44 protein-coding genes (1 of these 44 only partly in view) are annotated in these 57671 nt (G+C 35.5%); 39 read left to right on the top strand and 5 right to left on the bottom strand.

The window, feature by feature from the left end; genetic code table 11:
• Positions 1 to 4: 4 nt before the first annotated feature.
• From ACECE_RS0213575 to ACECE_RS0213545, 7 genes are all read left to right on the top strand, one after another.
• Complete coding sequence (locus tag ACECE_RS0213575; protein ID WP_010248091.1) at positions 5 to 637, top strand: hypothetical protein; 633 nt, start codon at positions 5 to 7, stop codon at positions 635 to 637.
• A gap of 325 nt (positions 638 to 962) precedes the next feature.
• Complete coding sequence (locus ACECE_RS0213570; RefSeq protein ID WP_010248088.1) at positions 963 to 2075, top strand: AAA family ATPase; 1113 nt, start codon at positions 963 to 965, stop codon at positions 2073 to 2075.
• Between the two features lie 74 nt (positions 2076 to 2149).
• Positions 2150 to 3388: a CpaF family protein gene (locus ACECE_RS0213565; protein WP_010248084.1), complete on the top strand. Its 1239-nt coding sequence runs from the start codon at positions 2150 to 2152 to the stop codon at positions 3386 to 3388.
• 16 nt (positions 3389 to 3404) lie between these two features.
• Positions 3405 to 4199, top strand: coding sequence for a type II secretion system F family protein (locus tag ACECE_RS0213560; RefSeq protein WP_010248081.1), 795 nt, complete (start codon positions 3405 to 3407; stop codon positions 4197 to 4199).
• Between the two features lie 12 nt (positions 4200 to 4211).
• Positions 4212 to 5090, top strand: coding sequence for a type II secretion system F family protein (locus ACECE_RS0213555; protein ID WP_010248078.1), 879 nt, complete (start codon positions 4212 to 4214; stop codon positions 5088 to 5090).
• Between the two features lie 84 nt (positions 5091 to 5174).
• Entirely contained in the window at positions 5175 to 5369 is a 195-nt protein-coding gene (locus tag ACECE_RS0213550) for a Flp1 family type IVb pilin (protein ID WP_010248075.1), read from the top strand.
• A 146-nt stretch (positions 5370 to 5515) separates the two neighbouring features.
• A complete protein-coding gene (locus ACECE_RS0213545) occupies positions 5516 to 6226 on the top strand; it encodes a zinc dependent phospholipase C family protein (protein WP_010248072.1) in 711 nt (236 codons plus the stop codon).
• 49 nt (positions 6227 to 6275) lie between these two features.
• Here ACECE_RS0213545 and ACECE_RS0213540 read toward each other — a convergent pair whose 3' ends face one another.
• Positions 6276 to 6917 (bottom strand): YhcN/YlaJ family sporulation lipoprotein, encoded by a 642-nt coding sequence (locus ACECE_RS0213540; protein ID WP_010248069.1) that lies wholly within the window; start codon positions 6915 to 6917, stop codon positions 6276 to 6278.
• 382 nt (positions 6918 to 7299) lie between these two features.
• Here ACECE_RS0213540 and ACECE_RS0213535 point away from each other — a divergent pair, with 382 nt between their 5' ends.
• The 5 genes from ACECE_RS0213535 to ACECE_RS0213515 all read left to right on the top strand — a co-directional run bounded on the left by ACECE_RS0213535 (position 7300) and on the right by ACECE_RS0213515 (position 15906).
• Positions 7300 to 9639 carry a glycoside hydrolase family 9 protein gene (locus ACECE_RS0213535; RefSeq protein WP_010248067.1) on the top strand — a complete coding sequence of 780 codons (2340 nt, stop codon included), beginning with the start codon at positions 7300 to 7302 and terminating at the stop codon, positions 9637 to 9639.
• Positions 9640 to 9665: 26 nt separating this feature from the next.
• Positions 9666 to 12041: a tetratricopeptide repeat protein gene (locus tag ACECE_RS0213530; protein ID WP_010248065.1), complete on the top strand. Its 2376-nt coding sequence runs from the start codon at positions 9666 to 9668 to the stop codon at positions 12039 to 12041.
• 391 nt (positions 12042 to 12432) lie between these two features.
• The gene (locus ACECE_RS27530; RefSeq protein WP_010248064.1) at positions 12433 to 13485 is read left to right on the top strand and encodes a dockerin type I repeat-containing protein; all 1053 of its coding nucleotides are present in this window, start codon (positions 12433 to 12435) and stop codon (positions 13483 to 13485) included.
• A 176-nt stretch (positions 13486 to 13661) separates the two neighbouring features.
• Positions 13662 to 14396 (top strand): RNA polymerase sigma-I factor, encoded by a 735-nt coding sequence (sigI, locus tag ACECE_RS0213520; protein WP_040428536.1) that lies wholly within the window; start codon positions 13662 to 13664, stop codon positions 14394 to 14396.
• A 1-nt stretch (position 14397) separates the two neighbouring features.
• Positions 14398 to 15906 (top strand): anti-sigma-I factor RsgI family protein, encoded by a 1509-nt coding sequence (locus ACECE_RS0213515; RefSeq protein ID WP_010248061.1) that lies wholly within the window; start codon positions 14398 to 14400, stop codon positions 15904 to 15906.
• Between the two features lie 87 nt (positions 15907 to 15993).
• Here the strand turns inward: ACECE_RS0213515 and ACECE_RS0213510 are convergent, their stop codons facing one another.
• From ACECE_RS0213510 to ACECE_RS0213495, 4 genes are all read right to left on the bottom strand, one after another.
• Positions 15994 to 16791, bottom strand: a complete 798-nt coding sequence (locus ACECE_RS0213510; RefSeq protein WP_010248059.1) for an ABC transporter permease — start codon at positions 16789 to 16791, stop codon at positions 15994 to 15996.
• A 3-nt stretch (positions 16792 to 16794) separates the two neighbouring features.
• The gene (locus tag ACECE_RS0213505; RefSeq protein ID WP_010248057.1) at positions 16795 to 17589 is read right to left on the bottom strand and encodes an ABC transporter permease; all 795 of its coding nucleotides are present in this window, start codon (positions 17587 to 17589) and stop codon (positions 16795 to 16797) included.
• Positions 17586 to 18596 (bottom strand): ABC transporter ATP-binding protein, encoded by a 1011-nt coding sequence (locus ACECE_RS0213500; RefSeq protein WP_010248056.1) that lies wholly within the window; start codon positions 18594 to 18596, stop codon positions 17586 to 17588. Before ACECE_RS0213500 ends, ACECE_RS0213505 begins: the two co-directional genes overlap by 4 nt.
• A gap of 223 nt (positions 18597 to 18819) precedes the next feature.
• Positions 18820 to 20181: a DUF1015 domain-containing protein gene (locus ACECE_RS0213495; RefSeq protein ID WP_010248054.1), complete on the bottom strand. Its 1362-nt coding sequence runs from the start codon at positions 20179 to 20181 to the stop codon at positions 18820 to 18822.
• A gap of 220 nt (positions 20182 to 20401) precedes the next feature.
• Here ACECE_RS0213495 and ACECE_RS0213490 point away from each other — a divergent pair, with 220 nt between their 5' ends.
• From ACECE_RS0213490 to ACECE_RS0213360, 27 genes are all read left to right on the top strand, one after another.
• Complete coding sequence (locus ACECE_RS0213490) at positions 20402 to 20935, top strand: PRC-barrel domain-containing protein (RefSeq protein ID WP_010248051.1); 534 nt, start codon at positions 20402 to 20404, stop codon at positions 20933 to 20935.
• Positions 20936 to 20985: 50 nt separating this feature from the next.
• Entirely contained in the window at positions 20986 to 21168 is a 183-nt protein-coding gene (locus ACECE_RS0213485) for a hypothetical protein (protein WP_010248048.1), read from the top strand.
• A 138-nt stretch (positions 21169 to 21306) separates the two neighbouring features.
• The gene (locus tag ACECE_RS0213480; protein WP_010248043.1) at positions 21307 to 22356 is read left to right on the top strand and encodes an AI-2E family transporter; all 1050 of its coding nucleotides are present in this window, start codon (positions 21307 to 21309) and stop codon (positions 22354 to 22356) included.
• Between the two features lie 145 nt (positions 22357 to 22501).
• Entirely contained in the window at positions 22502 to 25141 is a 2640-nt protein-coding gene (gene alaS, locus ACECE_RS0213475) for an alanine--tRNA ligase (protein ID WP_010248040.1), read from the top strand.
• Positions 25142 to 25155: 14 nt separating this feature from the next.
• Positions 25156 to 25500, top strand: a complete 345-nt coding sequence (locus ACECE_RS0213470) for a histidine triad nucleotide-binding protein (RefSeq protein WP_010248036.1) — start codon at positions 25156 to 25158, stop codon at positions 25498 to 25500.
• A gap of 282 nt (positions 25501 to 25782) precedes the next feature.
• Positions 25783 to 27987, top strand: coding sequence for an S-layer homology domain-containing protein (locus tag ACECE_RS0213465; RefSeq protein WP_010248033.1), 2205 nt, complete (start codon positions 25783 to 25785; stop codon positions 27985 to 27987).
• A 162-nt stretch (positions 27988 to 28149) separates the two neighbouring features.
• Positions 28150 to 28968 (top strand): CpsB/CapC family capsule biosynthesis tyrosine phosphatase, encoded by an 819-nt coding sequence (locus tag ACECE_RS0213460; protein ID WP_117385824.1) that lies wholly within the window; start codon positions 28150 to 28152, stop codon positions 28966 to 28968.
• 73 nt (positions 28969 to 29041) lie between these two features.
• Positions 29042 to 29665: a hypothetical protein gene (locus tag ACECE_RS0213455; RefSeq protein ID WP_010248027.1), complete on the top strand. Its 624-nt coding sequence runs from the start codon at positions 29042 to 29044 to the stop codon at positions 29663 to 29665.
• A 26-nt stretch (positions 29666 to 29691) separates the two neighbouring features.
• Positions 29692 to 31086 carry a polysaccharide biosynthesis tyrosine autokinase gene (locus tag ACECE_RS0213450; protein WP_010248023.1) on the top strand — a complete coding sequence of 465 codons (1395 nt, stop codon included), beginning with the start codon at positions 29692 to 29694 and terminating at the stop codon, positions 31084 to 31086.
• 69 nt (positions 31087 to 31155) lie between these two features.
• Complete coding sequence (gene rfbC, locus ACECE_RS0213445) at positions 31156 to 31704, top strand: dTDP-4-dehydrorhamnose 3,5-epimerase (RefSeq protein ID WP_010248020.1); 549 nt, start codon at positions 31156 to 31158, stop codon at positions 31702 to 31704.
• 16 nt (positions 31705 to 31720) lie between these two features.
• Positions 31721 to 32578 carry a dTDP-4-dehydrorhamnose reductase gene (gene rfbD, locus ACECE_RS0213440; protein WP_010248017.1) on the top strand — a complete coding sequence of 286 codons (858 nt, stop codon included), beginning with the start codon at positions 31721 to 31723 and terminating at the stop codon, positions 32576 to 32578.
• Position 32579: 1 nt separating this feature from the next.
• Positions 32580 to 33674 (top strand): dTDP-glucose 4,6-dehydratase, encoded by a 1095-nt coding sequence (gene rfbB / locus ACECE_RS0213435; protein WP_010248013.1) that lies wholly within the window; start codon positions 32580 to 32582, stop codon positions 33672 to 33674.
• A 24-nt stretch (positions 33675 to 33698) separates the two neighbouring features.
• Entirely contained in the window at positions 33699 to 34568 is an 870-nt protein-coding gene (gene rfbA, locus ACECE_RS0213430; protein ID WP_010248012.1) for a glucose-1-phosphate thymidylyltransferase RfbA, read from the top strand.
• 129 nt (positions 34569 to 34697) lie between these two features.
• On the top strand, positions 34698 to 34826 hold the full coding sequence (locus tag ACECE_RS31790) for a hypothetical protein (RefSeq protein WP_456049020.1): 129 nt from the start codon (positions 34698 to 34700) through the stop codon (positions 34824 to 34826).
• A gap of 17 nt (positions 34827 to 34843) precedes the next feature.
• Positions 34844 to 35887, top strand: a complete 1044-nt coding sequence (locus ACECE_RS0213420) for an NAD-dependent epimerase/dehydratase family protein (RefSeq protein ID WP_010248009.1) — start codon at positions 34844 to 34846, stop codon at positions 35885 to 35887.
• 44 nt (positions 35888 to 35931) lie between these two features.
• Positions 35932 to 37164: a nucleotide sugar dehydrogenase gene (locus tag ACECE_RS0213415; RefSeq protein WP_205410192.1), complete on the top strand. Its 1233-nt coding sequence runs from the start codon at positions 35932 to 35934 to the stop codon at positions 37162 to 37164.
• Positions 37165 to 37384: 220 nt separating this feature from the next.
• Positions 37385 to 38152 (top strand): glycosyltransferase family 2 protein, encoded by a 768-nt coding sequence (locus tag ACECE_RS0213410; RefSeq protein ID WP_010248004.1) that lies wholly within the window; start codon positions 37385 to 37387, stop codon positions 38150 to 38152.
• Positions 38153 to 38177: 25 nt separating this feature from the next.
• A complete protein-coding gene (locus ACECE_RS0213405; protein WP_010248001.1) occupies positions 38178 to 39389 on the top strand; it encodes a glycosyltransferase in 1212 nt (403 codons plus the stop codon).
• 141 nt (positions 39390 to 39530) lie between these two features.
• On the top strand, positions 39531 to 40625 hold the full coding sequence (locus tag ACECE_RS0213400) for a glycosyltransferase family 1 protein (RefSeq protein WP_010247999.1): 1095 nt from the start codon (positions 39531 to 39533) through the stop codon (positions 40623 to 40625).
• 27 nt (positions 40626 to 40652) lie between these two features.
• Positions 40653 to 42128 (top strand): O-antigen polysaccharide polymerase Wzy, encoded by a 1476-nt coding sequence (gene wzy / locus ACECE_RS0213395; RefSeq protein WP_010247996.1) that lies wholly within the window; start codon positions 40653 to 40655, stop codon positions 42126 to 42128.
• A gap of 19 nt (positions 42129 to 42147) precedes the next feature.
• The gene (locus ACECE_RS0213390) at positions 42148 to 43251 is read left to right on the top strand and encodes a polysaccharide pyruvyl transferase family protein (RefSeq protein ID WP_010247993.1); all 1104 of its coding nucleotides are present in this window, start codon (positions 42148 to 42150) and stop codon (positions 43249 to 43251) included.
• A gap of 445 nt (positions 43252 to 43696) precedes the next feature.
• Positions 43697 to 43825, top strand: a complete 129-nt coding sequence (locus tag ACECE_RS32080) for a hypothetical protein (protein WP_268871015.1) — start codon at positions 43697 to 43699, stop codon at positions 43823 to 43825.
• A gap of 21 nt (positions 43826 to 43846) precedes the next feature.
• A complete protein-coding gene (locus tag ACECE_RS0213380) occupies positions 43847 to 45262 on the top strand; it encodes a lipopolysaccharide biosynthesis protein (RefSeq protein WP_010247991.1) in 1416 nt (471 codons plus the stop codon).
• A 194-nt stretch (positions 45263 to 45456) separates the two neighbouring features.
• On the top strand, positions 45457 to 46005 hold the full coding sequence (locus tag ACECE_RS0213375; protein ID WP_010247988.1) for an acyltransferase: 549 nt from the start codon (positions 45457 to 45459) through the stop codon (positions 46003 to 46005).
• A gap of 34 nt (positions 46006 to 46039) precedes the next feature.
• A complete protein-coding gene (locus tag ACECE_RS0213370; RefSeq protein ID WP_010247985.1) occupies positions 46040 to 47257 on the top strand; it encodes a Coenzyme F420 hydrogenase/dehydrogenase, beta subunit C-terminal domain in 1218 nt (405 codons plus the stop codon).
• A 292-nt stretch (positions 47258 to 47549) separates the two neighbouring features.
• A complete protein-coding gene (locus tag ACECE_RS0213365) occupies positions 47550 to 48944 on the top strand; it encodes a sugar transferase (protein ID WP_010247981.1) in 1395 nt (464 codons plus the stop codon).
• Between the two features lie 258 nt (positions 48945 to 49202).
• Positions 49203 to 57671 carry the 5' portion of an Ig-like domain-containing protein gene (locus ACECE_RS0213360; RefSeq protein WP_010247979.1) on the top strand. The gene runs 4266 nt beyond the window's last position, so the window shows 8469 of its 12735 coding nt (coding positions 1-8469); its start codon is at positions 49203 to 49205; its stop codon lies off the right edge, out of view.

Raw genomic sequence — 57671 nt, 5'->3', positions numbered from 1 at the left:
GAATGTGATCAGTAATAACGACAGGGAATTGTTCAAGATTATGGAAGATTCTCTGAAAAGATATTTGAAGGCGGCGGGTTTGATTTCACAAGAAGCATTTGATATGTTATCCAAGAGTAATGGACTTTTGTGGAGCGAAATAAGTGATCAGGTAGATATTTTGAAAGACATGACTAAATGTAACACAACAGAAGAAACTGTTTCTGAAAAAAAAGAAACTGATTCTGGAAAAAGAGAGGCTATTCCTGAAAAAAGAGAAACTGTTCTTGAAGAAAGAAAAACAAGTTTTGAAGTTAAAGAGCAGGCTATTCAAAAAAAAGAGCCGGAATCACCAAATAAGGAAGACGGGCCGATCAAGTTGTACAATAAAGTAGTTGCTCATTTAAAAACTCAGAATTGTAATGAACTGCAATGGGTAAAAACTTATTCAATAAAGCAACCCTATGATGATTTGGTTGACTTTGAAATAAAATACTTTGAGCATAAAGATCCGTCACACGAAGGAAAAAACTATATTCTGTTTGGGGATACAAGAAAACATTACTCTATCAGAAAATCAGGAGATGATATTGTAGGTGATACTTCAGAATGCTTTGATATTATACTAAACCTTTCCGAGGTTTTTAATATCGATTAAAACACGCAATTAATATTGATTTGTTTAGCTAAAATAAAACAAGTATATTACTATCTGGCTATATACTTGTTTCATTTTAGGAATTAGCCTGAAATTAAAGATTGCAGTACAATTGTTTAATAAAATTTGACAAAAATTCGTAGTAAAAGTATAATATAATATATAAACGCTTTAAAAGTCGTAATCATATTTTATTCTCTAGGTTGTTCTTAATTTTGTTTTAATATTTTAAATAAACATCAAATATTATATTGTTTTATATAGTTATATTGTTATATATTAATATAAGATGCTTTTATATTTTTATGTTTACGGGGGAAATGTTATGACAAGGTTGAAACTGATTATTGCTGACACCGATGAAACTTATGTTGAGAGTATAGCCGGATATTTTATGCTGAATTACTCTCAAAGATTCCAGGTAAGCTCTTTTACTGATAAAGCATGTCTTGTAGAATATCTATCAGATGAGAGTAATAAAATTGACGTTTTATTAATAGACTCTGAATTATATTCTCGTGAAATTCTGAAAGGAAACGTTGCAACGGTTATTCTACTTACAGTAGATAGGGTTAGCAGTGAAAGCAATGAATATTATACTATTAGTAAATATCAACAAGGCGATAAAATTGTAAGTGATATATTCAATATATATGCCCAAAAAGACGATGGAGATATTATCAATATTACAGGAGAGAAAAAAACAAAAGTAGTTGCTGTTTATTCTCCTATAGGTGGGTCGGGAAAAACGACCATTTCAACCAGTTGTGCAATACAATGTGCTCAGAAAGGGCTCAAAGTTTTTTATCTTAATCTTGAAGATTTCCAATCTACAGCTTTATTTTGTGATTGCAGGGGAGGACAGAATCTTTCAAATATTTTGTATTACTTGAAGGATAAGAGTAAAAACCTCCAGCTTAGGATTGAATCAGCTAAATGTATAGATGGTGAATACAACATTCATTATTTCTGTCCGCCTGAGAGTTTACTTGACCTGCAGGATTCAAAGCCTGAGGAATTAAAGACGCTCCTTGGCGAACTTAAAAGTATGGGCCAGTATGATATTGTGTATGTAGACATGTCTAGCAGCTTTGATGATAGAAATATTTCAATACTTGACTCTAGTGACGAGATACTATTGGTTCTTCCTCAAGATGCTGTATCTGATATAAAGATTGATTTGTTCTCAAATGAGATGGACATTTTAAAGCAGAGAAAAGGAATTGATTTTTCTGATAAAATAAACTTGGTTTTGAACAAGTATAATAGCTATATGGCATTGGAAGTTGAGACGGTGAGTGTTTGTGGCAATTCAATTGACTACTATATTCCGGTTGTACCAGGCATGATGGCTATAAAAGGCAACAACCGTCTTATGGACCTGCAGGGTCATTTTACTGAAAGCATAGAAGAGCTTATTGAAAGATACAAGGAATAATTGAAATTTTACTTCGGATTTTTGCGTAGCCTTTTTGAAATAGTTGTGTTAAAAAGTGCAAGGAGGATATGTTAATGGGTATAATCGATAAGACAAGCCTTATATCCGAAGTAAAGAAAACTGTCAGTGAAAGTGTGGACCTTGGAAAAGATATTTCCGATGAGGAGATTAAGGAATTAATCACCTCTATCGTTTTTGAAAAATCCAAACAATTTTATCTGACAGTTTCTGAAAAGAGAGAAATTAGTGAAGCGGTTTTTAACTCCATGAGGCGCCTCGATGTCCTACAGCCCATTATTGATGATGAATCGGTAACAGAAATTATGATCAATGGTGCGGATAATATATTTATTGAGAAGGATGGGAGGACACAAAAGCTTGATGTAAGGTTTGAAAGCAGCGAAAAGCTAGAAGATGTTATCCAATCAATAGTTTCTAAGGTGAATAGAAGCGTTAACGAATCCTCACCTATAGTAGATGCAAGATTAAAGAACGGTTCTCGTGTAAATGTAGTTTTAGGACCAGTTGCACTTAACGGCCCTATCATGACAATTAGAAAATTTTCAGATAAACCAATGACGATTGACAGACTTATTAGTTTTGGCTCGCTCACGAATGAAACTGCACAAGTTTTAGAACGAATGGTGCGAGCCAAATATAATATATTTATCTGTGGTGGTACTGGCTCTGGAAAAACAACCTTCTTGAACGCCCTATCCAATTTTATTCCTAAAGATGAAAGGATTATTACAATAGAAGACTCAGCAGAACTTCAAATTGTTGGCATTGATAATATAGTCAGAATGGAGACTAGAAATGCTAACACTGAAGGCAAAGGCGAGATTACAATCAGGGACCTTATCAAGGCATCCTTACGTATGCGTCCTGAAAGGATAATTGTAGGTGAAGTTAGAGGTGCTGAGGCGCTTGATATGCTTCAAGCTATGAATACTGGGCATGACGGTTCACTATCAACGGGGCATGCAAACTCAAGCAGGGATATGCTTTCAAGGCTTGAGACTATGGTGCTAAGTGGTGCGATCATGCCGTTAGAAGCTATTAGACAGCAAATTGCGTCTGCCATTGATATAATAATTCACTTGGGAAGAATCAGAGATAAATCAAGAAGAGTATTGGAGATATCTGAGGTTGTAGCGTACAGAGATGGAAATATCCAATTGAATACTTTATTTGAATTTATTGAAGAAGGTGAGACCAAAGACGGGAGAGTTATAGGTACTTTAAAAAGAACTGATAATGAAATGGTTAATACACTGAAGTTCAAAATGGCAGGAATATTAGATAAAGTATGAAGGAAGGAATTGCCGGATGATTGGAAAAAAGGAAATCCAAGAGGTTGCTATGGAAAAAAGCAATAACCTGCCTGACTATGACACATATGTTATGAGCCTGAAAGAACGTGTTGGATATACATTATTAGCAGCAGTTGCAGTTTATTTAATAGCATATATATTTTATCAAAACTGTATAATTTCGCTGGTAGTATCATTTGTTGCTTTGTTGTACCCAAAGATAAGAAATAAGGAGATAATTGAAAAAAGAAAGAATGAACTGAACTTGCAGTTTAGAGATATGCTTTATTCCCTGTCTTCATCCCTTTCGGCCGGCAAATCTATTGAATCCTCATTTAAAGAAGTCCTAAAAGATCTTTCCATAATCTACCCGGATAGCAATTCGTTTATCATAAAAGAGGTTGAATATATTGTGCGAAAAATTGAGATGAATGAAACAATAGAGTCAGCATTGGAAGATTTCGCAGCAAGGTCCCACCTGGAAGATATAGAGAATTTTGTTGATGTACTTCAAACAAGCAAAAGAACCGGAGGAAATATTGTTGATATTATAAAAAACTCATCAAATATTATAAGCGATAAAATAGAGGTAAAGGAAGAAATAGATACACTTTTGGCATCAAGGAAATTTGAACAGAAGATATTGGCTCTAATGCCTGTAATGCTTATATTGTTCCTGTCTTTAAGCACAGGAGATTATATGTATCCAGTTTTTCACGACTTAAGAGGCAGATTGGTAATGACTTTATCATTGGCATTAATTATTATTGCATATTTTATCTCCAAAAAAATAATGAATATAAAGGTTTAAGGAGTAGAAACTATGCAGATCAATTCTATTATGCTTGCAATTTTCCTGGTAGTGACAGGCTTCATTCTCATTCTTGTTATACTCTCATCAAAAAAATATAAAGAATATACCGAGCCGCTTGACAGTAATGAATACAAGTTAAAGGGCTTGATTCCTGCGGGCTTGTTTATAATTGATGCGGTCAAGTATGGTTATAGTACAAAGTATGATAGAAAACTGATGTCAAAGATTATCGAAATATATGGTGCAAAATATTCGCACTTTTATCTGCAGATTCATTGGGCAAATAAGATTGCATTTGTGCTGCTGGCAGCATTCCTTCTTAGTTTATTTGGGCTAAGCAGCAAGCCGGATGTAGGTTATGGGTTCTTTTCTTTGATTGTACTAATTGCTATAGCCTTTCTTACGGACAATGAATTAAATGAAAAGGTAAAAAAACGTCGTACGTCTATGCAACTTGATTTTCCTGACTTTTTGAACAAGCTTACGCTTTTGATCAATGCCGGAATGACTGTACAGAGAGCATGGGAGAAAATAGTGACTGACAACAAGAAAAACAGTGTTTTATATGAGGAATTAAGTATTGCAGTTGCTGATATACGCGCTGGGAAATCGGAGATGTCTGCTTATGAGGATTTCGCAAAAAGATGCAGGATACCGGAAATAACTAAATTTGTCTCTGTGGTTTTGCAAAATATTAAAAAGGGAAATACGGAACTGGTATCAATTTTGAGGCTTCAGGCTTCAGAGTGTTGGGAAATGCGTAAGCGGGCAGCAACTAGGTTGGGTGAAGAGGCCTCAACAAAAATGTTGTTTCCGATGATGATAATGTTTGTTGCGATATTAATTATTGTAACAGTTCCTGCTATATTTGCCATGCAGGGGATTTAGAGATCCTAATTAGAATTAGGTTATGAAGAACAGTTAGGGGTTGTTATATATATATAAAAGGTAAAGTGAGAGGAGGTGAATGGTATGTTGAGTTTATTTAAAAATTTTCTAAAAGAAGAAGATGGGATGAGCACTGTAGAGATAGTAATAATTATTGCCGTTCTTGTGGGTCTTGCGATATTGTTTAGAGGCTATATAGTATCTTTTGTTAAAGATATTCTGGAAAAGGTTTTTCAATCAGATCAAATTGAAAGTCCATATCCTAGTTCTACACCTTAGTAAAAACCAATTGAGTTAGTTTATGGTTAAAACCGGTTTCGTGAGTTTACATGAAACTGGTTTTTTTTGGACGAAATACAGATAAATAAAAAATCTAAAATTGATAAACATAACTTAAGGAAAAAATTAATTTAGGAGCGGAAAATATGGCGGGCAGACTTGAAAAAACATACGGAAAAGCATTCAAGTACGTCTTACTGGTAATTAATCCTTTTAAAAAGAAGGTTATTAAGACTGAATGTGAAATACATAAATTTATCAACTTTCAGGCATTGAAAATACTGGAGAAGGATAAATACCTGGATGCTCATTGCTTTTTCAGCGATTATATTGTTGACTTAAATGACGGGGTTGTATGGGCTGATCAGGACCTTAAAAGCTCAAATCATTTTTATAGTCCAACAAGTGATAAGGGCCTATTTGGAAATAGCAATGCAATGAGTCTGTCTGTTGAGTATTATCAAAAGGCAAAGGAGTATTGGTTTCTTCAAAATACCAATAAATCAATGTTTTATTTGGGTGCTGCGGTTCACCTGGTTCAGGATATGACAGTACCACATCATGCCAATATAAGACTTTTAGATAAACATAGACAATATGAAAACTACATAAAGCGTACTTATTTAAGTACACCTAATTTTGCTGTAGATCATGGAGGCTACTATATGGCGGGCATTGAAGAGTTTATAAAATGTAACGCCAGAAATGCTATAAAAATTTACAGCAGATTGAAAGACATAAAGGAAAATAAAAAAAGGTATTATACAATAGCTAAATTTACTCTACCACTTGCTCAGAAAACGACAGCTGGCTGCTTGCTCAATTTTTATAGAGATGTTTCAAAATCAATAAAGTAAAGGACGGCAAAAATGCCGTCCCCAACTCAGATATTATATTCTTATTTGCTTATGATGCTGATGGTGTAATCTGTTTAATTAAGTTGTTGAAATCCTGAGTTATCTGGTTTATTGATTTAGTAGTAAGGTTGTTATACATTTGATTTACATTTGTCATCATGTCTGGGGATTCTGATACAACAACCTTTGTTATAGTAGGGTCAAAGCTTTTAACTCTCTGTGTAACAGCTTTCTTTAAAGCATCAGTATTGGCTGCTGCATTACTTGGGCTGCATGCGACAAGTGCAGTATCTCCAACTACTATAACGTTTGCATCTTTAACCTGAGGTACATTTTTTACCTGGCTTTTGATACTCATGGCTCTTTCTGTCATATTATATGAGGTATTTACAGGAGCACCGGGTACGGGTGAAACAACAGCAACCCCAGGTATAGGTGCAACAACAGCACCCCCAGGTATAGGTGAAATAACAGCATTAGGTAAAGGCGAAACAACATTAGTTCTGCCTGTGTTGTTAACAAGATTGTTTCCAATTCTTGTACCATATTGAGTTACATTCTGTTTTTGTATAATTCCTGTTTTCCCGGGACTCATATAGTAATTTGGTCTCGTATTACAGGCAGCAAGTGGTAATGTAAAGATTGTTAGACCCATTGCAATTGCTGCAGTTTGTAAGAACTTTTTGTTCATTATAAAACCACCTCCAACATTATTCTTCTCAATAGGACGCATTTTATAAGAGTTAAAATAAGATATGAAAGTGAAGTATTATTAGTGTTGGGATAATTTTGCAAATATTTTTTTGAAATGGGACATATTGTATTACATTTTTATTTGTCTTATACTATATATTATAAAAAATAATAACGTATATAATAGTAAAACAAGCTCATATTCTTCAATCTACGCACTTTTACAGCGAATATTTTATCCTGCACTATTGAAAAATTCTATACTAAAAATCAACTTACTTACGAATTACTATTATATGAGCTTTACTGTTTTTTATATTACTTAATATATTTGATATAAACAAAATTTTAAATAAATAATATCAAGGGGAGCGAATTTTATGTCGTACAAAGTATTTTTTAAGAGGAGCTTGAGTGCGCTTCTTAGCAGTGTTTTTTTGATAAGTACAGTTTTTAGTAGTCCGGTTATAGTTAATGCCGAACCTGAGTACAATTTTGCCAAAGCACTTCAACTTTCCCTTTATTTCTATGATGCAAATAAATGTGGACCGGGCGTAACAGATGGACGTCTTGAATGGCGCGGTGATTGCCATGTGGATGATAAGGAAATACCTTTGATTCCTATGACCGAAAGCTTTAGAGGAACTAATCTGTCTCAAAGCTTCATTGACGAAAACAAGGCTATACTTGATCCGGATGGGAACGGCACTGTTGATTTGCGCGGGGGTATGCATGATGCAGGGGATCATGTTAAGTTTGGTCTTCCGCAGACTTATGCAGCATCTACACTTGGATGGGGGTTCAATGAGTTTAAAGATGCATATGTAGAAGTTGGAGAGGAAGCACATGTCAGAGATATTCTAAGATGGTTTAATGATTATTTTCTTAGATCTACATTCAGGGACGAAGATGGCAATGTTGTTGCTTTCTGCTATCAGGTGGGAGAAGGAGATGTAGACCATGACTACTGGAATCCACCTGAACTTCAAAATTTGAGAATGCTTAAGGACTTTGAAAGACCTGCATATTTTGCTACAGCTGAAAAGCCTGCAAGTGACCAATGTGCTGGTGCAGCAGCTTCACTTGCAGTTAATTATCTGAATTTTAAAGATGAGGACCCGGAATATGCTAAGGAGTGTCTTGATACAGCTATAGCTCTCTATGATTTTGCCAGAAAATATAGAGGACTTGGATATTCAGGCGGATTTTATACACCTTCCTATGACTACGATGAAATGTCATGGGTTGCAGTCTGGCTCAATATAGCAACTGGAAAACAAGAATACATAGATCATATTATAGCTACCGATGCAAGTGGTACATATACTGGATATATGCAAAGAATCATTGTTGACACCGGTAACGGTTGGCAAAATATTTGGACTCACTGCTGGGATACGGTATGGGGTGGAGTGTTTGCAAAACTTGCACCGATAACAAATACAGAAAGAGACTGGTATATTTTTAGGTGGAATCTGGAATACTGGTCTGGAATTGCACACGAAGAAACCAAGGACACCAATTTCCTTGCAACGACTCCGGCAGGATTCAGCATGCTAAATTCATATGGATCGGCAAGATACAATACTGCTGCCCAGCTTTGTGCGCTTGTATACAGAAAGTATACAGGACGTACTGATTTTTCTGATTGGGCAAAGGGCCAAATGGAATATATAATGGGAAACAATCCAATGAAAAGAGCATATATAGTAGGCTATGCGCCCGACGGTGCTTCACACCCGCACCACCGTGCATCGCATGGGTCTAAAACACTTAGTATGGATAATCCTGTAGATCAGGTACATACATTATGGGGTGCTCTTGTTGGTGGACCTGATGCGGATGATTTTCATAAGGATGTAACATCTGATTATATTTATAATGAAGTAGCTGTAGACTATAATGCAGCTTTTGTAGGGGCTTGTGCTGGTTTTTATACCTACTATGGTGAAGGGCAGAAGCCAGTACCAAATTTCCCGCCAAAAGAAACCAGGCCACAGGAATTTTTTGTGGAAGCTAAAGTCGAACAGGAAAATACCGAAAGAACACAGGTTACCCTTCGAATTCATAACGAGTCCGCGTATCCGCCTCATTATGAGACCCATATGAAGGCGCGCTATTACTTTAGTATAAGCGAGCTGCTAAGCGCAGGACAGTCCATTGATGACCTTCAAATGGAAATATACTATGATGAAAACGGAAAGAGTTTCGATGGAAATGCAAAATATTCAGGGCCTATTAAGTATGACGAAAGTGGTACATATTATGTTGAATTCGATTGGGAAGGAAAACAAATATATGCTGCCCGCGAATTACAATTTGCGCTTGTTGCAGCACAGGATAAAAATTTCAAGAGCCATTGGGATCCCACAAATGATTACAGCAGAAAAGGACTGGAAAAAGAATATACTACAACTACAAAAGTTCCGTTGTATGTTGATAACGTAAAAATGTTTGGAGAAGAACCGGTTCCCTTTGTTGTACCAACGCCAACGACTACAGCACCGGTTCTATATGGTGATTTAAATGGGGATACCAATATTAATTCAATAGATCTTGGCTTGCTGAGAAAATATCTTCTTGGATTTATTACTGAGTTTAATGTTCCGGAAAAGGCAGGGGATTTAAACGAAGATGGTTCGGTAAATTCTATTGACCTTGCATATCTTAGGATGCGTTTGCTAGGTATGATACCAGATTTCCCTGTTAATAAAAAGTAAAGACAACAAAGGAGAAAGTTCTTTAAATGAGTAAATTCTGTATAGATCAGAATATAAATAAACCTGTAGAATGTGATTTTGCATGCTTAATTGAAAGAGAAGATGCCCTTTCAAAGGTTCAAAACTTTGTTGATATGCTGACTGTGGAAAAGCGTGGTATACTTAGGGTTGTAGGTAATCGTGGTTCAGGTAGAACGCGTTTTTTGAATGAAATAGCCCAAAGATATGTTGAATCTGCTTTTGATTTGGGGTTTATTAATTCGGAAGAAAAAGTAAATACAGTGGATACGGAAAGTGAATTTTGGGTTATAGATACTGAAAAGGTTGATATCCTCAATTTTGAGAAGGATATTGTTAACAGGCTCTTGGAAAGTAAAAAAATGGGTTTTATTCTATTGATTGATAATGCATTGAGTATAGATAATACAGCCTTAAGTTTTCTGCGGAAGGTACTAGAAAGTGAAATGCCAGTTAATATTGGAGTGGTTTATTCAATTGAACCGGAGAATGTATTTGGCCTGGATTATATTGATGTTGAGTTGTACGATACTGTCTACATAAGTGAGTTATCGCCTAAAGGAGTGCAGCAGTGGATTAAAAGTATATTGGGTTGGGGATATGCTCCGAAATCTTTTCTTAAATGGTTATACAGTGAAACCAGAGGTTTGCCGAAGCTTTTACAGGAAAATGTAAGCTGCCTTTTGCAGAATGGTTTTTTAATCTACAATTCCGATTGCAACTGGACTGTTGTAGGTAACTTTTGTGAAATAGAAGCTGAAAATAAGAACGATGGGTTAAAAGAGAAAGTAAAGTATGAGCTGCCCGTTCCAAAGGTTGGAAACTTTCAGAGAGAATTAAGGTTGACAACCGGTATGGGACATTTCTGGGATACGTGGGAATATTGGAACGAAGGCCTAACCAGATTGAAAGAAATACTTGATAGGCAGGAAGCACTCCCTAAACTGGAAAATGTGAGGCTATTTTTATGGCTGGGACGATTGACTAATTTAAAGGGTGATCATGAGCAGGCTATTGCTATTTTAAATGATGGTTTAGAACTTTTTGAAAAATCCGGTGTCAGGGAGGGGGAAGCTGAAACACTGTACATGAAGGCTTTAGCAATAAGTATACAGGGAAGTTTGGCTAAAGTGTCAGTGTTGCTTCAAAAGAGTCTTTCGATTTATCGGGTTATCGATAATAAGCCCGGCATAGCCTATGTTCTTCAATATTTGGCTTTGGTTTATTACTACCAGGGGGAATATGAAAAAGCAGAACTATGCTCTGTTGAAAGCCTTGAGATATGCAGAGAGTTAAAGGATAAAAGCGGAATTTCAAGATCTCTGGTAAGGGCGGGAATGGTCGCCAGAGGAAAGGGAAACTTTGGACAGGCAATGAAAATGTTCAATGAACATCTTAAAATCTGCGAGGAACTCGACGATAAGGAAGGTATTTCAAATGCTCTGATAAATATTGCAGAGATGTCCAGGTCACAACAGAACTATAGCTTTGCAAGGGATTACTATGAGAGATGCCTTAAATTGGTACGTGAGATGGGATATAAGTCACTTATTGCACGTACTCTTAAAGACCTTGGGGAGATCGCCAGGTATGAAGGGGATTTTGATAAGGCAGGCCAGTTATTCCAAGAGAGTCTGGAAGTATTGGAAGAGTCTAAGGATAATGGTGAAATGATGTGGTTATATCGCAACATGGCAGAACTTGAGATGCAAAAACAGTGCTATTCATCGGCAAAGGAACTTTATTTTAAGGGCTTAAGAGTATTCCGCGGTAGCAGACAAATTACCCTGATTTATGCCTTGTTGGTATTTGAAGGCCTTGCAGAGATAGCATTTGCGCAGGAAGAGTTAATAATGGCAGCAAGACTTATAGGCGCTGCTGACAGATTATTTGAGGTTACAGGCAAACTTATTTCAAAAAATGATTTTGCCCAGTTCCATACCCGCCATTGGAAGATACAGGGCAAAATGAACAAGGAAGCCTTTGATGCGGCATGGAGTGAAGGCAATATTATGAGTTTTGAGCTGGCAATGGACTATGCGATGGAAGAAAAAGACGAGAAACTGGACAGTGATATGGCTGAAAAAATGATTAACTATATAAAGGGAAACTATAACAACGATATATCTCTCAATGATATATCAGAGTATTTTAATATGTCTCCATGCTATTTGAGCACAATGTTTAAACATTACACCGGAGAAAACTTTAAAGACTATTTGAATTTCTACAGGGTTAAAAAGGCCAAAGAGTATCTGAAAAATGGCAAGACGAAGATAGGTGTTGTCGCAAAAATGGTTGGATGTAACAGCATTAATACTTTTATACGAATATTTAAAAAATATGAGGGGATATCTCCCGGGCAATATGTAGAGAAGAATTAATTTTACAATTTTTTTCAAAAGAAATAGTGATGAATCGAAAATTTTGATTATGTAAAAGGATTTAGGGTTTCGATATAATGAAGCTTGAGTTATAAAACTATTACTACCCTTAAGATAAGTTTTTAGCTCATACTTCTTTTTCTCTTATTGAGACCTCTTTCTTCTAAGGAAGTTATGTGAAGAAAGGGGTTATTTATTTGAGAAATTAGTAGAAAAATTTTCAATAAATATATATAATAAAGATAAGATACACTTCTTCTCAGCGCTTATGTAAAAAACGCTTATTTTCTATGTACCAACCATCTTGATATTTTATATTAGCATAATGGTGTTTTTAATTCTTTAAGTTTATACTTTATTATTTAAAATATAAAGATGGAGGTATATGTAAATGGCAAAAAAACGGTCTTTGGCAATTATTATTGCAATGTTAGTGTGCTCGTTGCTTTCAACTACACCTTGTATGGCAGCTGTTACGGGGGATATTAATGGTGACGGGTATTTTAACTCAATTGACTTTGGTCTAATGAGAGTGTATTTGCTTTCAGGTTCAATACCTAACTACAGTGCGGCAGACGTTAATGGCGACAGTAATGCAAATTCTATTGATTTTGGGTATATGAGACAGTATCTTCTTGGAATTATTACTGTTTTCCCAAATGGAGGAACTCAAACTCCAACACCTACAAAAACACCTACAAGTACACCTACACAAACACCTACCAAAATACCTACACAAACACCTACCAAAATACCTACACAAACACCTCAACCGACTCAAAGCAACGGGTCATTTAATGACAGGTACTTTTCGGAAGGGACTTCCAAACAGGTAATGATACAAAAGGCTTCCGAATTGAGCGCGAGTCAGGTGAAAGCTTTGATTAAGCAGCACGTTGACGAGCACTACGATTTGTTGGCACAGCAATTTGGTTTTACTTCAAAAGATGATGTGTATGCGTTTTGTTTTGGATGGGCTACAAGAGAATCAACACTCAATGCAGAGCTGGAAACAGCGATAGCGGGTTGGGGAGAAAACTCGGCACATGCTTATGGACCTTTCCAAACAGCTGAAACTGCATTTAAGAACAACTATAAAGACTTTATGACAGAGTATGATGTTCCTGAAATGACTCAATTCGATTTGAATGAAAGTAATTTCTATGATGTAGGGATATCGATACATATGGGCATTAGGAAATTGGTTCATTTTTCAAAGGATGCAAAGGCAAAGGGATATAGCGGAAAGGATGTCTTGAGACGCAGTGTTCTCGCATTTAATACAGGTTGGGTTGAAGGTGCAAGCGAATCTTGGATTAATGAGTATTCTGATGAGATTGCGTCACTTGCAGGTTGGTACTTAAACGGACATTTAAGTGACGACCAGTGGACCTGGACAGGAGATTCCAGGGTTGACAGGTCAAATCCATGGAGCTGGTATTAAAAATAAATATTTATAAACAAGAACAAAGTGGATTTTCCACTTTGTTCTTGTTTTTTTATTCCATATTTTTAGATATAAGTTTATAATATAAAAAGATGTGCACTAAAATAATGAGCAGTTATCGAATTAATATCCTCGAAGGGAGCTTGATTTGTTTGAATGTCCGGAATATATTTATGCCTGCTAAGAAAAACATTAAAGATCGGACTGATGATACATTTATACTAACCTTACAAAATATAAAAGGTGGCAACAGAGTTTTAAGAAACGAATTTATTTCAAGTTATATACCGTTTATATTGAAAGTAACCTCAAAAACAATGGGGAAGTTTATTGATGTACAGAACAGTGATGAATATAGTATTGCAATGTCAGCATTTAATGAGTCGATTGACAGTTACAATTTTAGCAAAAACTATAATTTCTTTTTGTTTTCTGAGCAGGTTATAAAACGTCGACTTATTGACTTTTCAAGAAAGAACAGTAGGCAAAGGGAATTCCCCTTTTCATACTTTGAAGAAAACTATGATTTTAATGAAGAGCCATATTTAAATTCCTCAAATTTTAGTATGGAGGATATAGAGTCCAGAGAATCAATTACAGACTTCGTTAATAAACTAAGAGAGTTTGATATAACGCTTATGGATTTGACACAAAATATTCCCAAGCATAAGGATTCACGAAGGCTATGCATTAGGATAGCGAAAATTTTGGTGGAGGATGAGCGCTTATTCGAAAAACTAAAGAAAAATAAGAATATACCTAGAAATGAGCTTAGAAAGCAGATTGGGGTGCATAACAAGACTATTGGGAATAATAGAAAATACATTATAGCATTATGTTTGATTATGAGGGGAGATCTTCAGCTTTCACAGAAATATTTGCAGTATACCGATGAAGGGGGTAGGTAGCATGATTCGATTGGGGATAGTCTACGAGGTTCACAGTAACAAAGCAGTAGTACTGACGCCTGATAGTGAGTTTTTGGTAATAAAAAGAACTAGAGATATGTACGTTGGACAACAAGTTAAGTTTAATATACAAGATGTCCGGAAAACAACGAAGCCGATTTATAAATATGCTTCAATTGCGTCAAGTATTGCAGCGGTCTTTATTATGGTGTTTATGTTTTCCAGAGTTTCATTGTATGATAATTCATATGGATATATCAATGTTGATGTCAATCCAAGTATAGGATTTTCAGTTAACAAGGAATTTGAGGTTTTGAAAATAAAAGCTATAAATGATGATGCAGGGGACATTGTCAAGGAGCTTGATGCAGAAGGAAAGAATGTATATACTGTGATAACAGAATTTGTTGATAAGTCTGAGGCTCGTGGATTTATTAATCCTGAGGGAAATAACGTTATTCTTGTATCTGCTTCTGTAAATAACAAAAATAAAGAGTATTCAAAAAACAGTCATACTGAGAAGAAACTTGAGACATTTTTGCGTGACTTGAATAGAAAAATGAATGGTGAAAATGAAAAATATATAACTAGCAAGGTTATACAGGTTACACCGGAAGAGAGAAGAGAAGCTGAGAAAAACGACCTCTCCATGGGTAAATATTATTTGCTGGAAAAGGCAAAAGAGTGTGGAGTGGATTTATCTCTTGAGGAGATTAAAACGGAAAAGCTCAACACAAAAAAGATTTCAGAATTGTTTGCCGCCATTGATACAACAAATGGTGTTATTATAACCTCAGATGCTGCCATGAGTTTGCAGCAGAAAGATGTTGTTAATACTGCCAAGCCTGGAAATGAGCCGACAAAAGCAGCTGGGACAATAAACACACCTGCTGCACAAGCAACAAAACCATTGGCAAAGCCAACAACTAGTCCGAAACCTGTTGTATCTAAACCGACAGCTACTGGTAAAAATGTGGTCAAACCAACTGCTACGGCAATAAGCGGCAATTATGCAACGGGCAGTTTAAAGCTGCAGTTATATAGTGTACAAAAACAAGTTGATTCCCAAATTATAAGTTCGAAAATAAGAATTATTAATTCTGGAAAAGCGGATATTGACCTTGCAAAAGTAAAGGTAAGATATTATTTCACTAAAGAGGATTCTGCATCCAAGAAAGGAAAGTCTTCAAAACTGATCTCTTTGGTGTACGATTATGGTAAAGGAAGTATGAGTAATTTAAACTTTTATAGGCAAGAAAACCAAAAGGATGTAGTAATTAGTTTCCATGAGCTTTCAGGATCAGAAATGTATATGGAAATCAAATTTAACTCAGGTACTTTGAAAAAAGGTGAATATGCCTATATTTTGAGTGCTGTTAACAAAGAAGATTGGGGTAAATTTGATCAAAGTAATGACTACTCGTTTTTAGCTAAAGGATATAACTTTCAGGACTCTAAAAATATAACTGCATACATCTCAGATTCGCTGGTATGGGGTGCGGAACCTTAAGCAAATTTATAAAAGAGGTGCTTAAGAACTAACTGAGTAAGTTGGTCCTTAAGCACCTCTTTATGATATTAATGAAATTACGGTTGTTTATGAGCCTGTACCGGAATATCTGTTTATACCTTTATTCCATACCATGTATGCGATAATGAAAAGTATTATACCTATAAAAGGTGAGATAAAAATAAGGCTATTGTGTTCGAGTGGTCTTAAGAATATTTGCGAAGGATAATATGCAATAAAGCCTATAGGTATTATAAACGTAAACATAAATTTAAAGAATTTATTGAATATGGAAACGGGATATTTTGCAAAGCTGTGGAGTCTTAAGGTAAAACCTAACAATCCTGAGGCATCTGTTGCCCAAAAAGCTGTGGAACCGGCAATAACCAGAATGGACACCATTATTAGGGAAGCACCTAATAAAGTCAAAATCAGCAGTAAAATTTTAAGGACAGTCCAATTGAGGCCAAGGTGTGCAGAAGAATAGGCAAGTATAACTATACCCATTATCAGTTGGCTAAGTCCCTTAATATCGAATTCATCGGCCATATAATAGAACATTGAGTTTAATGGTTTAAAGTAGTATTTTATGAAATTGCCCTCCCTTAAATGGAATCCCAGGTTCCAAATGTGAATAAAAAACAGGTGACCTATTATATATGCAAGTTGGGAGTAACCATATATGAATATAAGCTCATAATAGTTCCAACCTTCGAGGAGTGGAATTGTTTTGAATAAAATCCAGAGAGTGAATATACCGGTAATATTCTCAAATATAACTCCAATAGAGCTTATAATGAAGTCGGCTCTAAATTGCATCCTTGCTTTAATAAACTGGGAAACAATCATAAAATATATTTTTGTATAAAAGCTAAGTGTTTTCATGTGCTAACCTCCATTAACCGTTACGACTTTTATCGCTTTTCTGAAAAATAACCTGCTCAAAGCAATTAATGCCACTATCCAAAACAATTGATTTGCAAAAAAGTATAGGTAGTCGGAAAATCCCAGGTCTCTTGAAAGCAAGATAGTCATAGGTGTATTATATATGGCCTGGAAGGGAAGAAATTCGACTACTCTTCTTACTGCTGCAGGGTAAAAGTTCAAAGGTATGGCAGCGCCAGACAGCAGTAATACTATGACATTTTTCGTATTTGCCAGCCCCCAGATTGACTCGGTATAAAAGGAGAAAAGCCCGATTATGTAATCGATGGCGAAAGTAATTAAAAACGAAAATATCACAGCCAGTACAAAAAATACTAAATTGATTCCAACTGGTATGTGTGAACCGGCAATGATAGAGATAATTACAATTGAGGGAACGGTTATTATTAAAAGGTTGTTGAAAGCAAATCCGATAACTCCCGCCAGGGTAAACAGCTGGTAGTCCATAGGCTTTGTAAGGTCTTTAATTATATTTCCGCTTAAGATATTTCTGCCAATATCATATTCTACAAACGTCTGAAAAAGACAGCCTATGGAGGCCGCTAATGCAAGGTAAAGGAATGTTTGCTCAAAGGTCATACCATTTAACGTACCATTGGAATTCTTGTAAATAGATGTCCACAAAAAGTACGTCAAAATTATGTATAGTATATTTCCTGCAATAGTAAAGTATAAATGCATCCTATAGACAAGTCCGCCAATAAAGCTGTTTTTACATATGCTAAGATACTTTTTCATTTTAACTCACCTTCATATATCTTTTTAATGATGCTTTCGGTCTTGATTTCTTCAATCTTGACATCCTTGACAGGATAGTTGCTCATAACAAAGTTGAGTACATTCATCAAGGTAACTTCGTCCTGATTAATTGTGACGCTCAACCAGCCATCATCCTGTTTTTCAACATGAATTGGACTTTTGCATGGAAAAGCTGCTCTTATCTTTTCTTCAAGGTCTTGAGGAGGAATCCCCATATCGATCTTGAGTGTCCTGTATGCCCCAAACATTTTGTTGATTTCTGAAAGCTCGTCATCGTATATTATGGAGCCTTTGTCGATAATGATTATACGTTTGCATAGGGCTTCAATGTCGCTTATGTCATGTGTTGTAAGCAGTATTGTGGTATTCTTTTGCTCATTTAATCCCTTTATTACAGTCCTGATTTTGCTCTTGATGGATACATCCAATCCAATTGTAGGTTCGTCAAGAAAGATAATTTTCGGATTGTGAAGGAAAGATGCAGCTATATCACAGAGCATTCTCTGTCCTAAAGACATAAATCTTACAGGAGTAGTGTAAAGGCTCTTCAAATTCACCAGTTCGTCAAATGTAGCCATATTTTCGTCGTATACCTTCTTGTCTATCCTGTATATTTCCTTGAGTATCTTGAAGGATTCAATAACGGGAAGCTCCCACCAAAGCTGGGTCCTTTGGCCGAATACAACTCCAATGTTTTGAACATATTTTTTTCTTTCTTTATATGGTATGTATCCGTTGATATTAATTTCACCGCCGGATGGCTCCAATACTCCTGTCATCATCTTTATGGTAGTTGATTTTCCTGCACCATTTGGTCCAACGAAGCCAATTGTCTCACCTTCAGCTATTTGCATTGATATTCCGTCTACAGCTTTTACTATTTTATAGTCCTGTGAGAAAAGATCCTTTGCGGCTCCAAGCAGACCTTCATGACGGTTTAGAACCTTAAAATGCTTGGTTAAGTTATTAATTTGAATTATATTCATAAGTAGACCCCCTGACCTGACAGTAGTTCGTGATTATAACGCATGACAGGAATTATTAGAAAATTTTTATAATTCTATCAGGCAATAATGTATGTGTCAATAAGCTTTTCGTCATTATTAACTATATAATTAAGTATATTTTTAAAAATACTAAAAAAACAGGGAGACTTTAGTTATAATAAAAATATAACTAAAGCTCCCTTGTAATTGACTTTGGGAAAATCTATTTTACAATTTTTCTGCATTCCAGATAAAATCTTTTTTCATCCGCTTCTCCCATGGAAAAAGTCTTTCTTGGGAGTACACCGTCAAGAATTACTGTTTTAAAAAGGTCATGCTTGCTCATCTTAGGAAGGAAGAAGCCAATGTTGCCTTTTTGGGTGCCAAGCTTTAAAACAACGTCTTCTCCGTGTATATAATCAAACTTAATATCTTTATTGGTCTTTAGGTACTCATCGAGGAAGCATTGAAGAGTGCCGACCTCCAAGTTGTGGGATGGGTTGGCAACTTCAATTACACCGAAGCCTTCGCTGGTGCAAAAGCCCACTGCGTGAGCGGATTTGTTTGATCTCATTGCTTGAAGCTCATTAAAGATTGATTCCATTGAATCCAATTTCTTGTAGGTACAATTTTCATTTCCAAGAAAGTTTACCATACTGTTTAAGAGATCGTCAGCATTAACATTGAACACAACCCTGTGTATCGGCTCGAAAGTAAGACCTTCGTCATGAACGTTAACAACTTCTACAAGAGCATATCTTGCAGGGTGGTTCTCAAGCTCCTGAGTGCAAAGGCCGCACTTTATAATTTCCCAGTGCCCTTTGGCAGAAGCAAGAGAATGGTTGCCATCTCCAACTGCAAAGAGCAGTACACCTTTGTCACTTCCAACAGAATACTTTTGGCTGAAATGTTCAGGATCAGCGAGTTTGTCAAGGGCTGAAAGTATATTGCCGACAGTTACTTCATCTTCAACTTTATAACCTTTGACGTGACCGCCTTTCATCATAAGATCAAAATCATAGACTTTTTCCAGAGAATCAGTCTTTTGTGCCAAAGGTTCAATTATAGATTTTTCAGGATCATCAATTAGTAGCATTACATGAGGAAGCTCTAAAGAAGCATTTTCTCTAATCTTGATTCTAGGAGGGAGTCTTTCGATTACGGTTCCTTCCGTTGCACGAATCAAGGTTTGTGAACCAGCTGCATAATCATACTTTTCAAGGTCAACGGCCATTATAAGACCTTTTCTTGAAGCTGTATGGGAAGTTTTTCTGTCCACATAAATGAAACATGGTCCATGGGCTTCCAGTATGTTTTCTTTAATGTATTTTTCCATGGAACTGTTAATTTGCTGAATTCTTTCCTCACTGTTCCCATTTTCCAGATAGACTTCAGGGAAAGTAAGTTTCAGGGTAGAAGGGTTGTCCCCTGCATTTTTTTCTACTTCAGTCCAGTATTCGGGTTCAGAGGTATACTGGTCACAAGCAACAACAGCCCATTTGGACATGTCAGTACCTTTTTGGGGAAGTAAAATAGTTGGTAAATTTACTCCGAGTTTTTCAAAAGATGGTTTTTCGTTATTCATAATTACACCAGCCTCACATATTACATAGGATATTTAAAATTTATTAAAAATAATAATATTTTACATTTTAATTATCTTTAAGTGCAAAAAACATAGCAACGAATCAATTTTATATGAATTTGAAATTTAAGTCAAACCGAAAGTTGTGTATTTTTTAATAGTAACAGTGAAATAATAATTCTAGACATAAACACATTAGTTTTTAAACGGAGAGATGTTTATGGAAAGATACAGTGAGGTTCTAGGATTGCCGGTAATTTGCATTGAGGATGGAAAAAAGGTTGGGGTTGTGAAAAATATAATTTTTTGCCCCAAGAAGAAAAGACTTTTGGCATTTTTGCTGGAGTGCAGAAGCTATGAGCTTAACAAAAAGGTTGTACTGGCAGAGGACATAATTAATCTTGGAACAGATGCAGTAATTATAAATGATATGAGCTCTTTGAAGAATTTAAGAAAAACTAAAAATGCTGATGATTTTATCGACAAGGGAGAAGTGATCGGCTTAAGGGTTTACTCAAAAGCAGGAAAAGATGTGGGTATAGTCAAAGATGTAGTATTTGACTATAAAAGCTGCACTATTGAAGGTGTTGAGATTTCGGACGGCTTGATCCAGGACCTTGTTAAGGGAAGAAATGTGCTTCCGCTGCTTGGAAAGGTTGAGTTTGGAGCGGATATCATTCTTGTAGACAATGAAGCTGTTGAAGAAATGACGGAAACGGGCAGAGGGCTTAAAAACATTATTGACGACATATAGCAGGATAATTGTATATACGAAACCATAAGCTGTAGGAAAGAGGTGAGATTATGAGAAATAACGGTTTTGCAAAAGGTATGATAATTGGAAGTATGTTGGGTGCTTCGGTTGGAATGGCTATGAATTCCGATGTTATGGGAAATAGATCAAGGAAAAGGATGAAAAGAAGAGGTTTAGACCTTATGAGAAAATCCGGGTCTATTATTGGCGATGTTATGAGCTTATTAAGATAATATACTTTTATTCTTTCGATACGCGAAAGGATGGAGTAAATACTTTCAAATCCTCATAAAGACTGGAGAAATCCAGTCTTTACTACATAACTCAGGGCAACAACTATATATAGATAAGACCGGAAGGGGTATGGCGGAATGCCTGGAAAAAGAAAAACGATACTTTATTCACTATTGTTTCTAATGTTGGCGGTTAGTGTTGCTTTTATCTACTATTACCGCGGCAAAATAGGCAAAGTTTTTATACCTTTTATTATGGCTATTGTTATTTCGTATTTGTTGCATCCATTGGTAATAAAGCTCGAAAATAAAAAAATCAAAAGATCTATAGGTATAATACTAATCTATTTGATTTTTGGAATCTCACTGGCTGTGTTGACGATTTTTGTAGTTCCACAACTTATAAACAACACAAGGGAGCTTATCAATATTCTTCCGGGTATTACCATGGAATATAGAAATAACTTTAATGGAATGGTTAATATTATTTCTGCAAGCAAGTGGCCGGATGATATTAAAAGCGCCATATTCAGGGAGATAAACAACGGTGCTCAAGTTGCAGAGAATACTATAATTGTTATGCTTAAGAATACACTTTCAGGGTTGATGAAAACGGTAAGTACAGCATTCGATCTTATCCTCTCCATGATTATTGCATATTACATTTTAAAGGATGCAGAGTATTTTAAAAATGTTTCGTTATCATTAGTTCCAAGAAAATGGAGGAACGGAATAATTGGAGCGTGCAGAGAAATTAACGGTGTTCTATCGAATTTTATACAGGGGCAAATACTGACAGCTTTGATTGTGGGTATTTTAGAGTCGATAGGGCTGATGATTGTGAGAGTAAAGTACCCTCTTATTCTGGGGATGATAGGTGGAATTGCAAACATAATTCCGTACTTTGGACCCTTTATCGGAGCTATTCCTGCGGTAGCAGTTGCGCTTATCGAATCACCAATGAAAGCAGTGTTGACTATTATTGTATTTGTAATAATTCAGCAGCTGGATAACGGATTTATATCACCTAAGATTATAGAGGGAAGGGTTGGACTCCATCCTGTCACAACAATACTTGCAGTGCTTATAGGAGGAGAATTTTTCGGAATAATCGGTATGCTGGTTTCAGTACCGATAGCTGCAATGATAAAAGTTATAGGGAAAAGAACTATTGAGTCGATAGTGTAGTTGCATCCAAAGTCCTTGACACTAAAAAAATACTCTTATATAATTTTACTGATAAATAAAGAAATTAAGAGAAACTCTCACCCACTATTTGTAAATCAGGTAGAGAGTTTTTAAATTTATAAAGTTTCAGGAGAGGAAGAATAAGATGCAGAAATTAGGGTTGAATGAATTAAGAGAAAGATATCTTAAGTTTTTTGAAGGTAAGGGACACTTGAGACTTCCAAGTTTTCCACTCGTACCTCAGAATGATCCAAGCCTTTTATTGATAAATTCAGGAATGGCACCTTTAAAGCCATATTTTACAGGCAAAGAAGAACCACCAAGAAGAAGAGTGGCAACTTGCCAGAAATGTATCAGAACTCCTGATATTGAGAACGTAGGTAAGACTGCCAGACATGGTACATTTTTTGAAATGCTTGGGAACTTTTCTTTCGGCGATTATTTCAAGAAAGAGGCAATACCATGGGCGTGGGAATTTATCACAGAAGATCTTAAAATGCCTGTAGACAAGCTTTGGGTTACAATATACGAGGATGATGATGAAGCTTTCGAAATATGGAATAAAGACGTAGGACTTCCGCCTGAGAGAATAGTGAGGATGGGAAAGAAGGATAATTTCTGGGAACACGGTACAGGTCCATGCGGCCCATGCTCTGAAATATATTATGACAGAGGTGTGGAAAGAGGCTGTGGCAAACCTGACTGTAAGGTTGGCTGTGAGTGTGACAGGTTTATTGAATTCTGGAATAATGTTTTCACACAGTTTAATAAAGATGAAGAAGGTAATTATACAAAACTTCCAAATCCGAATATAGATACAGGGATGGGGCTTGAAAGGTTGGCATGTATTTCCCAGGATGTGGAGAACCTCTTTGAAGTTGATACAGTAAGGAATGTACTTGAATATGTGTGTAAAACAGCAGATGTAAAGTACCATGAATCGGATAAAACGGATATTTCGATTAGGGTAATAACAGACCACATCAGAAGTACTACAATGATGGTTTCCGATGGTGTCATTCCATCCAATGAGGGAAGAGGATATGTATTAAGAAGACTTCTCAGAAGGGCTGCAAGACATGGGAAACTTTTGGGAATCAACAAGCCTTTCCTATACGATATTTCCATGATAGTTATAAATGAATCAAGAGAAGCATATCCTGAATTAGAGGAGAAAAGAGAATATATACAGAAGGTAATTAGAATCGAAGAAGAGAAATTTGATTTAACCATTGATCAGGGATTAATTATATTGAATAAATACATAGAAGAGACAAAGGCGAAAAATGCTGAAACAATAACCGGGACAATGGCTTATGAACTACACAGTACTTATGGATTCCCTATTGATCTTACCCGGGAAATATCAGAAGAAAATGGTCTTGCTATTGATGAAGAAGGTTTTAAGGCAAAGATGCTTGAACATAGGATTATTGGCAGGGAAGATTACCTCAGCAAGCAAAGCTCAGCATGGTCTGACGATATCTACTCAAGCCTTGACAAAAATTTGAAGTCACAATTCGTAGGATATTCGGAAAACGTTGCAGAAGCTAAAGTTTTATATATAATAAAGAATGATGAGGTTGTTCAAACAGCAAAAGAAGGGGAGTCGGTCACTGTTATACTTGATAAAACTCCATTCTATGCTGCAAGCGGTGGACAAGTAGGTGATGAAGGTTACATAGAAGGAAATGATGTCAGGATAAGAATAGAAGACTGTAAAAAGACTGACGATGGGAAGTATCTTCATACCGGAGTTGTGGAAAAGGGAACTCTTGAGACTGGTGCTGATGTAAAGGCATCTATAGATATAAGAAGAAGAACTTCCATTGCAAGAAACCATACAACAACACATCTTCTTCAAAAGGCATTGAGAAATGTATTGGGTACACATGTACACCAGGCTGGTTCATTAGTAGAACCTGACAGATTGAGATTTGACTTTGCACATTTTTCAGCTATGACTTCTGAAGAGATTGCAAAAGTTGAGAGTGAAGTTAACGAAAAGATACTTGAAAGCTTAATAGTGGATGTAAAGGAAATGCCGATTGACGAAGCTAAAAAATTGGGTGCTACTGCTCTCTTTGGTGAAAAGTACGGAAATATAGTAAGAGTTGTAAAGATAGCTGATTACAGTATGGAGTTTTGTGGTGGAACTCACCTTAAATCTACATCCCAGGCTGGGTTTGTAAAGATTTTAAGTGAAAGTGGAGTAGCAGCAGGAGTAAGAAGAATCGAAGCATTGACTGGTGAAGCTGCATTAGCTTATTTACATGAAAGAGAAAAACTTATAAATGAGGTTTCAAGTGCTCTAAAGAGCTCGCCTCAGGACAGCGTGAAAAGAATAGAAGCTATGGCGATTGAATTAAAGAGTGCCCAAAAGGAAATTGAACAACTTAGAAGCAAATTGGTAAGCGGTTCTCTGGATGAAGTATTTTCAAATGCTGTTGAGGTTAAAGGCGTAAAAGTAGTAAAGGCAAGGTTTGACCAACTGGATATGGAAGCATTGAGAAATACAGGCGACACAATTAGAAATAAAATGGGCTCTGGAGTAGTAGTTTTGGGAAGCGGATATGAAGGCAAGGTAAGTTTCGTAGTAATGGCAACGAAAGATGTTGTTGCAAAGGGAATACATTCAGGAAATATTATTAAGGAAGTGGCAAAGATCGCCGGAGGTGGCGGCGGCGGGAGACCTGATATGGCTCAGGCTGGAGGAAAGGATCTCTCAAAGATTGATGAAGCAATAGACTATTCAATAAAGGTTATTGAAGCTCAAATAAAATAGGAAGGTGAAACTACATGGAAAATTGTATTTTTTGCAAAATAATAAACAGGGAAATACCTTCAACAATTGTTTATGAAGATGATAAGGTACTGGCGTTTAAGGACATTAATCCTGTAGCGCCGGTGCACGTTTTGATAATTCCCAAGGTTCACATTAAGAATGTTATGGATCTTAATGAGCAAAATCTTGACATTCTAAAGGATATTCATCTGGCGGCAAAAAAGATTGCAGGCGAGATGGGAGTTGCTGACAAAGGCTTCAGGCTCATAACAAATTGCGGCGAAGAAGCGGGACAGACAGTGTTTCATCTACACTACCATTTAATAGGCGGCAAAGAACTAGGTCCAAAAATAATATAAACAAATGTCAAATTCTATTGAAATACTTTATGAGTTGTGCTACTATGTTATTAATTAATGTAATAGAAAAATGTATACATAATAGAAAAATAAAGAAATGATTTATATATAATTTTTAGCAAACGATATTTTCTTTTTGACTTCATTTGATCTACTTAATATTACATGCACAAAGTAACTTGAAGGAATTTTAGTTTACTGTGAAAGTAATGTGCTGTTGGCTTTTTAAGGGAGAAAGCAGCATGTTATTATATTATGTATTTTACCTAGGGGGGAATTTTAGTGAGTAAAAATGTAACAAAACTCTCGCGTAAGATTATGTGCTTGGTTTTGAGTACAGTACTGGTTTTTGGAATGATGTTTAGTGTGACATATGGTATGGGAACTGACATCGATCCAATGCAGAAAGTGATTCTTGAGGCGATTGATCTTGATGACAGTGCCAGAACTGATTTGGTTAATGTACTTAAAAGTGCAAACAGCAGCAACTATAAAGATTATGTTGATGAAGTTAGTGATATACTTCCGTTAAGCGATGAAGACATAACTGCAGCACTTAAATCTTTCGTAAATTATTCAAGTACATATAAGAGTAGTCTTTTATTAATAATTGAGAACTATGAATTGAGTGCTATCGACGCAGAGGAGTACACTTTATTTGGTTTTCAGCGTATAAGAAAGATAATTAACTTTGAAGTTACCGGTGATTACTATGATGACAGAGGTATTGAGTTGTTTGTCAGCATATTCGATAACTTGAAAACACTTACAGGAAAAGAAGCTTTTTATGATGATTCCAAAGATGTTTATAAATTAGATATAAAAGTAGAAACTACAACTGATTTAAAGAGTGAACTTAACAAACTTATAGGTATGATTCAATCTTTAAAACTTAGAGGTATAACTACTTTCGACGGTTTCGTTACTTATGTTGAGCAAGAAATAAATGCTCATTATAATATGGAAATATATAACTTCAAAAGGTTCTTAGTGAATCAGGATCTAGGATATAAAGGTGCTTTGAAAAAACCTACTATAGATGAACCAACTGTTAGTGCTATTCAAAAAATATACATTGAACTGATTTCACTTAGTAAGGCAGAAAGAGACATTTTTGCTAATGAAATACTTATGGCAATAAAGAATGGAGATATGGCAACTGCTAGAGAAAAGGCTCAGAAAATTTTTGGTTCAATGCCTAGCGAGGACATAAATGCAGCCTTGGCAGCTATTGCTTCTTATTCTGATGATAAAAGGGAATATATTAAATCTGCACTTTCTTTAATTCCTATTGATAACGAAGGGTATGATACAAGCGGTTTTAGTGACATTCATGAACGAATCAATTTTGCATTTACTGGTAACTATGACGATGAAAAGGGCTTCCTGTTTTTTGCCAAAATTCTTGGGACAATAAAAGGAATGTCAGGCGATGATTATTTTATATTTGATGATTCTTCGAATAAGTATAAAATAAATGTTGATTTATCTAAGAATGCAGTCTACACATTGTTTAAATCAAAGTTAGATATAGTTGTTAGATCTATGGATACACTAACTAAAAGAGGGATTTATTCATTTGATGATTATATAGCTGAATTTGAGGCGATCGTTAATGCGCATTCCAATGAACAGATATATAATTTTAAGAAGTTATTGGGTGATAAAAATCTAGGCTATGGTGGAAACTTACCTGATCCTAATGAAATAACTCAGACATTTACACCAACTGTAACACCAACATCAACTACAACCGCTAAAGTAACACCTACACAAACTTCTAAACCGACATCTACAGGAACTTCAATATCTACACCAACGCCAACACCTGCTGGAACATCAGCATCAAATCAAACATATAAACCTGCTGTAACACCAGTTGTAACTGAACCTAAGGTAACTGATGGACCTGCGGCAAATCCTTTCACTGATCTAACTGATACACATTGGGCAAAGGTTAGTATACTGGAACTTGCAGCAAAGAAAATAATAACAGGATATACTGATGGTACAGTTAAACCTGATAGACAGATTACAAGAGCAGAAATGGCTGTAGTTATTGCTAAAGCTATTGGACTTGAACCGGCAGCAACTCCGGGTCTTAAGTTTAAAGACAATAAAGATATTCCTTCATGGGCTGCTGGATATATCCAGGCTGCTGTTGAGAAGAATATAATCGTAGGTTATGAAGACAATACGTTTAGACCTTCAAATAAATTGACAAGAGAAGAAATGGTTGTAATGGTATTGAAGGCTTATTTGTACCAAGCTGTTGAATCTCCTGTACTAAACTTTACAGATAAGAAAGATATCGGAAGCTGGTCTGCAGGATATATTGCCAAGTCTGTAGAGTTGGGATATGTAGTAGGTTATCCCGATAACAGCTTTAAACCTAAAAAGGATGTAACTAGAGCAGAAGCTGCTAATGTTATTTCACAATGTATCAAGGGCTTGGAAAAGTCAGGAGAAAAGAAAGCTGGAGAATAACTTATAAAAGTGTATATTAAGTAATTAACAGCATTTCAAGTTATAAATATAGAAGCATTTAGTTTAATTAGGCAACTGGTTATATAACTAGTTGCCTAAAGTTATTTATTTAAGCTTTGCATTTTATACTGTCAGGAAGTATAATTATATTATTACTATATTATGTGCCTAAAGTTGAGGGAATGTATTTTGATAGTAGATATTCATTGTCATATACTCTATGGATTGGATGATGGACCACAGAGCTTAGAGCAGTCAATGGCTTTATGTAGAAAGCTTAATCAGAATGGTATAAAAAAGATTATTGCAACTCCACATTTTATCAGTGGTGATAGTTATTTTCCTGCTACAGAAGAGATAAAAGAAAGGGTAACACTCCTTCAAAAAGAAGTTGATAAAGAAGATCTTGATATTGAGATATTTTCTGGTATGGAAGTCTTTTCGTCTCATGATACTATCGAAAGAATAAGAAGAAAAGAAATTCTTTCATTAAATGATTCAAGATACATACTTATTGAGTTTCCATTTGAGATTATTCCAATGTATATATCGGATCTTTTGTTTGCTATGCAATTGGAAGGTTTCACTCCGATAGTAGCTCACCCTGAACGCTATTGCTCAAGTTATAGAAAAGGTAAACTCTTAAAGAAGCTGGTCGACAAAGGCATACTACTACAAATCAATTCAGGAAGCATAATGGGTTCTCATGGTAAAAGTGCGAAAAAAGCTGCTACAGAACTATTAAAGTCTGGAATGGTTCACCTTGTCGCTTCTGATTCTCATGGAGAAGATAGAATGTTGTCAAATGTTCGGGAAATAGAGAAAAAGATTTCCCAGATTTGTGGAGCAGAAAATACTGAAAGAATAATGCATTATAATCCTCAAAGGGTGCTTGATAATGAGGGTATATTGTCTATGTGTGCCGTAAAAAAACGTCTAGGAGTGACAGGATTATTGAGAAAATTACGTCTAAATATGTAAGATGCTACATTAAATGAATTGACAACATTATGCAAATAAATTAATATAGTTCTTGGGTTAAAGGAGTAATTAAATGAAAAAAGGGGTTGTTTTAATCCTTGCTGTACTGCTGACTGTATGTGCAGGTTTTTTAGTGCCTATCTTATTGAATAGAGATAGCACAACAAGAGATAATCCTGAGGGAGGACTATCAGAGACAAAAACACCGGTCAAATTAAGTACTCAAAGAGTTGATAATGAAGTTATAAATGAGGCTACTAGTGATGTTAGGCTTGAGACACCTTCGGTTTCAGCAAGTACCAAGTACACATCAGATGTATCTCTAGTGATTCCAACTCCATCTGCTACGCCGAAAACTACAGAAGTAGATAATGGTGTGGAATCGGCAGAGTCAGTTGTTACTGATGGAAAGGGTATTGAACCTACTCCTGCAAAAACAGAGAAAGCAACTTCAGGGAGTTGGGTTGATAGAAAGATAGAGGAACATAGAGATGAGATTGATCCTAATGACCTTGCAGATTTTAGAAGAATCTATTCATCAGTAAATATAGGTTATATTCAAGGACTAATGGATGATGGTCTTGATGATGAAGAGACGACACAACTCAAAGCGTACTTGAAAAATACGCTTGGTGGAGACTATGAACGCGCTAAAGAACTATTTTATGAGTATTCATATTTGTTATCTGAAGTTTAATTAATTAGAAAAGGGGATTTAGTAGGATGGAGAAAAATGATTTTGTTGAAATTGATATAAGGGAGATTATATTTGTAATCTTAAAGAAATGGTATTTAATAGCGATTTGCTTTATTATAGCTGTAGGATCTTCCTTTGCAATAACTCAATACTACATAAAGCCTGTCTATAAAGCCCAGACAACGCTTTTTTTAGGTAAGGAATCTGGTAAACTTGCAAGTTTAAGTTTTGCTGATATTCAGGTAAATAATCAGCTTGTAACTGACTATAGGGAATTACTGAAATCCGATCTTGTTGCTGAAAGCATAAAACAAAAGCTTGGTGTTAATGCAAATAAGTTCAAGGGCAGTGTAAATGTTGAAACTGTAAAGGATTCAAGAATATTCAGCATAAGTTATGAAGATACAGATCCAGAGCTGGCAGCTAATGTTGTAAATGAACTGGCACTTGTAATCAAACAAATGGCTTCAGATATCATTGAAGTAAAGAATGTAAAGGTTATTGATACTGCAAAGATACCTGAATCACCTGTTAGCCCTAGTAAGAAAAAGAATGTTGGATTAGCCGGAGTACTGGGAATAGCGTTGGGCGCCGCATTGATTTATATTTTGGAAATGATGGACTATACATTTAAAAAGCCTGAAGAAGTTGAGAAACAACTAGGTTTGAATCTTATAGGTGTTGTACCGAAGTTTGAAGGAGGAAAAAGGGGCAAGCAGAAGAAGAAAGACCAGAAACAGCTTGAACAGGATTATCTTAAAAATCTTGTTACTAAGAATGATCCTAAAGCACCAGCTTCTGAAGCTTTTAGAGAGATTCGTACCAATCTTCACTATATAAGTGTAGACAAAGAATTAAAGACTATTGTAGTTACGAGTCCATCGCTTGGTGACGGTAAAACAGTAACAGCTGTTAATATGGCTGTGGCGCTTGCTAAATCAGGAAAGAAAGTTTTAGTGATAGATACTGACTTGAGAAAACCAAAGGTTCACCTCTATTTTGGAATTAAAAACAATGAAGGTATAACCAATATGCTTACAGAGGATAAAGAAAGCAAAAAAGTAAAGCCAGCTACAGTAGATGGAATTCCAAATCTAAATATTATTTCTAGTGGACCAATTCCTCCAAATCCTGCTGAGATTTTAAGTTCAAACAGGATGAATCAATTGCTGGAGCAATTGAAAAGTGAATATGACCTTATAATAATTGATACTCCACCTGTGGGACAAGTTACAGACGCTGCTATTCTTGCAGGTATAGCAGATGGAACGGTACTTGTATGTGCCAGCAGTCAAACAAGAATAGATATGGCAAAGAGAGCTAAGAAGGCTCTTGACAGTGTTAATTCTAACATTGTTGGTGCTGTTCTAACAAAAATAGATACAGGAAGAGCTAGCTATTACAATTACGAGTATAAATAGACGAAAGTTATTACTAGATGTATAGGTAATTGAATTATAATAATGTGATAGGGGATGGATTTGAATAATATGAATAACTTTTCAATAAAGCAAACAGGTATTAGAGACTTGGTAATTATCGAATCAAAGGTTTTTGGAGACAGTAGGGGATTTTTCATGGAGTCCTATAACAAGGCATCTTTTGAGGAACTGGGTCTCAATATGGAATTTGTTCAGGACAATCATTCAAAATCAAAAAAAGGTGTACTTAGAGGAATTCATTTCCAAACTAAATATGCTCAAGGCAAATTGGTAAGGGTTATAAAAGGAAGGGTCTATGATGTTGCGGTAGACCTAAGAAAAGGTAGTGAGACTTTTGGAAAATGGTATGCTATTGAATTGACGGAAGAAAATAAAACGATGTTTTACATTCCAGAAGGATTTGGACATGCCTTTTTGACAATGGAAGACGATACGGAGTTTTCGTATAAGACTACAAATATATATCATCCTGAATATGATGCAGGAATAATATACAAGGACAAAGATATTGCAATTGATTGGCCGAATATTGGCTGTGAATTTATATTATCTGAAAAAGACAAAGTATTGCCAAGTTTAAAAGAAACAGGATTATGATGGTGAGGTGTGTGCAATGAAGGTTATAGTGACAGGGTCAGAAGGACAGTTGGGAAAAGAAGTTTTACGTCAATTTGATAAGAGTTGTTACGATATTACTGCAGTAGATTTAAAGGAAATAAATATCACAAATCTCGATGAAGTTTTATCCATGGTTAGAAGGGTCAGTCCTGATGCTATTATCAATTGTGCTGCTTATACGAATGTAGATGCTTGCGAAAAAGATTTTGACAGTGCGTTTGCTGTTAATGCGATAGGTCCTAGAAATCTTTCCATTGCATCGAAGGAAGTAAATGCAAAAATAGTACATATATCAACGGATTATGTGTTTGATGGTGCAGGTGTATTAAAAGATAATAATATAAGACCTTATATGGAATTTGATGATACTTATCCGAAAACAGCCTATGGTAAAACAAAGCTTGAAGGTGAGAATTTTGTCCGGTTGTTTAATGACAAGCATTTTATTATAAGAACAGCATGGCTCTATGGTGAAGGGAAAAACTTTGTCAGAACAATGTTGGAACTTTCGAAAGCCAAGGATGAAATAAAGGTTGTAGATGATCAGCGAGGAACTCCTACAAGTACGGAAGAGCTCACAAGGATGATTAGATGTCTGATTGATACTGAAAACTATGGACTTTTTCATGGAACATGTGAGGGACAGTGTACATGGTATGAATTTACAAAAGAAATATTCCTTAAGAAAGGAATAACAACAAAGGTACTTTCTTGTTCAACAGAGGAGTATCCAAGTCCTACACCAAGACCTAAGTATTCAGTTTTGGAAAATTATATGCTTAAGAGGACATCAAGCTATATGTTTAAAGAATGGCAAGAAGCTCTGGAAATATATTTGAAAAGGCAGGGATAACATGAAAACATATTTGGTTACCGGTGGAGCAGGTTTTATTGGGTCGAATTTTATACATTGTATGATAAATAAGTATGGTAATAGTATAAGAATTATTAATGTAGATTTGCTTACATATGCAGGCAATCTTGAAAACTTAAAGGGTCTTGAGAACAAAGAGAATTACACCTTTATCAAGGCTGATATATGTGATAAGGATAAAATTGAGGAGATATTTAAAAATAATGAAATAGATTATGTGGTGAACTTTGCAGCAGAGAGCCATGTGGACAGGAGTATAAAAGATCCGGAGGTATTTGTAAGGACAAATGTTTTGGGAACTCAGTGCTTGTTAAATATTGCAAAGAATTATTGGGAAAAGGAAGATGACACATTTTTACCCGGAAAGAAGTTTTTACAGGTTTCTACTGATGAGGTATATGGTTCATTAGAGCATGAAGGATATTTTACTGAAAATACTCCTCTTGATCCCCACAGTCCTTATTCTGCAAGTAAAGCTGCAGCGGATATGATTGTAAAGGCATATTTTGATACTTATAAAATGCCAGTAAATATAACAAGATGCAGCAACAATTATGGAAGATACCAATTCCCTGAAAAGTTAATTCCTTTGGTTATAAATAATGTATTAAGCGGTAAGGAACTTCCTGTTTATGGAGATGGAAAAAACATAAGGGACTGGTTGTATGTTGAGGATCATTGTCTTGCAATTGATCAGGTTATTAATAACGGCAAACTAGGTGAAGTATATAATATTGGCGGGCACAACGAGAGGCAGAATATAGAGATTATAAAGACGATAATCAAAACGGTGCAGAATACTTTGGATGAAAGCGATCCAAGAAGAAACCATATTTCCGATGAGCTTATAAAATTTGTGAAGGATAGAAAAGGTCATGACAGAAGATATGCTATTGATCCCGCAAAAATTTCATCTGAAATCGGATGGCTGCCAGAGACGGCATTTGAACAGGGTATTGTTGAGACGATAAAGTGGTACCTTAAAAATGCAAAATGGATTGAAAATGTTACATCGGGCCAATATCAGGAATATTACAGACAAATGTACGAAAAAAAAGATGAAAGAGTTTCTTAAATATAAGTATAAGGGGAATTAAGCATGAAAGGTATAGTACTTGCTGGGGGAGCAGGAACACGATTACATCCTATAACTAAGGGAATTTCGAAACAACTCCTTCCAATATATGATAAACCTATGATCTATTATCCATTATCGGTGTTAATGCTGGCAGGAATACGTGAAATACTTATAATTTCTACTCCCAGGGATTTACCTTTGTTTGAAGGTCTTCTTGGAGATGGAAGTAATTTAGGGGTCCGGTTTTCCTATGCAGTACAGCCTGAGCCAAATGGACTTGCACAAGCCTTTATAATTGGTGACGAGTTTATAGGGGATGACAACGTAGCCCTTATTCTTGGAGACAACATATTCTATGGTCAATCATTTGATCAGATCTTGAAAAAAGCAGTGGAAAGAAAAGATGGAGCTACAATTTTCGGATATTATGTAAAAAATCCTTCAGCATATGGTGTTGTTGAATTTGATGAGAATAACAATGTTATATCCATCGAGGAAAAACCTAAAAATCCGAAATCCAATTATGCAGTTCCCGGCTTATATTTTTATGATAACAGTGTAGTGGATATTGCGAAGAGTTTAAAGCCTTCACAAAGAGGTGAGCTGGAAATTACCGATTTAAATATGGAGTTTTTAAGGAAAGAAAAGCTTAAGGTAGAGCTATTTGGAAGAGGTATGGCCTGGCTAGATACAGGGACGCACTCTGACCTGCTTAAGGCGTCTAACTTTATTCAAACTATTCAAGAAAGGCAAGGGCTTTATATAGCATGCCTTGAGGAAATTGCTTTAAAGAGTAAATTTATTACAAAAGACGAGTTGAGAAATTATATTACAAGTAGTAAGTTAAATAATTCATATGGAAATTATATAGAGGATTTATTAGATATTTAATATTAGACTTTGCTTAACAGAGATACTATTCTTTTGAGGCACTTATTGATTGTTAATCGTTGGGGGCGTTATCTGTCAATAGGGAACATATAGTGGAGTTATTGTAACTTATTGAGATTGATAGGTGAAATGGGTGTAGCTTTGCACATTGTAATATGCCACCAAGAGGATAGAATTTATGTATTGGCACTAGAAGTTGTAAAGAAAGTTCTAAAGGTTGGCAACAGTAAATATGATATGACAAAAATAGAAATATAATTAGCAAGGAGAGTATTATGACGAATTTTAATATTGATTTGAAAAATAAAACTATTCTTATTACGGGAATAGCGGGTTTTATAGGTTCTTATCTAGCAAGGGAGTTGTTGAAAACATTCGAAGGTATTAGGCTTATCGGTATTGACAATATGAATGATTATTATGATGTTGGTCTGAAAGAAATGCGTCTTGCAGAACTTCAGCAGAACACGGCTTTCACATTTATTAAAGGAAGCATTGCGGATAAAACAGTAGTGGATGATATCTTCAGTATATACAAGCCTCAAATTGTGGTGAACCTTGCAGCACAAGCAGGTGTTCGTTATTCCATCACTAACCCAAGGGCCTATGTGGAGAGCAATTTGATGGGCTTTTTTAATATCCTTGAAGCATGCCGTTATTCTTATGATGAAGGCTGTACTGGTGTTGAGCATTTGGTATATGCAAGTTCCAGTTCTGTTTATGGATCAAACAAGAAGGTGCCGTATGCTACAGAAGATAAGGTGGACAATCCTGTATCTCTCTATGCTGCAACTAAGAAATCTAATGAGTTGATGGCTCATGCATATTCAAAGCTTTATGGTATCCCATCTACAGGGCTTCGCTTTTTTACCGTTTATGGCCCTGCAGGTCGACCGGACATGGCATACTTTGGCTTTACTAATAAGATGGTTAAGGGGCAGAAAATTCAGATTTTCAACTATGGTGATATGTATCGTGATTTTACTTACATAGATGATATTGTCACAGGAGTTGTGAATGTCATGCAAAAATCACCTGATTTCAACGAGGATGGTGTGAAGTACAAAGTTTATAACATCGGAAATAACCAGCCAGAAAGCCTGATGTATTTTGTTGAGACACTGGAAAAGTGTTTGATGGCCGAGGGCATTATTACACTGCCTGCTGAGAAGGAACTGTTGCCGATGCAACCGGGCGATGTTTATCAGACTTATGCGGATGTAGATGAGCTAGTAAAGGACTTTGGGTTCAAGCCGAGTACTGGACTGGCAAAAGGTCTTGAGAAGTTTGCTAAGTGGTATAAGGAATACTACAAATAATGTGTTAATTCTAGATAATTTGGGGGGAAAAGGAAATGAATAAAATTTGCATTGCTGTGGCTGGAATTGGATATGTTGGCCTTTCAAACGCTATTTTGTTGGCTCAAAAAAATAAAGTATATGCTGTAGATATTATACCCGAAAAGGTAGAAATGATTAATAATAAAAAACCTCCAATTGTGGATGCTGAGATTGAAGAGTATCTAGTTTCTCATGAGTTGGACTTGACAGCTACTACCGATGGAGAAATGGCGTATAAGAACGCTGATTTTGTTATTATTTCTACACCGACTAACTATGATCCTGTAAAGAACTACTTTGATACAAGATCTGTTGAGGATGTTATTCAATTGGTTATGAAGGTAAACCCAGAAGCAATTATTGTCGTAAAGTCTACTGTGCCAGTAGGTTTTACTGTTGAAATGAGGGGAAAGTACGGTTCTGATAACATCATTTTCTCACCTGAATTCCTTAGAGAAGGTTGTGCTCTGTATGATAACCTTTATCCGAGCCGTATTATTATAGGTCGACCTGAGAATGATGAAAGGTTGGATCAGGCTGCTAGAACTTTTGCTGGGTTACTTGCTGGTGGTGCTATTAAGGAAGATATTCCTGTGTTGTTTACAGCACTCACTGAAGCAGAAGCTGTAAAACTCTTTTCAAATACATACCTTGCATTAAGAGTCTCCTATTTCAACGAGCTGGATACATATGCTGAGATACGTGGTTTAAATACAAAACAAATTATTGAAGGTATTGGTTTAGACCCAAGAATAGGTACACATTACAACAATCCTTCCTTTGGCTATGGAGGCTACTGTTTGCCGAAAGACACGAAACAGCTTTTGGCAAATTACAAGGACGTACCAGAAAACTTAATCGAAGCGATTGTGGAAGCAAACAGAACAAGAAAGGATTTTATTGCTGACCGTATTTTGGAGAAAGCTGGTTACTACAGTGCAAACAGCCGCTATGATAGTAGCCGTGAGAAGATTGTAACAGTAGGCGTTTACCGTTTGACTATGAAGGCAAATAGCGATAACTTCCGCCAGTCTTCTATCCAGGGTGTCATTAAGCGTATCAAGGCAAAAGGAGCCACGGTTGTTATTTATGAACCAGCATTAGAGAATGGTTCTACTTTCTTTGGTAGCACGGTTGTGAGTGATTTGGATGAATTCAAGAAGGTTTCTGACGCCATCATTGCTAACCGATATGATAGCGAGCTAGATGATGTTGAGGAAAAAGTTTATACGAGAGACTTATTTAGAAGAGATTAATGCAATTAAAAGTGTATTAGTCTATAAAATATTGTTTGAAGCATATTGACAAATATGTATATATAACGGACATTGAAGTTTTTTCTATAGTTAACAAAGGAAGCTTGTACATTGTAGATAGCCCGAAGTTGAATCTGAGCCAAAGACCAAAAATGATTAGAAATGAAAGATACATTTAAGGTTCAAGAGTATTGATGATAGAATAGTTAGAGGTGGTAGAGTGAAGAATCTTTTGACAATTTCAATTGTTTCGTATAACAATTTTGACGATGTTAAAAATGCCGTTGAAACCATTGAGAAATATACGGATCCCAAAATCAACAAAAAAATTTATATTATTGATAATGCTAATGAGCAAGAGGATTACAGAAGGTTTGTAATGCAATATTCTGATGTTGAATATGTCCACACAGGCGAAAATTTAGGTTTTGGAAAAGGACATAACTACATGATTTACGAAATTGATTCAAAATATCATGCCATTGTCAATCCAGATATTATAGTCAAAGAGGACGTCTTTTCCAGGTTAATTAGCTTTATGTCAGATGAAACAATTGGTATGGTTGTGCCTAAAATTGTAAACCACAATGGCGAGATACTGTGGGTGTATAGGCGTGAAATTACCATTGTAGATATGTTTATACGAATGTTTTGCAGAAATGTTTTTAAGAAACGTTTTGCATATCACACTATGCAAGATATGGATTATACAAAATCCTTTCAAGTACCTTTTGCTCAAGGAAGTTTTTTATTAGTGAGAACGGATTTATTTAAGCAATTAAATGGGTTCGATGATAAGTATTTTATGTATGTAGAAGATGCAGACTTGTGTAGAAGAGTTAATGAGGTTTCGTCTCTGAAATATTGCCCAGATGTTTCTGTTCTTCACAAATGGGAAAAAGGTTCCCACAAAAGTAAAATACTTTTTAAATATCATCTACAGTCTGCTTTTATATACTTTAAAAAATGGGGAATTAGATGGTTATAAAAATTGTTAATAAGGAGAAACATGAATGAAGTTATTGGTGATTCAGGAGCAGCATTTTATTAAAATGCCAAACGGAGAGGTATGGGTAGATCAGCAATCTGACAGGAAATTTTGGGAAAGGTATCTCAATGTGTTTGATGAAATTGTTGTATGTGGTAGATTTAAGAAATCGAAAACACAAGATACTTCAGGTCTGGTACGTTCAGACAGAGAAAGAGTTTCGTTTGTAGAACTTACGAATTTCCGAGGCGTTGCAGGATTGGCTAAAAAGTTTGTTAGTATTGTAACAACAATAAGAAAAGCAATAGATATTTGTGATTGTGTTATTTTTCGAGCACCAAGCCCAATTTCATTGGTTTCTTATCCAATTGTTAGGCTTAGTGGGAAGCCGTTTGCTTGTGAAATCATGAATAACCCAGCGACCCATTTTTCAAAGGAAGCTATGCAACATTTTTATCAACCAGCTATTACTTGGTTCATGGTAGCTCAAACAAAATCTTTGTGCCGTCATGCAAATGGTGTATCATATGTTACAGAGCACGTATTACAAGAAATGTACCCTTGCAAAAGCAGAATGAAAGGTGAAAGTGAAAAGTATTTCGAGGCAAGTTATTCTACTATCAGACTTGATGAGAAATGCTATAAGTTTGATGAGTGGAGTGAGAAGCGGCCAGATACAGTAGTTTGTATACACACTGGAAAGATGGAAGATAACAGAAAAGGTCAAGATATATTTATTAAGACAATTGCACTGCTTTCAAATAAAGGATATGATATTAAAGGAATTTTGGTTGGAGATGGTGAACTACGTCCTCAGTTTGAAGAATTGGGAAGAAGTTTAGGGATTGCTGACAAATTGGAGTTTGTTGGATGGAAAGCAGGATTTGATGCTGTTCAAGCTGAACTATGCAAGGCTCATATTGCAATTTTTCCTTCAATAGGAGAAGGTTTACCACGATCAACTATTGAGGCAATGGCTAGTGGATTGCTCTGCTTTGGGTCCAAAGTAGATGGTCTTTGCGAGCTTTTAGATGGAAAGTTGCTTGCAAATGAAAATAATGAAACATGTTTTTCAAATAATATTTCCATCTATTTGGATGACTGGAAATTAGCAGATAAAGAAAGAAAAAAGTTGTTTGAACGATCAAAGCAATACCATCATTCTATTTTGGATAAACGAAGGAACGAGTTTTATACAAAATTATTGAGATGTGCAAAGAGAAAAGGTACAAAATAGATTAATGACAGTATGGCCCTATTAGTGGAGAAACCGTGTAAGTGATTGTATTATTTTTAGATTTTCTTTAGGTAAATATATCTTATCAAAAACTAATTGTTTGAAATTAAAGGAGTTTATGGTTGGGGGTGGTGTTAACTAGTGATTCGAGTTTTGCATATTTTGGGTTCACTGCAACGTGGTGGAGCTGAAACTATGGTTATGAACATCTATCGTAAAATTGATAGAAGTATAATTCAGTTTGATTTTCTTCTTAAAGAGTCTGTAGAAAACGGTTATGAAGAAGAAGTTAAAGCACTAGGGGGTAAAATATACTACGTTGAAAGTCCCAAGAAGATAGGCATTTTGAAGTATATAGTAAGACAACGTGATGTCATGAAGAATAATGGACCATTTGATGTAGTTCACTCACATGTGAATGATTTATCAGGGTTAAGTTTGATGGCAGCAAAATTGGCAGGAATCCCAATTAGAATTAGCCACAGTCACAATACTCAATTTCCGCGCGGAGTAAATACGAATATAGGTAAACTGCTAATCAAATTGTGTGCAACAAAATATGTTGCTTGTGGACAAGATGCAGGCAAAGCACTTTTTGGCAAAGCAAGTTATAAAGTTATTCCGAATGGGATTGATACAGAGAGATTCTTGCCTACGACGTTTGAAGACAGGGATAATTTGATTCGCAAACTTGGTATGAAACCAGATGTTTTGCATATATGCCACATTGGGAGGTTTACCGAACAAAAAAACCATACGTTTATTATTGAACTGGCAGAGGAACTTAAAAATGAAAATATAGCATATCAATTATTTTTGCTTGGTGAGGGAGAATTATTTGGACAAATTAAGAGTCAAATACAGAAAAAAGAAATTGATGAAGTAGTTTTCTGTGGAAACGTTTCTAATGCTTTTGAGTATTTGAAGGCTACAGATTTGTTTATTTTACCATCTTTACATGAAGGTCTACCTGTGACACTAGTTGAGGCACAGTGTTCTGGATTAATGAGTTTTGTTTCAGAAGGTGTAACACCAGAAGTTGACTTTGGCCTTGGTCTTATCGACTATTTGAGGCTAGATATTTCTTTATGGGTTGAAAAAGTCAAGAAAGTTAGAGATAATAAAAAAAGCTTATCTAAAAAAGAAATATTTGCAGCTGTTGCACAGCATAATTACGATATAAACCTGAGTAGTCAAATGGTTTTGAGTTTGTATAAGGTAAAGGGCAACTCATGAGTATTTTTGAAATGAGGATTCAGTGAAATGAATAGAAGACTGACTATTAGTGCAAAGGTGCTTGTCGGGTACTTTGTAGCACTGCTAATGTTTATTATATATGTTTTCTTTGGTAACGAAAGCAGCTCATCTGGAATATGGAGCAACATGCAATTTGTTTCAATTATTGGAGTAGTTCTGTATATATATTTCTTGTTATCATGGAGAAGCATTTATCACAGGATTTTATCTCCATATATAGTGTTTGTAACAGTTTTGTATTTGTGTTTATGTGGTCAAAGTATAATGTGGGCTTTTGGAACTGAAGCCGGATACCGAGATTTGCATCATTGGAATTATGGCTTTAATGAGAAAGATTTACGTAATGCATTACTGTTCGCTTACACTTGTTTATCAGTATTACATGCAACAGTAATTGGGAGTATTGACGTAAAAACTAAGGCTACTAAAAAAGTAAAAAATCAAATAAGTGGGCAAACAAAGTATATAGAAGAAAAAAATCTGTATATTGTAATGGTGTGGTTTGGCGTATTGCTTGTACTTGCTACTATAGTGCCCTTCATTATTAATTTTGTACAGACATATTATTTGTATTTGTTATCAAGTTATGGAAGCCAGTATGAAAATGTTACTTACGGAATAAGTTCAATGTTGGGCAAAATTGCAGAATTCTTTGTTGTGGGTGTTGTTACATTGCTCTATGCATGGGGAGTAAAAAATGACTACAATAAAAGTAATTTTATGATAAAGGCTATAGTTGCATATGGGCTGATGGCCATATATTTAATAAGTGAGTTAATGTTGGGGCAAAGGACTGGTGTGATTTTATTTTCTATAGCTTTTCTGTTTGTATTTTTTAAGGATAAAAAGATCCCCAGGAAATGGGTTATGTTTGGGGTTGGAGCTGTTTTTATATTGATGGCTTCTATGAGAATGGTTGACATGCTTAGGTCAAATGCTATTGAAGATTTTTCTGGTTTTATCGATTATTTCTCTAATACAGATAATAATCCAGTAATTGACTTTTTGGGTGACATAGGATGGAATTTGACGACCTTAGTAGAATTTCAATTAGTGATACCTGCTGAAAAAGCCTTTTCGTATGGTTTTTCATATCTTGTATCGCTGACATCTATAGTTCCAAACCTGAACTTCTGGGATATTCATCCGGCAACAGAGTATGGTAATATTTCAGATTGGCTGAGGAACTACCGTGGCTATAGCTTTGGTATAGGTTGTACGCCTATTGCTGAAGCATATTATAATTTTGGAGCTTTGGGTTGCCTTGTGTTCTATTTTTGGGGAAAAGTTTGTATTTATTTCAACAGGAAATTTGAGAACAAAAATGATGTGTTGGACAATTATCAAGTTATATTGTTCATGGGAATTTTGTTAAAGGCGTCGGTTCGTAGTAGCTTTTATGCAGTATTTAGACCAATGATACTATATGTAATTTTACCGGTGGTGTTAATTAAGTATGCATACCGTCAGTTGAAACGGTAGTGGAAGAAAGGAAAAAGAGATGAGAATAGGTGTATTGACTTGGTATAAGGTGGTTAATCATGGTGCAGTTTTGCAAGCATACGCATTGGAAAAATGTATCGAGAATTATGGACATGAAGCCATAATGCTTGATTATCAACGTAATCTTGATAGTATGGATGATGAGTTGATGAAAAAGATTATTCGTGGAATAAAAAGGTTCAATTTAAGTGGACTACAGGCTAGAAAAGCATTGCCTAAATGGAATAAAGACAAAAAAGAATTGTTTGAAGTTTTTAGAATGAATGAATTGCACATTGGTGAGCAATATGATATCGATCAAGAATTGTCTGCAACTGTGGTTGGGAGCGATATGGTTTTTGACTTCTATGAAGGATATAACCCATTTATGTATGGGAAAAATGTGGTCACACCGTTTATTTTTTCGTATGCAGCTAGTTTTGGATATATAACGGAAAAGCTATTTAAAAGCTATTCTGAGAGTGGTGAAATAATAACACTGCTATCAAAATTTAACGGGATTTCATATAGAGACAATAACACAGGAATTCTTCTTGAGAAGCAGTGTGGAATAAAGAATTGTGTCAAGGTTATAGATCCGGTGATGCTGTATTCTTTTATTAATGAAAGAACACAATGGGATACCGGCAAGTGGAGGGAGAAAAAATATATACTGATATATTCTTATACATTCAATATGGACAAAGCAACAGAAGTAATAGCCATTAGAAAGTTTGCAAAGGAAAAAGGGTTACAAGTAATTTCGGTTGGATATTATCATAAATGGTGCGATATAAATGTAAACGCTAGCCCATATGAATTTGTAGAGTTGTTTAAGCATGCTAAATATGTAATTACGGATACTTTCCATGGAACAGTGTTCTCCCTTACATTTGGGAAACAGTTTAGAGTTGTGGTTCGAAATAATGCATTTAAGGTAATAGATTTATTATCTGACTTAGGTATACAATATCTGGCTAAAAATGACCTTCAGCATAGTTTGAATTCGTTCGATAAAGCTCCTATTGATTACATTCAGGTTGATAGGCAGATAAATAAATTACGGCAGGAGTCAATGGATTATTTAAAACAACAATTAATTACTACTGAAGGAAAACAATGAATACATAGAATAAAGCAGATTTGAAGTGGTATTTGGCTTGTGATAAGAAGACTCATCGAATTCTAGATAGTCTGAAATACCCACATCATTTTGTTGATGTGGTATGGAAGTACTAAATTTTGTTAAGCAAAGTGGAGTAATATACAAATTGTACGAGTTTCTTTTATACACCATTCAAGTTCTACTTAAAATAAGATTAATTTGTTTAGGGGTTAAGCTGGGAATCGAAATTGATCCTATCGTATTCTGGCTAGGGTTAAGCATTACATATTATAGAGGGGATTATTGTTAATCCAACTGCCAAAGTTGGATGCAATTGCGGAATAGGAGCAACTAACGGAAATACACAACCGCCTGTTATTGGCGATAATTGTTTTTTAGGAAGCGGAGCAAAAACAATTGTGCTGTAGCAATCACTAATAATGTTGTAATAGGAGCAGGTGCTATGGTGGTAAAGGATATAGAAAAATCAAATGTTACAGTTGGTGGTGTACCTGAAAAAGTTATTAGTTTAAATGGTTCCGATTGTAATATTACTAAAGCAACTGAAATGATTAAAAGAAGTGATTTTTAAATTTTGAATGGTGGTATATATATGAAACGGAATGAAGAGTTAATTAAAAACACATTAATACTAGGAATTGGACAGTTAATTCCAAAGTTGATGACAATTATTACTTTACCTATATTGACAGCTTATTTGTCGACATCAGAATTTGGTTCCTATGATTTAATGATAACATTGGCTGGCTTGTTGATACCTATAATAACAATGCAGATATTCCAAGGAGTGTTCAGGCATTTGGTAAGTGCCAATGAAGAAAAAGATAAAAGAAAATATGTGACAGCAGCAATAGCTTACATATTAGGCGCTTGTGTAGTTTTCACGCCATTAGCATATTTAGGGCTTAGATTATTTAATATAGGTCACACAACTAGTTTGTATGTTTGTGCGGTGTTGTTAGCCGAGGCTATATATTATGTGGTTGGACAGGTGTGTCGCGGATTAGGTCATAATATATACTTTTCTGTAGGTGCAATCATTTTTTCAGTTACAAACATGTTGGCAATAATAATGTTTGTTGTCATATTTAGATGGGGAATAGATGGAGTTATTCTTTCTATCATATGCGGATATATGCTCGCAGTTGCATATATGTTTGTCTTTTCTAGGGCATATAAATTATGTAATAAATCGTATTTTTCTATTTCTGCATTAAAACAGCTACTTAAATTTTCTATTCCGTTAGTTCCGAATTCATTATCCGTTTGGGTTGTAAACCTATCAAATAGATTAGTTGTAACGGGATTTTTGGGAAGCTCTGCCAATGGGGTTTTTTCTGTTGCTAATAGGATTCCGAATATGTATAATACTGCATACAATATATTCAATTTAGCTTGGATGGAAAGTGCATCCAAGGCATCAGATGAAGGAAATCCAGATGAGTATTATAGCAAAATGTATGATATGTTGTTTAAGTTTTTGCTTGGAATAATGCTTGTCTTGATTGCTTTAACACCAATATTATTCAAAGTTTTGGTAAATGAAAAATATCGTGAAGCATACTATCAAATTCCTATTTTGTATGTCGGCGTTTTTTTGAGCAGTATCGTTTTTTTTTATGGCGGAATCTATATCGCCTTAAAGCGTACTAAACAGGTCGGATATTCTTCTATAATGGGTGCGGTCATCAATTTAGTCATAAACTTGTTGTTTATAAAGTGGATAGGTTTGTATGCAGCGTCAATATCTACGGTGATATCGTACATGGCTATTTTATTATACAGAATGTATGATTTGAATAAAGTTATAAGTATAAAATACAACTATATAAAAATGGTTTCAGAATTGGCAATTCTTATTGTATCTGTAATTATGTGTATGGTAAACAATGCGGTAACCTTTTTGAGTTGCTTTGTAATTGCAATTTTGTACAACCTGATTGAAAATAAATTTCTTATTGTTTTTATGGTAAATAAAGCGAGATTATTAGTTGGAAGTAAAGAGTAAATAATTACGAATATATCATTTTGCTATAAGCAGGCAAAATATGAGGTATAAAGGTAGAGTCAAGTTTGCCATGAAGAAATTTTACCATAAAACAAAGTTGCTGAAGTAATTGAAAATAATTCTGTAATGATAGGTTTGTAGTGGTTGATAGCTCTGTAGCAAAGTCAAAAAATCTATATAAAGGGGAATGAACTATGATAAAGGGTATAAAGAGCTTAATGAAAACTTTTTGCTTAAAATTAAAATTTAAAAATGATATTACTATTAAACCTACAAGAGGCTTGTGCTATAAATCAGAAATATCGGTTTTAAATGGGGAAGGGAAACGTGGCAAGATTGTTTTGGGCAAAAACTTCCATGTCAGAGATTATACGCGTATTGTTGCATGGGGTGGTGAAATCAATATTGGTGATTACACTTCAATAAATGCACACTCTGCATGTATTAGTTTGAATAAAATTACTATTGGTAATAATTGTTCAATAGGGCCAGGTGTATATATTTATGATCATGACCATGCTTTCAATGAGAATGGAAAGATTCCTGGTGAATTCAAGTCGAGCGAAATTAAGATTGGGAACAACGTCTGGATTGCCGCTGGTGTTATTATTTTGCGAGGCAGTGTTATCGGAAACAATGTTGTTATTGGAGCGGGATGTATTGTTCAGGGAAATATTCCAGATAACATGCTAGTTACTTCGAAAAGGGAAAATAATATGATCAAACTTGAAAAACGTAACTGACATTTTGAATAAAGTTTAGTTATCGGAGGGGTTTATGGAGAAAATAATGCTATTCAAAGATAAAACAGACTGCTGTGGATGCGGAGCTTGCATGAACATTTGTGCTAAGCAGGCAATTTCTATGCGGGAGGACGAATATGGCTTCCTATATCCGGTAATCAATGAAACTTTGTGTATACGTTGCGGAGCTTGCAAGAAGGTGTGTGGTTACCAGAATGTGGAGGAGAGCAATACGCCTCTGGAAACTTTTGTAGGAGTTACTAAGAAGACGGATGTAATGCAGTCTGCATCCGGTGGTATATTTGCAAGTATCGCAACTTCTGTGATTGAAGAAAACGGCATTGTCTATGGTTGCTCTATGGAACTGATTGATGGTGTACTTAGTCCTATACATATTGGAGTAGATAATCTCGTAGATTTGAAAAAGCTACAAGGCTCTAAATATGTACAGAGTTTTATCGGAAATTCCTATTCGCAAGTCAAGCAGCACCTGAACTCACAGCGGATTGTATTATTCTCTGGAACGCCTTGCCAGATTGCTGGATTGAAAGCTTATCTAAATAAGGATTATGATAATCTCTTATTGATTGATATTATTTGCCACGGAGTTCCAAACGCAAAGTTATTCAAAGACTATATATACTCACTGGAGAAGAAGCTGAAGGCGAAAATTACTGAGTTTAATTTTAGAGACAAGACATACGGTTGGGGTTATACTGGGAAAGCTATCTATAAAACTGCAAATGGTAAGGTAAAAGAAAAGCTCATATATACAGGTGAATCTTCCTATTGTCAGCTGTTTCTAAAATCAGAAATATGTCGAGAGAGTTGTTACGTTTGCAAGTATGCCAATAGCCATAGAACAGGAGATGTTACTATTGGTGATTATTGGGGAGTAGAAAAAGAACATCCTGTTTTGCTGAGCAGCAACGGCGGCAGTTATGATGAAAAGAAAGGAATTTCGTGCTTGATAGTCAATACAGAACAAGGAAGACGGTTTATTGATAGATATGCAAGTGATATGCAACTGTCAGTTTCAAAATTTGAATGTGCAGCAAGAAAAAATGGTCAGTTGAAAGCTCCAATCCGCAGAAGCGAGAAACGGTATAATTTATTGGAATTATATCGGGAAAAGGGATATGATGCGGTCGAAATGTGGTTTAAAAAAGATAAGGGCTTTAAATTGATTTTAATAAAAATAAAGAATAGACTGCCCTATAAAATGAAGATTAAGTCAATGCTGGGTAGATAAAATTTACAAGATAAATGTACGGGCGGATGCACAAATAGGGTTTTAGAAAAAATATAAAGAGAATATAATTAACTAGTTCAATACAGCACTAGATATCTTAATAGCAGAACAAAGGTTAATGTTATACATGATTCTCTAAATTTTACTGAAATTTTACATTAACTTTATGTTTACTACAGAGAAACGAGTTGCTTTTTGTGTGATAATTTGGTATTATATCAAATTAAAGGGCTTGAGTGACCCGGCGCTATACAATATATACAATTTTATTTATTTTGATTGGGGGAGAAAGATGCACAAATCAAACCGACTAGCCTATGCTAATATAGGCCAGTGTATACTCGACATAGTATTTTTAGTTTTATCGTATGTAATAGCTTACTTGATAGCTTCGAATTTAAAGGTACTGCATGGTATTATGGAATTTATATGGGTTCCTATTATTTATATACCTATTTGGATTTCTATTATGCTTATTATGGGAATGTATAATAAAACCACCTTTAACTACAATGACAGAATTATTCGAAATGTTCTTTTTTCAACATTGATCTCTAGTATGTTTCTAACGTTTATTATGTTCTTTATAAAAGAAACACTAATCAGCCGAACAATGTTTGTGAGTTTTGTAATAACAAGTGTCATAATGTCTATTACCGAGAGGTTAATATATATTTTTTGGGTTAATAAGTATCGAAGCAGCAATGCCAAAAATGTAGTTTTTGCAGGAGTTCCGGATAGAGCTTTAGAGTATGCATATTATGTAAAAAAAACAAGTTTGAAAATTAACGTTATTGGATATATCAGTATTCACGGAAGCACGCCGTTTAAAAGTAAAAGGGCATTGGGATATATTGATGATTTAGAAAATATTTTGAAAGCTAATGCTGTTGATGAAGTCATATTTACTCTACCTAGAGGATATGCCGGTGAATTTGGAAAGTATGTTCGTTTATGTGAGGAGATGGGAGTCACAGTTAAGATGATTGTTGACCTCTATGATTTAAGAATTGCGAAAACTTATATGTCATATATAGGCACATTACCAATTATTGTATTTCATTCTGTGAGCCTCAACAGTTTTGAGCTTGCTTTTAAGAGACTTATAGATATTGTGGGGGCTTTAGTAGGTCTTACTATTACTGGTATTGCTTCGCTTTTCATTGTTCCTGCGATAAAGCTTTCAGATCCGGGACCTGCCTTGTTTAGTCAGGATAGAGTTGGATTAAACGGAAGAATTTTTAAAATCTATAAATTCCGAACAATGTATGCTGATGCAGAAGAGCGTAAAAAAGAGCTTATGAAAAAAAATGAGGTAAGTGGAGGTTTGATGTTTAAAATGAAATCCGATCCAAGGATTACACCGATCGGAAAGTTTTTAAGGAAGACAAGCCTTGACGAATTACCTCAATTTATAAATGTTTTAAAGGGAGATATGAGCCTTGTTGGAACCCGTCCTCCAACGGTCGATGAAGTAAGCCATTATAAAAACTATCATAGGAGAAGAATAAGCTTTAAGCCTGGACTTACTGGTATGTGGCAGGTAAGCGGCAGAAGTAACATAACTGATTTTGAAAAGGTGGTAAGCTTGGATACTCAGTATATAGATGAGTGGTCCTTATGGCTCGATATCAAGATAATTCTCAAGACTATTTTGGTTGTACTAAAAAAAGGAGATGCCTATTAATAAAGTGTGGTTAGATGGCACGATTCCAAGTAAATACATTAGCTTTGATTAATAAAAAGGTCACACAGTTTCGGCTGGTGTGACCTTTTTTCATTTTATGAAGATTGTATGAAGTACGAAACATATGACCTTCCTCAGTCCTATTGAAATGCACAAGTCACTTTGATATAATTTTCGCATAATGAAAATAAGATATTTCCTAATAAGGAATATCATTAATATAGATTCAAAAAATAGAAGATTTAAAAGGAGGAGAATATGTACAGATCAAAAATTCGGGTTTTATCAAGAATTCTTGTAGCTATGATTATCATAACTTCAATGATTAACCCAATACCGAATCTGCCGTTTAGTGGCGTGAACTCTAAGGTTTTAGCTGCTTCTGATGTGGAATCTGTATACTCAAGTGTATACGGTACTAAAAAAGAAGGCATGTCTTCACAATTATTTGCGCTAGAAGCTACCCCTATCAGTTCACCAACTCCGACTACTCCTGCACCGGATAGTTATGGCAATGATTTTGCAACAGCTTTCGAAATAGCTGTCGGTACAGAATATGAGGGGGTAATAGACGTTTCAGCGGATGTTGATTATTTTAAATTTACTACAACTGTTGCTGGAATGTATTCGATTGAGACAACAGGTAATGCAAACACAGTGGGCCAACTTTATAATCAGAATCAAGGCAGTTTGACTTATGATTATGATGATGGCGTAGGTAACAACTTTTATATTGAGAGTAAGCTTGAAGCAAATACACTCTACTATGTAAGGGTTGATTCAGGTAACCTAAATACTAAATACACTTTGAAGGTATCAAAGATGACTGATGATAATGATAATGATACTAATTCAGCTACAAGTGTGCAGTTGGGTACTACAAAAAATAGTACGATTGATTATATAACTGATCAGGACTATTTTAAGTTTATTCCATCTGCCACTGCCTTGTATACCATTGAAAGTACAGGCAGTATTGATTTGACTGGTTATTTACAGGGAGTTGCTTCATCAACTGATATCAGTACATCAAACAAGAACTTCAGAATAAAAGCTCAGTTAAATGCTAATCAAACTTACTATATACAGGTATACCAGCCGACAGCTGATAAAGATACTGCTGCTATAGGAAGCTATGGCATTACTGTTTCAAGCCTTGAGGATGATTATGGAAGCAGTTTTGCTTCGGCAGTACAAATTCAGGCAGATACGGATTATACTGTTCTGGGTCAAGCCACAGAGGATGTTGACATGTTAAAATTTGTACCATCTACATCGGGTATATACGCGTTTGAGTCTAGCGGTACATCGAATACATACGTAACATTATATGATGTGAATGGAAGTGCTATTGATTACGGCTATGATGAAGGCATAGGTTATAGTTACTATTTAAATCATTATTTAGAAGCTGGAAAAACATACTATATAGGTACACGTTCAAATAGCGTTGATGTTTCATACACCTTAAAGGTGTATAAGCAAAACGATGATTATGGAAATGATAATAATACTTCTACTTTTATTCAAGTAGGAGATATTGTTTCAGGTGAAGTGAATTATCAGAATGATTATGATTATTTTAGATTCGTTCCTGCCTTAAGTGGTCCATATGTTATAGAAAGCTTTGGTGATACAGATGTAACCGGAACAATAAGTGGAGTAACAACATCATATGATATAAGCACTACAAATAAGAATTTTAAAATAAGCCAGGCCTTAAATGGAGGACAAACATATTATCTATATGTTTATCATGCAAATAATAATGACAAGGATACTCCAGGAACAGGTGCTTACAGCTTTAAGATTTCTGCCGGAGCAGATGACCATGGAAATACTTTTGAGTCAGCTACACCGATTGAGACAGGTGCTGAAATCCAGGCAGTAAACGAAACGTCAGGCGATTATGACTACTTCAAATTTGTTCCTGAGACTTCCGGAATGTATGGGTTTGAAAGCATAGGGAGCAGCAATACATACTGTGAAGTTTATGATAAAAACAAAAATAGTATAAATAATGATTATAATGCTGGAGTGGGTTCAAATTATTTTTGTACTATATGGCTTGAAGGAAGCCAAACTTATTATTTTAGGACTTCAGGTGATGTGAACGTATCTTATAAAGTTAAAGTGGATTTGCTTGCTGACGATCATGGACATGATTCAAGTACAGCTACTGCGTTAACATTAGATACATTGACTTCCGGTGAAATTAATTTTTCTGGGGACTATGACTATTTTAAATTTACGCCTGCCGTTGCAGGACCATATGTAATAGAAAGCACCGGTACAACTGATGTTGACGGCGAGATTACAGGTTATACAAGTAATAGCAACATAAGCAGTACAGATAAAAATTTCAGGATTACATATACTCTTAATGCAAATCAAACATATAATATCAGGGTATGGCACTATTACTACTGGGACAAGGACTACAGCAATACTGGGGCATATGGCATTAAGGTTTCAAAACTTACTGATGACCACGGTAATACATATGATACAGCTACAGATCTGGAAATAGGAGCTTCACTTCAGGCAGTTCATGAAAGCAATGGAGATGTTGATTATTTCAAGTTCACTACAACTTCAGCTGGCATGTACAGCATAGAAAGCTTGGGAACAGTAAATGCTACCGGATATTTGTATAATAGCATTAACAGTTATATCGATAGCGATTCTAATGCGGGCGTAAGCAATAATTTCTATATGAATAAATGGCTCGAAGCTAATAGTACATATTATATAAGATCATTTGGAAGTACAGTAGGAGATACTTATCAGGTAAAGGTTTCACCTCTAGCTGATGATCATGGACATGATGAAGCTAGTGCTATTGCACTGACAGTAAACAATGAAGTTACAGGTCAGATTAATTTTTCTGGGGACTATGACTATTTTAAATTTACTCCTACTGAAGCAGGAGCATATGTGATAGAAAGTACAGGAACAACCGATGTTGATGGTAACTTAGTAAATTATCAAAGTAATGGTGATATCAGTTCAACAGATAAGAATTTTAAGATTACATACTCTTTAAATGCAAACCAGACCTATAATATTCAAGTTTATCACAAGTATTATTATGATAAGGATTACACAAACACAGGTGAATATGGAATCAAGGTGACAAAACTTCCAGATGACCATGGAAATAACACTGATTCTGCTTCACTTATACAGGTAGGTACGGATGTGAAAGTAGTCAAGGAATGTAACGGAGATGAAGATTACTTGAAGTTTGTACCGACTGTAAGTGGTATGTACAGTGTTGAATCAACAGGGACGGCAAATACCTATGGACAGCTATTTAATAGTAGCAAGTCAAGTATGGGGTATGATTATGACAATGGAGTGAATTATAACTTCTATCTTGCTGCATGGCTTGATGCAGGAAGTACTTATTATTTAAGGACATATTCCAGTGAAATTGGAGTTGAATACACTGTAAAAGTAAGTAGCCTTAACGATGACTATGGCAACAGCAATGAGAAAGCTACAGCATTGACACTGAATACAGAGCTGCCAGGTGAAATAAACTATCCTGGGGATTATGATTATTTCAAATTTACACCTACTGTATCAGGAACGTATGCTCTTGAAAGTACAGGTTCAACAGATCTTTATGGCTATTCGTCGAGTTATGGCAGCAGCTCTGATATAAGCTCATACAATAAGAATTTTAGAATTGCATATTATATGACTGCCAATACAACGTATTATTATTATGTCAAACACTATTATGATGACAAGAATTATGCCTGCACTGGGGCATATGGAGTAAAGCTTACGTTGCTGGAAAACTCTGCAACTGCTATACAGGCAGGAACAGATCTTAATGTGACTCAGGTTACAGATGGTAATTATATAAAATTTGTTCCGGCTTCATCCGGTATGTACAGTATAGAAACTACAGGTACTTCTAATACATTTGCTTATTTATATGATTATAAAGCTTATAGCTATATAACATATGATTATGACAGTGGAATCGGACAAAATTTCTATATGAAAGCATATTTAACAAGTGGTCAGGTTTATTATATACTACCTACTTCAACAAACAGTCAACCATATACAGTAAAGGTTACAGCCTTAACTGATGATCACGGGTATAATAATAGCACGGCAACTATAATAACTGATGGAAATGAGATTAATGGGGCAGTGGACTTTGCGGGAGATTATGATTACTTCAAGTTTGTTCCGACTTCATCAGGACCGTATGCCATTGAAAGTACTGGAAGCACAGACGTAGACGGAGAAATAACCAATTACTTATCAAATAATGATATTGATGCTTCAAATAAGAATTTTAGGCTTGCATACACAATGAATGCAAATCAGACTTACTATATTAAGGTATGGCATCATAATTCAGATAAGGATTATACTCCAAATACAGGTGATTATGGAATCAAGGTAACGAAACTGACAGATGAATTTAGTGACAGCATCAATACTGCCAATTCAGTGGATATTCAAAAATTAATTACAACAGGAATTGAATCGGCAAACGATTATGATTATGTAAAGTTTGTACCGATTGAAACAGGTTCATATACTATACAAAGTTATGGTAACTTGGATGTTTACGGTTATCTGTATAATTCTTCTAAACAGGGCTTGGTTGGTGATAACAACTCAGCTGGCGATAGTGTTAATTTTAAGATTACATACAACCTTGAGGCCAATGCTACATATTATCTGAGGATTTATGCAAATTCAAATAAAGTTGGCCAATACTCCATTGCAATATTCCCCGGCAGTGATGATCATAGAAATGAAATAAACAATGCATCGCTTGTTCAGGTTGGTGTAGATGCTGCGGGAATATTTAATTACACAGGTGATGTAGATTGCTTCAGATTCTCACCTACAGCTGATGGGGTCTACAACATAAAGAGTACCGGTTCTTTGGATACTTATTGTGAAATTTATGATAGCATCGGAAACATGCTTGGTTCTTCTGACAATACATCGGAAGAAGATCTTAATTTCTCAATAACACAGAGTCTATTGGCAAACCGTACATGTTATATCGTTGTTAAGAATCAAAATACAACAAATGGCACAGGAAGCTATACTCTGAAAGTAACCAATACAGGACTCAATACCGGCGATGATTTCGGTAATTCTTTTGATACTGCAGGAGCGCTTACAATAGGAGCTGAGCAGACAGGAAATATAGATTATGCTTCGGATATTGACTTCTTTAAATTTACAGCATCAACTTCAGGTACATATACTATTGAAAGCACAGGTTCAAACAATTTAATAGGGTATGTTTACGACCAAAGTAAAGCATTGGTTGCATATGATAATGACTCAGGTGTGAGCACAAACTTCTATTTGCCTGTATACATTGAAGCTGGTATGACTTATTATGCAAAAGTAATACATTCAAGCGGAAGCGCCACAGGTAATTATGGGATCAAGGTTACATCTGTAACAGATGATCATAGAAATATCAATGCTAATGGAACAGTATTAAGCATCGGATCTAATATCGCATCTTCTATAAATTACAAAGGTGATATCGACGTATTTAAGTATCTTCCAACTGCCAACGGACCTGTTGTATTCAGTTTAACCGGCAATGGTGATATTAGATTAAAGGTATTCAATCAAAACGGAATACTAATTTATTCTGATTCAAGAACAAATTCAAGTGTTGCTAATTTATCCGTTCCGATCTATTTGACTGCCGGCCAGTATTACTACTTCAAGGTTAATCACAAGGATTATATTGATGTAGATACTGCAGGTACAGGCAATTATTCAGTTAAGCTTTCAGCAGGAAGCGATGATCATGGAAATGGATTTGATAATTCAACATTAGTAACAGCAAATGTAGTGGTTTCTGGAAATATCGAAAGCTTTGGCGATGCAGATATGTTTGAATTTGTTCCCACAGCTACAAGTATTTACACTATTACTACAACCGGAACATCTGATACTGTTGGATATTTGTATGATGATACAATGGCTTTAAGAATATCCGACGATAATTCCGGAGTAGATAACAACTTCTTTATTGCAAGTACATTAACTGCCGGAAAGACATATTATGTGAAGGTTGCAAACACATCAGCAACAGGAACAGGTAGTTACAGCTTCGTAGTTGCAGCAGACAGTATAGCACCATCAGCGCCTGAGCATGTTGGTATTGCATCAAAGTCTGGATTAAGTGCTGCATTACAGTGGAGCGCTGCGACAGACAACGTTGGTGTTGTTGGATACAACATTTACAGAGGTGGAACAAAGATAGGTACCACCAGTCAGTTAACTTATACTGATACAGTTACTGCTGCCGGTGTTTATATCTACACTATAAAAGCGTATGATTCAACAGGGAATGAATCAGCAAACAGCAGTCAGATTGTATTTGACTGTGAAAAGCCTGCTGTACCTGCTGGTCTGAAAGCATCAAACAATACAGTAACTACAATTGATCTTTCATGGTCAGCATCAAATGATGGAACAGGTACAGGCATTCAAAGCTATAATTTATACAGAGATGGAGTAAAAATAAAAACAGTATTGGCGACATCTTATAATGATACATCACTTGTACCGAATACAAGCTATAGCTATCAGGTCACAGCTGTCGACAATTCAGGTAACGAATCTGCTTTGAGCAGTGCAATTGCAGGAAAGACTCTGGCTGATACTACAGCACCAAGTGTACCGGCAAATCTTTCTGTTTCATCAAAAACAGGAACTTCGATAACCTTGGCATGGTTGGCATCAACTGATGATTATAAGGTTGAAGGATACCAGATTTTCAGAAACGGAACATTGGTTGGAACAACAGCAGGATTGACTTATAAGGATAAAGTGCTTACAACAGGTACTTCATACAGTTATGTTGTTAAGGCTTATGACAAAGCAAACAATATATCAAATGCAAGCAATAGTGTATCTGCAATACCTTTGAAACCTCAGATTCTGAGTGTTGAGCCAGTAGCAGGTACAACTGTTGGAGGAAATACTTCAAGATGGTTTCATGTGTATTTTGCAAACAGTAACAATCTAGCAGGTACAAAGGGTAAGTTCGAATACTCAGTAGATGGCATTACATGGAGTGATTTCGGAAGTACGGTTTATGGTCCTTATACCAGCGGAAGTTCTGCATACTTATACTGCAGATTGGATTTCACATCATTGTCAAGTGGTACCTATAAAGTTCGTTATACTGTAACTGATGAAGAAGGCAGCTTTGATAAAATTGAAGCAGCTTATCAGCTTGACAGAACAAGTCCAAATGCTCCAGGAAGCCTCAATGCTTCAGGTGTTGCAGGAAAGATTGATTTGTCCTGGGATATTCCAGTAAACAACGATGTTCATCATTATGTTGTATATCGTTCTTTGACTTCAAGCGGTACATATAACAGCATTGCTACTATAAATGGTGCAGCAAACAACTATTATTCTGATTCAAATGTAACAAATGGTACTACTTACTATTACAAAGTTACTGCAGTTGATACCTTTAGTCAGGAAAGTGCATATTCAAATACTGCATCTGCTATACCGCAAGTTGATAGCATAATTCCAACTGTTCTTGGAATTGAGCCTTTAAATCAGACTGTCTTAGGTCCAAATGCTTACATAACTGTAAGATCTCAGGACAATATTGCAGTATCAAGCATTAAACTTCAATACTCAACAAACGGAACAACATGGAATGATATAGCTACACAAAATTCTACAGCAAATGCTTATTTTAACTGGAGTACAGCACCTCTTAACGGTAATGTATCAGTTAGAGCAATTGTATATGACAAATCAGGAAATGCAAGTAACGGAACTCCAGTTAGAAACTATGTAATAGATACCCAAGGTCCAGATAAGGTGACAGGGCTTGCGTTTACAGCACATTCAACATATGTTGTATTAAAATGGAGTGATGTTGCTGCACAGGATTTCTCATACTTTATGGTAGAGAAGAAAAAAGATGATGGAACATTTGAGAATGTTGGTACTACAAGTACTACTCTCGGAATGAATGTATTAAATCTTGTACCTGGTAAATCTTATGTTTTCAGAGTTGTTGCTTATGACAAGTTTGGAAACAGAGGAACAGTTTCCGATGAGCTTACAGCTCTGACACTTAGCGATACAACTGCTCCATGGATAACCGGTATGGGACCAAGTCCAAGCTCGTTTACAGGTAAAATATCATTATGGGCTAGTGCGAGCGATAATTCAAATGTTGCATCTGTTAAATTCCAGGTTTCCAACAACCTTACAAGCTGGACAGATATAACAACAGTTACAAACACAAACTACAATGCTAATTTCACTGCAAGGTATGATTATGATGTGTCAGGACTTGCAGCAGGAAAAATTTACATCAGACCTGTGGCTGTAGATGCAGCAGGACTTACAAGTAATACAACAGGCAGCTTTACTTATGCTGAGTATGTAGTTGATCATACAGGACCTGCAGCACCTTCTGGTATTTATGTTGAGCCGGAAGCAGGGCTTATCACATTGAAATGGCAAGAGAATACAGAAACTGATCTCAAATCCTATAAGGTATACAGATCGGAAAATGTTGTCGGTCCATTTGAAATGACAGCTCAGGATATTGATTCTCTAGGATATAGAGATAGAAGCGTCGATCAGACTAAGACATATTATTATCAAATATCTGCAGTTGATATTGCAGGTAATGAAGGACCAAAAAGTGCAACAATTTCTGCCAAGGCTACA

Source organism: Acetivibrio cellulolyticus CD2 (assembly GCF_000179595.2).
Taxonomy (GTDB): domain Bacteria; phylum Bacillota; class Clostridia; order Acetivibrionales; family Acetivibrionaceae; genus Acetivibrio; species Acetivibrio cellulolyticus.
This window is presented reverse-complemented; position numbering and strand designations above follow the sequence as displayed.

Bases quoted from the DNA above. Each gene is read 5' to 3' on its own strand.
- ACECE_RS0213570 (WP_010248088.1), top strand. From the start codon at position 963: ATGACAAGGTTGAAACTGATTATTGCTGACACCGATGAAACTTATGTT.
- ACECE_RS0213565 (WP_010248084.1), top strand. From the start codon at position 2,150: ATGGGTATAATCGATAAGACAAGCCTTATATCCGAAGTAAAGAAAACT.
- ACECE_RS0213560 (WP_010248081.1), top strand. From the start codon at position 3,405: ATGATTGGAAAAAAGGAAATCCAAGAGGTTGCTATGGAAAAAAGCAAT.
- ACECE_RS0213555 (WP_010248078.1), top strand. From the start codon at position 4,212: ATGCAGATCAATTCTATTATGCTTGCAATTTTCCTGGTAGTGACAGGC.
- ACECE_RS0213550 (WP_010248075.1), top strand. From the start codon at position 5,175: ATGTTGAGTTTATTTAAAAATTTTCTAAAAGAAGAAGATGGGATGAGC.
- ACECE_RS0213545 (WP_010248072.1), top strand. From the start codon at position 5,516: ATGGCGGGCAGACTTGAAAAAACATACGGAAAAGCATTCAAGTACGTC.
- ACECE_RS0213540 (WP_010248069.1), bottom strand. From the start codon at position 6,917: ATGAACAAAAAGTTCTTACAAACTGCAGCAATTGCAATGGGTCTAACA.
- ACECE_RS0213535 (WP_010248067.1), top strand. From the start codon at position 7,300: ATGTCGTACAAAGTATTTTTTAAGAGGAGCTTGAGTGCGCTTCTTAGC.
- ACECE_RS0213530 (WP_010248065.1), top strand. From the start codon at position 9,666: ATGAGTAAATTCTGTATAGATCAGAATATAAATAAACCTGTAGAATGT.
- ACECE_RS27530 (WP_010248064.1), top strand. From the start codon at position 12,433: ATGGCAAAAAAACGGTCTTTGGCAATTATTATTGCAATGTTAGTGTGC.
- sigI (WP_040428536.1), top strand. From the start codon at position 13,662: ATGCCTGCTAAGAAAAACATTAAAGATCGGACTGATGATACATTTATA.
- ACECE_RS0213515 (WP_010248061.1), top strand. From the start codon at position 14,398: ATGATTCGATTGGGGATAGTCTACGAGGTTCACAGTAACAAAGCAGTA.
- ACECE_RS0213510 (WP_010248059.1), bottom strand. From the start codon at position 16,791: ATGAAAACACTTAGCTTTTATACAAAAATATATTTTATGATTGTTTCC.
- ACECE_RS0213505 (WP_010248057.1), bottom strand. From the start codon at position 17,589: ATGAAAAAGTATCTTAGCATATGTAAAAACAGCTTTATTGGCGGACTT.
- ACECE_RS0213500 (WP_010248056.1), bottom strand. From the start codon at position 18,596: ATGAATATAATTCAAATTAATAACTTAACCAAGCATTTTAAGGTTCTA.
- ACECE_RS0213495 (WP_010248054.1), bottom strand. From the start codon at position 20,181: ATGAATAACGAAAAACCATCTTTTGAAAAACTCGGAGTAAATTTACCA.
- ACECE_RS0213490 (WP_010248051.1), top strand. From the start codon at position 20,402: ATGGAAAGATACAGTGAGGTTCTAGGATTGCCGGTAATTTGCATTGAG.
- ACECE_RS0213485 (WP_010248048.1), top strand. From the start codon at position 20,986: ATGAGAAATAACGGTTTTGCAAAAGGTATGATAATTGGAAGTATGTTG.
- ACECE_RS0213480 (WP_010248043.1), top strand. From the start codon at position 21,307: ATGCCTGGAAAAAGAAAAACGATACTTTATTCACTATTGTTTCTAATG.
- alaS (WP_010248040.1), top strand. From the start codon at position 22,502: ATGCAGAAATTAGGGTTGAATGAATTAAGAGAAAGATATCTTAAGTTT.
- ACECE_RS0213470 (WP_010248036.1), top strand. From the start codon at position 25,156: ATGGAAAATTGTATTTTTTGCAAAATAATAAACAGGGAAATACCTTCA.
- ACECE_RS0213460 (WP_117385824.1), top strand. From the start codon at position 28,150: ATGTGCCTAAAGTTGAGGGAATGTATTTTGATAGTAGATATTCATTGT.
- ACECE_RS0213455 (WP_010248027.1), top strand. From the start codon at position 29,042: ATGAAAAAAGGGGTTGTTTTAATCCTTGCTGTACTGCTGACTGTATGT.
- ACECE_RS0213450 (WP_010248023.1), top strand. From the start codon at position 29,692: ATGGAGAAAAATGATTTTGTTGAAATTGATATAAGGGAGATTATATTT.
- rfbC (WP_010248020.1), top strand. From the start codon at position 31,156: ATGAATAACTTTTCAATAAAGCAAACAGGTATTAGAGACTTGGTAATT.
- rfbD (WP_010248017.1), top strand. From the start codon at position 31,721: ATGAAGGTTATAGTGACAGGGTCAGAAGGACAGTTGGGAAAAGAAGTT.
- rfbB (WP_010248013.1), top strand. From the start codon at position 32,580: ATGAAAACATATTTGGTTACCGGTGGAGCAGGTTTTATTGGGTCGAAT.
- rfbA (WP_010248012.1), top strand. From the start codon at position 33,699: ATGAAAGGTATAGTACTTGCTGGGGGAGCAGGAACACGATTACATCCT.
- ACECE_RS31790 (WP_456049020.1), top strand. From the start codon at position 34,698: ATGGGTGTAGCTTTGCACATTGTAATATGCCACCAAGAGGATAGAATT.
- ACECE_RS0213420 (WP_010248009.1), top strand. From the start codon at position 34,844: ATGACGAATTTTAATATTGATTTGAAAAATAAAACTATTCTTATTACG.
- ACECE_RS0213405 (WP_010248001.1), top strand. From the start codon at position 38,178: ATGAAGTTATTGGTGATTCAGGAGCAGCATTTTATTAAAATGCCAAAC.
- wzy (WP_010247996.1), top strand. From the start codon at position 40,653: ATGAATAGAAGACTGACTATTAGTGCAAAGGTGCTTGTCGGGTACTTT.
- ACECE_RS0213390 (WP_010247993.1), top strand. From the start codon at position 42,148: ATGAGAATAGGTGTATTGACTTGGTATAAGGTGGTTAATCATGGTGCA.
- ACECE_RS32080 (WP_268871015.1), top strand. From the start codon at position 43,697: ATGGTGGTAAAGGATATAGAAAAATCAAATGTTACAGTTGGTGGTGTA.
- ACECE_RS0213380 (WP_010247991.1), top strand. From the start codon at position 43,847: ATGAAACGGAATGAAGAGTTAATTAAAAACACATTAATACTAGGAATT.
- ACECE_RS0213375 (WP_010247988.1), top strand. From the start codon at position 45,457: ATGATAAAGGGTATAAAGAGCTTAATGAAAACTTTTTGCTTAAAATTA.
- ACECE_RS0213370 (WP_010247985.1), top strand. From the start codon at position 46,040: ATGGAGAAAATAATGCTATTCAAAGATAAAACAGACTGCTGTGGATGC.
- ACECE_RS0213365 (WP_010247981.1), top strand. From the start codon at position 47,550: ATGCACAAATCAAACCGACTAGCCTATGCTAATATAGGCCAGTGTATA.